The sequence below is a fragment of the Novosphingobium sp. genome, assembly GCF_020852455.1.
GTDB lineage: Bacteria > Pseudomonadota > Alphaproteobacteria > Sphingomonadales > Sphingomonadaceae > Novosphingobium.
This window is the reverse complement of record NZ_JADZAT010000009.1, coordinates 1-56,642: the sequence shown is the minus strand read 5'-3', so window position 1 is coordinate 56,642 and position 56,642 is coordinate 1. Positions and strand designations below refer to the sequence as shown.

Sequence of the window (56,642 nt, the reverse complement as noted above, 5' to 3'; positions counted from 1 at the left end):
CGACGAACTGGCCAGGCTGGCCGATGCCGCGGTGGTCGATGACGGGCTGAAGCAGGGCGCCCAGATCGGCCCGCTGCAGAACAAGATGCAGTACGAAAAGGTCAAGGGCTTCCTCGAAGATGCCCGCGCCAACGGCAACATCATTGCCGGCGGGCAGGTTGAGGATCGGCCCGGCTACTTCATCCGCCCGACCATCGTGCGCGACGTGACCGACGGGACCAAGATCGTCGATGAGGAACAGTTCGGCCCGATCCTGCCGGTGATCAAGTTCAGCGATACCGAAGAGGCCCTGGAACGCGCCAATGCCAGCCCCTGGGGGCTGGGCGGCTCGGTCTGGTCGAACGATCGCGACAAGGCTTACGAACTGGCCTGCGAGATCGATTCGGGCACCGTCTGGATCAACAAGCACCTTGATTTCGGTCCGAACATCCCGTTCGGCGGGGCCAAGCAATCGGGCATCGGGGTCGAATTCGCCGAGGAAGGGCTTTATGAATTCACCCAGATCCAGGTGATCAACGAAGCACGATGAGCCAGCTCAGCTACGCCAAGGGCGTCACACAGCCGCCACTGCTCGAGGAGACCATCGGCGAAGCGCTGGAACGCGCCGCCAGCGCCTGGCCCGATCGCCTGGCGCTGGTTTCGCGCCACCAGTCGATCCGCTGGACCTGGGCCGAACTCAACGCCGAGGTTGACCGGATCGCTACCGGGTTGCTGCATGAAGGCGTGGCCAAGGGCGACCGGGTCGGGATCTGGGCACCCAACTGCGCCGAATGGGCGGTGGTCCAGTTCGCCACCGCCAAGATCGGTGCAGTGCTGGTTACGATCAACCCGGCCTACCGGGTCAGCGAGGTCGAATACGCGCTCAACAAGGTTGGCTGCACGGTGCTGGTCACCGCGCCCAGCTTCAAGACCAGCGACTATATCGGCATGCTGCGCGAACTTGGCCCGAACAAGCTGCCGTTTGTGCGGCTGATGGTTTCGCTGGGGGATGCCCGCCACGAAGGCTTCATGCCGTGGGCCGATCTGCGGCGGCAAAGCGAAGCCGCACGGCTTGAGGCGATCGCCAGGACGCTCGATCGCAACGATGCGATCAACATCCAGTTCACCAGCGGCACCACCGGGTTCCCCAAGGGCGCGACGCTGACCCATCGCAACATCCTCAACAATGGCTACTTCACCGCCCGCACGATCAAGCTGACTCCGGATGACCGGATCTGCATCCCGGTTCCGCTCTACCACTGTTTCGGCATGGTGCTGGGCAATCTGGCGGCGCTGACCAGCGGGGCGGCGATGGTCTATCCGGGCGAAGCCTTCGATCCCCGGGCCGCGCTGGAGGCGGTGCAGGCCGAGGGCTGCACTGCGCTCTATGGCGTGCCGACCATGTTCATCACGGTGCTCAGCCAGCCCGATCTGGACAGCTTCGACGTTTCGACACTGCGCACCGGGATCATGGCCGGATCGCCGTGCCCGATTTCCACGATGCGCAGCGTGATCGACCAGCTCAACATGCACGAAGTGACGATCGGTTACGGGATGACCGAAACCAGCCCGCTGACCACCCAGACCGCCACCGACGATCCGCTGGCCGAACGCGTCGGCACGGTCGGGCGGGTCCACCCCCATGCCGAGGCCAAGATCGTCGGGCTTGACGGTTCGACGCTGCCGATCGGCGAGCAGGGCGAATACTGTTCGCGCGGCTATGCGGTGATGCTGGGCTATTGGGACGATCCCGAAAAGACCGCCGAGGCAATCGATGCCGAAGGCTGGATGCATTCGGGCGACCTCGCGACGATGGACGCCAATGGCTATGTCCGCATCACCGGGCGCATCAAGGACATGATCATCCGCGGCGGTGAGAACATCTATCCGCGTGAGATCGAGGAATTCCTGCTGACCCATCCCTACATCACCGATGCCCAGGTTTTCGGCGTGTCGGACGAGAAATATGGCGAGGAAGTCTGCACCTGGGTGATCCCCAAGGCCGGGTATGACCTGCTTCCCGAGGATATTCTGGCGCACTGCAAGGGGCAGATCGCGCACTACAAGGTCCCGCGCTATATCAAGGTGGTCGATCAGTTCGCGATGACTGTCACCGGCAAGGCGCAGAAGTTCGAAATGCGCAAGATGATGGAGATCGAACTGGGACTGGCCGATGACTGACGCGGCGCCGCCATCGCAGTTCATGAAGGCCGTGCAGGACGGCGACGTGCTGGTGGTTACGCTTGACCGCGCAGACAAGCGAAACGCGCTATCGGCGGCCTTCATCGAGGAGATTGTCGATCTGTTCGAATGGATCCGCCGCAGCGATGCGGTGCATGCAGTGGTGGTCCGGGCCGAAGGTTCGGTGTTCTGCGCCGGGCTCGACCTGATCGAGCATCACCTCGAAGAACGCTCGGCCACCGATTTCATGTACATCTGCCGGCGCTGGCATGCCGCCTTCGATGCGATCCAGCATTGCGGCAAGCCGGTGGTGGGTGCGCTCAATGGGGCAGTGGTGGGCGGCGGGCTGGAATTGGCCAGTGCCTTCCACATCCGGGTTGCCGATCCGACCACCTATTTCGCCTTGCCCGAAGGCCAGCGCGGGATCTTCACCGGCGGCGGCGCGACCGTGCGCGTGGCCCGGCTGGTGGGCGAGGCGCGGATGATCGACATGATGCTGACCGGCCGGGTCTATTCGGGCGAAGAAGCCGTGGCGGTGGGGCTGTGCCAGTACCTGACCCAGGGGCCCAGCCTGGACAAGGCGCTGGAAATTGCCCGCAAGGCGGCGCAGAACCCGCCGCTGTCGAACTTCGCGATCACCTCGGGCATTGCCCATATCGGCAACATGGCCTCTGGCGATGCCTATTACGCCGAAGCCTTCATCGCCGGGATCACCAACACCCAGCCGGCTTCGAAGGAACGCCTGGCCGCCTTCATGAACAAGACCGCCGCCAAGGTGCTCAACGACTGAGCGCTTGTCGCGGCCTTGCGGCGGCCTGGTCGCAACACCCTTGCGCGCTTTGCCTCCAACGCTATGGGATCGAGACAAAGCGAGGGCGGATCGATGCAATATGATGTCTTGATTGTCGGTGCCGGGCAGGGCGGGGCCTATGCCGCGATCCAGCTGCGTCAGCAGGGTTTCGAAGGGACGATTGCCCTGATCGGCCGTGAAAGCGAGCCACCTTATGAACGCCCGCCGCTGTCCAAGGAATACATGCTGGGGGACAAGGAATGGGATCGGCTGCTGATCCGTCCGGCCAGCTTCTGGGGCGACAAGCAGATCGAACTGGTGCTGAACGCCGAGGTTTCAAGCGTGGATGCCGCTGGCCGTGTGGTGACACTGGCCGATGGCCGCACAGTCGGCTTTGGCGAGCTGATCTGGGCGGCGGGCGGTGATCCGCGTCCGCTGAGCTGCCCGGGGGCCGAGCTGCAAGGCGTCCACGCCGTGCGCACCCGTGCCGATGCCGATGCGATCCTGGCCGAGCTGGCCGGGGTCGAGCGTGTGGCGATCGTCGGTGGCGGCTATATCGGGCTTGAGGCGGCGGCGGTGCTGCGCAAGCTGGGCAAGGAGGTGACCCTGCTGGAAGTGCTGCCGCGCGTGCTGGCACGGGTCGCCGGGCCGCAGCTTTCGGAATTCTATGAGAGCGAACACCGCGCGCACGGGGTCGATCTGCGGACCGGCACCGGGGTGGTGGCGATCGAGGGCACTGACCGGGTGCGCGGCGTGCGGCTGAGCGATGACAGTGTGATCGAATGCCAGATGGTGATCGTCGGCATCGGCATCATCCCGGCGGTCGGCCCGCTGATCGCGGCCGGGGCGGCGGGCGGCAACGGGGTCGATGTCGATCAGTATTGCCGCACGGTGCTGCCGCATGTCTGGGCGATCGGCGATTGCGCGGCCCATGCCAGCAAGTTTGCCGATGGCGCGGTGATCCGGCTGGAAAGCGTCCAGAACGCCAATGACATGGCCAGCTCCGTCGCCAAGGCAATCACCGGCGATCCGCAACCCTATGGCGCAACGCCGTGGTTCTGGTCGAACCAGTATGACCTCAAGCTGCAGACCGTCGGGCTCAGCGCCGGGCACGATGCCAGCGTGCTGCGCGGCGATCCGGCCAGCCGCAGCTTTGCGGTGATCTATCTGCGCGGCGGCCGGATCATCGCCTGCGACGCGGTCAACTCGGTCAAGGACTATGTCCAGGCGCGCAAGCTGGTTGAGGAAGGGGCGAAGATCGCGCCCGAGGATCTGGCCGACACCAGCCGCCCGCTGAAGGAGCTGGACCGGATCTAATCCGCCTTGCTGTAGCTCGGCAGGCCCAGTCCCCGGCTGATCGCATACCCGCGCAACACGAACCCGGCCAGCGCCGCGCCGGTCCAGGCAATCTCGCGCGGCCAGCCCAGCCCGGTGCCCAGCGCGCAGAGCACCGAGGCGAGCGCGGCAGCGGTGACATAGATTTCGGGGCGCATGATGATCGAGGGACGCCCGGCCAGCACATCGCGGATCACTCCGCCAACGCAGCCGGTGATCACGCCCATCAGCACCGCGGGAACCGGCGCGATCGCAAAGGCCAACGCCTTGGCGGTGCCCAGCACGGCATAGGCGGCCAACCCCAGCGCATCGGCCCAGTCAAGCAGCTTGCCTTCCCACCAGCGGTGCGGGGTGAACCAGGCAATCAGCGCCACCCCAAGGCAGACCGGCGCCACCCACGGATCGCGCACCCAGAACACCGGGGCGCCGATCAAAAGGTCGCGCACCGAACCGCCACCGACCCCGGTGATCAGTGCAAAGAAGCTCATCGTCACAAAGGTCTGCCGCAGTTTCGCAGCCAGCAGCGCGCCGGTCAGCGCGAAGACTGCCGTGCCGGCCAGGTCCAGCACCGCCGGGATTTGCGGCAGGTCAGCCATGCAGCAGCTGGCCGATCCGGGTGGCCATGGCGACGCAATCGCGATCGGCAAAGCGCGGACCTATCACCTGCATGCCCACCGGCAAATGCCCTGCCGCACCCACCGGCAGCACCGTGGAAGGCAGCGCCGGGAAGGTGGCCAGGCCGGCATAGGCCAGCACCGCCTCGGCCCCGGCGGTGCCGTGTTCCAGCGGGAAGCGGCGTTGCTGCATCGAGGTCAGATCATGGGCAAAGGCGGGGATCGCGGCGGGTGCAGCCAGGACGAAATCGTAATGCTCGAACAGCGCTGCCCAATGCCGCTGCAGCCGGGTCTGCGCGTCGAGCAGCGCGAACCAGTCCGCCGCGCTGGCCAGCTTGCCATCGGGACCGGGCGCGCCCATCGCCATCGCGATTCCCAGCATCCGCATGTAATCGCCGTGCGCGCGGACCAGGTCGGGCAGGGCGGCCGGGTCCTGCTTGATTGTGCCGCCGGCGGCGCCGATCGCCACAATCGCCGCCTCGATCGGATCCCGCACCGCACCCTCGACCGCGCAGAGCGGATGATCGCCAAGGTATAGGAAGCGGCACTGGTCGATCGGCTTGTCGTGCCGGGGCAGCGGCAGGTCGAGCGTCAGGTCGAGCAGCAGGGCCAGATCAGCGCCATTGCGGGCGAGCGGGCCGACCACGCCCAGCGCGATCTCGTGGCCATCGGTTTCGGGGAAGTTCTGTCCATCGCCGCTGACCGCGCCCCAGGTGGTCTTGTGCCCCCACACGCCCGAAAAGTGCGCCGGGATCCGGATCGATCCGCCGATGTCGCTGCCATATTCGGCCGGCACCATGCCGCTGGCCAGCGCCGCCGCCGCGCCGCCCGAGGAACCGCCGGGCGAGCGGGCGGCATCGTGCGGATTGTTGGTCCGGCCATAGTTGGGATTGTCGCACTGCCAGTCGGACAGGAATGGCGGGACATTGGTCTTGCCCAAGAAGATCGCTCCGGCGCGCTTCAGGCGCTTGACCACCACCGCATCCTCGCAGGCGATGTAGCCCTTGTGTTCCGCCAGCCCCCAGCTGGTCGGCAGCCCGGCAATGTTGAAGCTTTCCTTGATCGTCATCGGCAGCCCGAACAGCGGCTGGCCCTGGCCTGGACGCTGGCCGTCAAGCGCCCTGGCGGCATCGCGGGCGCGATCGAAATCGCGGACCACCACCGCGTTGATCGCCCCGTCAAGCGCCTCGATCCGCGCGATCGCGGCATCGACGGCCTCAAGCGGGGAAAGCTCGCCGCGCGCGATCTGGGCCGCGAGCGCGATCGCGCCGGGTTCCTGGGTCAACTTGGGGTACATGGGTCACTCCTGCCTCGCTTGGAGCAGGCTAGCCTTGAACGCGGGCAGCGTCACACCCTTTTCGCGGTGCGCCGCCGTCGGAACAGCAGGGTTGTGCCGAACAGGCTGGTGACCAGGGCGGCGGTGCCGAACAGCCAGAGCAGCCAGTGGCTGGTATCTTCACGCCCCACGGGATCCATGATGTGCAGGCCCCACATGAAATCAAAAGCGCGCCACCAGCCAGTGCGCAGCGCCAGCACCTCGCCGGTATCGGCATCGATGTAGAGATGGGTGCCATCGGCAAAGCTGGCCTGCCAGCTTGGTCGGGGCCTGCGCAGGTCCAGCGGGGCCTGGTCGGCGGTGAACCGGCGGATCCCGCTCAGCGCAGCCGGGCCGGCATAGGCGGCTTCGGCCAGCTGACGGGCTTCCATCACCTCAACCGGCCCCAGCGCTGCCCCGCTGTCGGCCGAATAGCGCGCCTGGCGTTTGTCGGCACCGGTCGTCACCCAGACCGCGCGCGGCCCTTCCTGCACCAGCGCCAGCCGCGTGGTCGGTGTACTTAGCTGGGGCGGGACCAGCACTTGCGGCGCAAATGGTGCAGGTTGGCGGCGCAGGTCCTCACCGCGCACCTGCTCGATCGGGCGCAGCACCATGAACAGTCCGCTGAGCGTCCACAGCACCAGCGGAATGGCAGCGGCCCAGCCCAGCCAGATGTGCCAGCGGGCCAGGCGTTGCATGAATTTCTTGCGCGGGACAGGTGCGGTTTGCATGGGCGCATCCCTTGCACCCGTGCAGCGGCCGTGGCCAGATTGAATTTGCCCGTCAGGCGGCCTTGCGGACGTGGGTGAGGAAATCGGCCACTTCGTTGCGCAGCGCTGCGGCCTGGCTCTTGAGGTCGCTTGACGAATGCAGCACCTGCGCCGCCGCCGCGCCGGTCGCCAGCGAGGCATCGCGGACCTGCAGGACCGAGCTGGAGACCAGTTCGGTGCTGCGCGCGGCCATGTCGATGCTGCGGGCCAGTTCGTGCCCGGCGGCCGATTGCTGATCGACTGCCGCAGCAATCGCGATCGAGGTGCCTTCCAGCTCGTTGATCTGCTTGGCAACCGCGCCCAGTGCATCGATCGTGGTGCTGGTGTTGGCCTGGATCTTGTTGATCTGCACCGCCACGCGCTCGGTCGCCTTGCCGGTCTGCGCGGCCAGTTCCTTGACTTCGGCGGCAACCACCGCGAACCCGCGTCCCGCCTCGCCGCCGCGCGCGGCTTCGATCGAGGCATTGAGCGCCAGCAGATTGGTGCGCTGGGCGATCGAGGAAATCAGTTCGACGATCTGGCCGATCTCTTCAGCCGAAGTGGCCAGCGCGGCCATCGCGCTGTCGGCCTCGTTGGTTGCTTCGGCAGCCTTGCGGGCAACGCTGGCCGAACCGGTGGCCTGACGGCTGATTTCGTTGATCGACAGCGCGAATTCATCGCTGGCGGCAGCCGCGGCGGTGACACCGGCAGCGGCTTCCGACATCGAGCTCGAGACATTCTCGCTCTGGTTCGACGATTGCTCGGCAGTTTCGGCCATCGAGGTCGCGGTCGATTCAAGCTGTGAGGATGCCGCGGCAACGCCGTTGACAACCTGGCCAACCTGCCCTTCGAAGCGGGCAGCCAGTTCCAGCAACTGGCGGGCATGTTCCTGTTGCTGCTCGGCGGCCTGATCGCGCAGGTCCTTGAGCAGGAAGGCACCCTTCTTGGCCTTTTCAAGCGAGCGCGCCATCTCGCCCATTTCGTCGCCGCGCTCGGCATGGCGAATGTCGAGCTCGAAGATCCCGTCGGCAATCTTGCCGATATCCTCGGTCAGGTCTTCGAACGGCTTGATGATGTGATCGACAATGAACCGGCCGACAAACAGCGAATAGGCAATGCATAGCGCCGCGACACCCAACGGGAGGGCAATCACCGCCCAGGGCGCATCGAACAGCACCAGCGTGATCGCGCTGACCAGACTGACCGCCAGCATGGTCAGGGTGGACATCAGGGTCAGCACGCGCAGTTTGCCGGCAACCGGTTGGTCGACAAACCATTTGAGCGAAGCAGGTGTCTTGTTCACTGGTCTAATCCCCCTGGATTTCAACCGTTGGCCTTCTTGCGCCGCGGGCGCTTGGCGGCTTTGTCCGTGCCGCCTGCGACGTCGGCCCGGGCATCGATCTGATTGGCGATTTCATCGGCCGGAATGGCCTTGGAATAGAGCCAGCCCTGCATCTGATCGCACCCGGCGACCCGCGCCAGCGTGGCATGCGATTCGGTTTCGATCCCTTCGGCGGTCACCTGCATGCCCAATGCCTTGGCCATGGTTACGCTGGAGGTCATGACAGTGCGGCTGGAAAAGTCGGTTTCGGCTTCGACGATCAGCGAGCGGTCGAGCTTGAGTTTTTCGAAGCGGAAGCGCCGCAGGAAGCCGATCGAGGCATAGCCGGTGCCATAGTCATCCAGCACGATGCCCACGCCAAAATCGCGCAGCATTTCAAGGTTGCGGCCAGCCACCGTGGTATCGCCGACCAGGAAGGTCTCGGTGACCTCGATTTCCAGGCGCGCGGCCGGGAAGCCGGTTTCTTCAAGGATCTGGCCAACCAGCAACGGAAACTGCGGGTTGCGCAGCTGGACCACCGAGACATTGACCGACAGCTTGATATCGTCCCAACTGCAGGCATCGGTGCAGGCCTGACGCAGAACCCAGGCGCCGATTGCGTCGATCAGTCCGGTTTCCTCGGCCACGGGGATGAACTTGTCGGGACCGATCCGCATCCCGTCGGGCCGTTCCCAGCGGATCAGGGCTTCGACAGCGATGACCTGGCCATTGGTTGAATCGATCAGCGGCTGATAATGCAGCGCCAGATGGCCTTCGCTCAGCGCCGTCCGCAGGTCGGCATCGATGGTCTTTTGCAGTTCGCGGTTCTGCTCGAATTCCGGGCTGAACCAGGTCAGACGCATCTTGCCGCGTGATTTGGAGGCATTCATTGCGATATCGGCCTGGCGCAGCAGGTCCGAGGTTCCCTTGCCTTCGTCAATCTTGCCGCGAGCCATGCCGATGCTGGCCCCCAGCACGATCGAGCGGTCATCGACCATGATCGGTTCGGCCAGGCGGACCAGCAGCCGACGGCAGGTTCCTTCGATGATGTTGCCGGCCAGCGGGCCGCACATCACAATCGCGAATTCATCGCCGCCAAGGCGGTAGGCCTGGCCATCGCTGCCGCACAGCTCGCGCATGATCGCGGCGATTTCCTTGATCACCCGGTCTCCCACCGAATGGCCATAGAAGTCATTGACCGTCTTGAAGCCATCGAGATTGAACATGGCCAAGGCGATTTCTTCATCGGCACAGGCGCAGGCTCTGACATCGCGGTGCAGGCCGCGCCGGTTGGGCAGACCGCACAGGCTGTCGGTCTGGGCGAGCTTTTCGAGTTGGGCCATGTGGCGCTGCCCGGCCTTGACCAGCCAGAAGCAGGCCAAAAGATAGACCATCAGCCCGATCAGGTAGGCAACATTGCCGACCCTCAGGCCGAAGGGGTGGAACTGGTCGATGGTCCAGATCGCGGTCAGGATCGCGGCCGGCAGCCCCAGCACGATGGCTGCTACCGACTTGATCGACATTCCGCGTGTTGAAAGGCCTAGGTCCATCCCGATACTCCCCGCAGATGGGCTAATCCATCGCAGTTAATATCAAGTAACCGTGAATATTGGCAAATAGTCGTTTGAATTCAGGCGGCTGCTGATTTGGTCCAGTGATTTCCCGAATTCAGCCGATATAGCGAACAGTCACTGGCGGTCGAAGCAAAGCCCAGTGAAGGGTCGAGTACTGTTTCGCCGCCACCCAGCAAAAGCAGCGCATGCGGTGCCATTCCGGCGGCAAGGTGCTGAAAAGCGACACGCTTTGTCGCGTCATCAAAGTACAGCAACAGGTTGCGGCACAGTACCAGATCGAATTTTTCACCGGCAGGCGGACCTTCGAGCAGGTTTTGCACGCTGAACCGGATTGAGCGGTGCAGGGCATCGCTTGCCTTCCAGCCGTCGGGCGTTTCGGTGAAATGTTCGAGCATCTGCCCGACGCCAAGCCCGCGCTGGATCTCGAACTTGGTATAGACCCCGCGCCGGGCAGTTGCGATCGCGTTCTGCGACACATCGGTCGCGACGATCCGGATCGTCCAGCCATGCCACTGTGCGGCGTGTTCGTGCAGCAGGATCGCCAGGCTGAGCGCTTCCTGACCAGTCGAGCAGCCGGCCGACCAGATGGTGAGCTGGCGGGTGGCCGACTTGGCCTGGGCCAGCTGCGGCAGAAACTGATTGGCGATCTTTTCCAGCGCCGGTCGGTCACGGAAGAAGTAGGTTTCGTTGTTGAGCAGGGCTTCGACCAGATCCTGTTCGACCGAGGCCGCGTCGGGTTCGGTCAAAAGTGTCATCAGGTCGGCGCTGTGGCCCAGGCCGCGCTGGCGCACCACGGTTTCGATGGCGCGATCGATGCGCCAGATGCGGTCGTCGTTGAGGACCTGGCCGGTCCGCTGTTTGAACAGCCTGGCTATAATGGGAATGAATTGCTGATGAAGGTTTCGCTCCATCAATCGGCCTTTGCGCAGAGCGCGATTCGCGTCGCAATGTCGCGCGGGTGCAGCACGGCGCTGGCCAGTCCCGCCTTGGCGATCGAACCCGGCATGCCCCAGACCACCGAACTGACCTCGTTCTGCACCACGACCGCACTGCCGGCATCGATCAGCGCCTGCGCGCCTTCGGTCCCGTCGCGGCCCATGCCAGTCAGCACCACACCCATCGCGCCATCGCGGTAGACCTTGGCGAGCGATTCAAACATCCGGTCAACCGACGGGACATAGCCCGAGGATGAAACCTTGCGGTCAAGCTTGATGCCCGGTTGCGGCTTGCCGTCCTTGAGGCACAGGTGCGCATCGCCAGGAGCCAGGAAGATCTGATCGGCGACCAAAGGCATGCCATCGCGCGCCACCAGCACCTTGCGCCCGGAAATCTCCTGCAATTGCCCGGCATAGGCATCGGTGAACATCGGCGGCAGATGCTGGGTAATCAGGATCGGCACGCCCAGTTCGGCGGGCAGCTGCGCCAGCACCATGCCGGTGGCCTGCACCCCGCCGGTCGAGGCGCCAATGGCCACGATCCGGGCGCGGAACCCGGCCGGGCTCGGACGGATTGCCACTGCCGGTGCGGCTGGCTTGGGATCGCCTTCAGCGCGGCGCAGCGGACGGCGGCCCAGTGCCCGGATCCGGGCGACCAGTCGTTCGCGATAGGCCTGGTCGAACCCGCCCGGCTCGGGCTTCAGCAGGGTATCGGCTGCTCCGGCGGCCAGGGCCTGGATCGAATGGACCGCGCCCTCCTCGGTCAGCGAGGAGACCACCAGGACCTTGGCCGAACCGGCCAGGCGGGTGATCTGGGGCAGGGCCTGCATCCCGCCCATTCCCGGCATTTCGAGATCGAGCAGGATAACATGGACGTGGAGCGAGCCCAGCTGGCTGATCGCGTCTTCGGCCGTGGTGGCCACACCGGCCAGTTCCAGCCCGGGCTCAGCCTCGATCAGGCGCGAGAAGACCGCACGAACCAGACTGGAATCGTCAACGATGAAGACGCGGATGCCGCCGCCCGAAGCGGGGGCCGCATCACTGCTTATGGGATTGGTTGCCATTGCCGGTCTCACACCATGCCGATCAGTTGCAGCTTGAGCTGCAGCGTTTCATGGTCGAACGGCTTCATGACATATTCGTTGGCTCCGGCGGCAATTGCCTCACGAATGTGATCGGCGTCATATTCGGTGGTGCAGAACACCACCTTGGGCGCGGCGCCATCGGGGCGCGCGCGCAACGCCTTGATGAATTCGATCCCGTTCATCACCGGCATGTTCCAGTCGAGCAGGATCAGATCAGGCATCGCGGCATCGCAGGCCGTCAGGCCCTGCTGGCCATCCTCGGCTTCAGAAACGGACATGCCCAGACCTTCGACGATGTGGCGGGTGATCTTGCGGATCACGCGCGAATCCTCAACGATCAGGCATGACTTGGCCCCGGCGACGGGCTGTGCATCGCCGAATTCCGAAGATTTGACTGCTGCATTCATGCTCAAGCTGCTTTCTGCTGCTCTGGCCCGGCGATCAGCCGTTCCAGATCGATCAACAACATTACCCCGACAGAAGTTTCCAATTTGCCCACCGCGCATCGCTTCCATCCGGGAGCGAGTTTGAGCGACAGTGCTTCCGGTTCGCCCATGGCATCGACGACGTTTTCAACCGCATCGATCGCAATCGCATAGCCGCAGCCGTCGATTGTGGTGACCAGCGCCAGTTCATGACCGTCACCCTGGGGTTCGAGTTCAAGCGCAAGTGCGGAATCGATCACGGTCAGCGATTGACTGCGCAGCGTGGTGAGGCCGGCGATATGGCCCGGTGCACGCGGTACCGACACCACTTCACCCAGCCGGATCACCGACTGGACCAACTGGGCTGGGATGGCGATCCGTTCACCGGCAACCCGGGCGACCAGGACGGACTGGGTCATCGTGCGCTCCTGGCGGTCATGGCGCGCAGCGCTTGCGAAAGACCGGCTAGATCCTCGCGGGCGATCGCGCTGTCGCTGGTGTGTCCATCGCCGATCAGCAGCACCTGTTCGGCCCGGGCCGCACCGGCAGGTGCATCGTGGTCGAAACGGACCTCAAGATCGACGTGGGTGCGATTGTCTTCAATGACGGCATAGCCCGCCGCCTCGACCATCGGCCGCAGAAAATCGCGCGCCCATGGGTCATCCTGCGGCAGCCGGCAGGTCGGACCATCGGTGCCTGGTACGGGCAAATCGTCGATCGCCCCGAACCGCCCGAATTCAAGCAGTTCGACCGGCTGGTCGCCAAGCAGACCCAGCCGGTGGCCGGACTGGAAGGTGATCGTGGCGGGATCAAGATCTTCGGCGCCGACATCGCCTGCCGTGGCATAGGCCAGGCGGCAGGCATCATCGGAGATGACCAGGATGTCGAGCAATGCGTCTTCGGGCAGGGTGTCCTCGAGCCCCAGCAGCGGAATGATTTCGCCATCCAGCACGACATGCGCCGCCGATCCGGCAAAACCGACTGCGGCCTGGCCAACTTCGGCGATCCGCTCGACCGCTTCCATCGCCACCGCCTTGCGGCTGCCGTCGCGGGCCGCGAAAGCCACGACCGGGACCAGCAATTCGGCCTGATCAAACCGGGTTTCGGCCTCGCTATCGAGGCGCAACCGGCCCTGGCCCTCGGATAGCAGGCCCGATTGACGGCCGATCCCGGCGACATCGAGCATCAGCGCCGGGCTGCCGTCGCTGAGCTGAACCACTCCGACATAGAGCCCGGTGGCGGTGATTGCCGGCGCAACCGGGCGCACCACCAGATCGCCGCTGTCAACAATTGCATCAACCGCCAGCGCAAAGACCGAACCGTCGATCATCTTGACCATCACCAGCACCTGCTGGAGCGGCGCCTTGTGCCCGGCGATGCCCAGGACCTGATCAAGGCTGAGGCACGGGTGCAGACCGTCGCGCAGGGTGATGTGGCGAACCCCGCCGATCCGCTCGGCTTCGACACCGTCACCGCCGGTCACGATTTCACTGACATAGGAGCGCGGCAGCGAGAAGGTCTGTTCGCCGACCTGGACGGTCAGCGAGGGGACGATGCTGAGCGTCAGCGGCACATCGAGGATCACCGCGCAGCCCATGCCCGCGGTGGTATCGACCCGCAGCTTGCCGCCGATCCGTTCGATGCTGTCGCGCACGACATCCATGCCCACACCGCGCCCGGATATCTTGGTCACTTCGCTGGCGGTGGTGAGGCCGGGTTCGCAGACCAGCATGGCGCGCTGGGCCGGGGTCAGCTGGCTGGCCTGTTCGCGGGTCAGCAGCCCGCGGGCGATCGCCTTTTCGACCAGCCGGTCCAGATCAATCCCGCGACCATCGTCGCTGATCGCGATACGGATGACGTTCCCGGTCTGGCGGGCGCTCAGCCGCACCTGTCCGGTACCCGGCTTGCCGGCCGCGCGGCGTTCGTCCAAGGTCTCAAGCCCGTGATCGACCGCGTTGCGCACGATGTGCAGCAGCGGATCGCGCAGCAGTTCGATCATTTCGCGGTCAAGTTCAACTTCGCCGCTTTCGATTTCAATCGCCACCTGCTTGCCAAGATCGGCGGCCAGATCGCGAACCATGCGCTGATAGCTGGAAAACAGGTTGGAAATCGGCTGCATCCGCACCCGGGTCATGATCGCCTGGGTATCGGCCAGGATGGTCGAAAGCCGGTTGAAGCTGGCCTCGATCCCGGCATGATGGCCCAGCGAGGCGATCTGGCGCTGCAATTCGTTGCGCACCAGGATCATGTCGGAAATGCCGCTCATGAAGCGATCGACCAGATTGGTCGGCAGGCGCACGGTGCGCAGCGATTCACCCTGGCGGGCCGGGCCGGATGAGGCCGGATCTTCGCTGGGTGCGGCAACCGGCGCGGCGACTGCGACCGGTTCGATTTCCTTACCCGAAAGCGCCGCGATCAGTTGATCGTCATTGCCTTGCGAAACTTCCGTACCGGAATCGATCGCATCGACCATCTCGCCGATCCGGTCCACCACCGCGAGCACCGCGTCAACCAGCCGGGCGTCGATCGTCCGCTTGCCGCTGCGCACGCCGGCCAGTGCGTCTTCGGCCGCATGGGCCAGCGCTTCCAGCCGGGGCAGGTCGAAGAATCCGCAGTTGCCCTTTACCGTGTGAAAGAAGCGGAAGATCACATCCAGACGTGCCTGATCGCCCGGTTCGCGTTCCCACGCGACCAGCTCCCGTTCGAGTGCATCAAGCATCTCGCGGGATTCATTCACGAATTCGGCGATGAACTCATCCATCGGCATCAGCTCCTGCCGCGCTTATGAAGGGAATTCGTTAACCATGAGTTAGGGGCACAGCCCAAAAATTCAGCTCGGGATGGAGCAGGAACCGCGCTTGGCCGCGCCCGGTCATGGTTGACTTTGTCTTAACCATTGTCGGGTATTGCCGCGGGCAGACTAGGAAAAGGGTTGGCCATGTACGTCGAGAAGATCGCTTCAGAGACCCCTTTGCTCGATCAGTCGGTCGCCAGCGATTGCGGCGACCTGGCGGTGGGCTGCACCGAGGCCGCTGGCCAGATCGAGCGCGCCACCAGGCACATGGCCGGCCAGATCAGCGAACTTGCCGAACTTGACGATGTTGTCGGCTCGCTCGAACACGACCAGCGTTCGATCGCCGAATCCGCCGATGAGGCGAAGACCCTGTCAGCGCAGGCCTGCGACCGGCTCGACAAGGGCAGCCAGCGTGTTGCCTCGGCCGTGCAGGAATTCCATTCGACCATCGACCTGATCTCGCGGCTGGGCGCGCACGTCACCAATTTCGCAACCGTGATGGAACAGGTCCAGCACGTGACCAAGGGGATCGAAGCGATCACCCGCACCACCAATATGCTGGCGCTCAACGCCACGATCGAGGCTGCCCGCGCGGGCGAGGCCGGCAAGACCTTTGCCGTGGTCGCCGCCGAAGTGAAAAAGCTGGCCCAGAACACCAGCGCCGCAGTGGACGAAATCCAGCAGGCCGTGGGCAAGCTGGCGATCGAAGCCTCGGGCCTGGTCAGCGAGATCCAGTCCGGGGTCGATCAGTCAAGCCGGGCCGAGCAGCAGCTTGGCACCGTTACGTCAGTGTTGCAGGAAGCGACCCAGCTGGTGATCATGCTCGATGAAACCAGTGACCGGGTGGCGCAAAGCTCGTCTGCGGTCCATGCCAAGGGCATGCAGGTGCGCGATGCGGTGGACCGGGTGGTCTCCTCGGTCCGCGACAATTCGACCATGCTCGAAGTGACCCGCGAAAGCGTGCTGGCGATGGAACGGACCTCCAGCCAGCTGTTCAATGCGGTGATTTCGGCCGGGGTTTCGCCCAACGATACCGAAATCGTCGAGCTTGCCCTGGGCTTCCGAGACGAGCTGGTGACCCTGACCGAGGCCGCGATCGAGGCTGACGAAATCCGCCTCGATGCGCTGTTCGACACCCAGTACCGCCTGGTGCCGGGATCGAACCCCGAACGCTTTCGTACCTCGCTGAGCGACTGGGCCGATGCCAACTGGCGCCCGCTGTTCGACCGGATCCGGACCAGCCATCACCGGATCGTGATGTGTTCGGCTGCCGACATGAACGGCTTCCTGCCGACCCACGTAACCGAACATTCACGCGTGCCCATCGGCGATCTGGCGCACGATACCAAATATTGCCGCAATGGCCGGATCCTGCTGGACGATACCGACAAGCTGGCCAAGGCCAGCCAGGCACCGTTCTTCATGACGGTCTATCGCCAGGAAGGCGATGGCACCAACTATGTGGTGGTGCGCAACGTCTATACCCCGGTGACCATTCAGGGCCGCCGCTGGGGCGATCTGGAAGTGGCCTACCAGATCAAGGGGTGATCGCCGGACGCCTGCAATGGGCGCCAGCGCGGATCAGATATGGATCGGCTTGCCGGTCACCGCCATCGCCGCTTCCTTCACCGCTTCCGAATGGGTCGGGTGGGCGTGGCAGGTGTAGGCGATGTCTTCCGACGTGGCGCCGAACTCCATCGCCTGCGCGGCCTGCGCGATCATCGTTCCGGCGACCGAAGCGATGCACCACACGCCCAACACCTTGTCGGTTTTGGCATCGGCGATCACTTTCACGAAACCTTCGGGCTCATGGTTGGTCTTGGCGCGGCTGTTGGCCATCATCGGGAACTTGCCGACCTTGATCTCGCCGCGCTCCTTGGCGGCTTCCTCGGTCAGCCCCACGCCGGCCATTTCGGGCATGGTATAGACCACGCCGGGGATCACATCGTGGTTCACGATGCCGACGCCGGTGGCGATATATTCGGCCACGGCCACGCCTTCATCCTCGGCCTTGTGGGCCAGCATCGGACCGGGGATCACATCTCCGATCGCGCGCACGCCATCGACCTTGGTCCTGAAATCGTGCCCGGTTTCAATCTGGCCGCGCGCGTTGGTTTCAAGCCCGATGTTCTCAAGCCCCAGTCCTTCGGTGTTGGGGCGGCGGCCGATCGCGACCAGCACGCAATCGGCCTCGACCGTTTCGGCGGCACCGCCCTTGGCGGGTTCAAGCGTCAGCGTGGCCTTCTTGCCCTTGACGCTCGCGCCGGTCACCTTGGTGCCCAGCTTCAGGTCCATGCCCTGCTTCTTGAACACCTTGGCGGCTTCCTTGCGCACGTCCATGTCCATGCCCGGCAGCAGCGCATCGAGGTATTCGACCACGGTGACCTTGGCCCCCAGCCGCCGCCAGACCGAGCCCAGCTCAAGCCCGATCACCCCGCCGCCGATCACCACCAGATGCTGTGGCACCTTGGCAAGGGCGAGGGCGCCGGTGCTGTCGACGATCACGCCCTTGTCGTTATCGACCTCGACGCCGGGCAACGGCGTGACCGACGAACCGGTGGCGATCACCACTTCCTTCGCGGTGTAATCCTTGCCGGCGACCGTGATGGTGTGCGCATCCTTGAACGTGCCATAGCCCTTGAGCCAATCGACCTTGTTCTTCTTGAACAGGAATTCGATCCCGCCCGTCAGGCCCTTGACCGCATCGGCCTTGTCGGCCTGCAGCGCGGCGAGATCGAAATCGACCTTGCTTACCTTCACGCCGTAACGGGCAAGCGCACCGCTGGCGACCTCGTCATACTTCTCCGAGCCGTGCAGCAGCGCCTTCGAAGGAATGCAGCCGACGTTGAGGCAAGTCCCGCCCAATGTCTCGCGCCCTTCGACGCAGGCCGTCTTCAGCCCGAGCTGCGCCGCGCGAATCGCGCCGACATAGCCGCCGGGACCGGCACCAATGACGATAAGGTCGTAGTCGTATTCAGCCATGTTTCGTCCGTTCAGGTATAATAGGTGATGATCGCCTCACCACGGCTTGCTGCCTCTTGCGCGAACTGGCGCAGGTTTTCAAAATTCTCGACGGCGTATTCGCGGATGTCATCAACATCACCGCGCTCGATGACATTACCCATATAGATCTCGCTCAGGGGCATTTCGTCGGGCACGTAACGGTTGAGGAACTGTTCAATCGTCATAGCCGACACCGCAGCCGCAAAAGCACGGACGCTGTCTGGTGAAATCAGGTTGGGTTTGCCAAGACCAAGATCAAGGTCAGCAATAGGGTGTAAATCATCGCCTATCAGCGCCAAGGGTCCTTCGCCACGGCCGGTATCACCGCACAACAGATAGTGGATGACGTGCCACGCCTTATCGAGATCGGTTTCATCGTTGTCTGATCGATCTGGAACAGGGCCCGTGTCGACCTTGGGAGCGCGTCCGAACAATCTTGAAAGGAAGCCCTGAGCGGGCTCCTCATACACACCGTCCTCTTGGAAGATGAATTCCGCCAAGGCCTTCGGGCGATTGCGAAGAACTTCAACGTTTTCGGGACTGGTGCGGATCAAACAATATGCGATGCCCATATTTCGATCCTCACAAATCGATCAGCAGCCGCGTCGGATCCTCGATCGCTTCCTTGATGATCTTCAGCGCGGTCACCGCCTCGCGCCCGTCGATCAGGCGGTGGTCATAGCTGAGCGCCAGGTACATCATCGGGCGGATCACGATCTGGCCGTCGCGCACAACCGGGCGGTCCTCGATCCGGTGGAGGCCGAGTACGGCGCTCTGCGGGGGGTTGATGATCGGCTGGGACATCAGCCCGCCGAACACCCCGCCGTTGGAGATGGTGAAGGTCCCTCCAGCCATGTCAGCCATGGTCAGGGTGCCGTCCTTGGCCTTCTTGCCATAGGCGGCGATCGCCTTTTCGATGTCGGCAAAGCCCATCGCCTGGACATCGCGGACCACTGGAACGACCAGGCCGTTGGGGGCGCTGACCGCAACCGACAGATCGACATAGGGGTGATAGACGATTTCGTCGCCATCGATCCGGGCGTTGACCGCCGGGAATTCCTTGAGCGCGAGGCAAGCCGCCTTGGCGAAGAAGCTCATGAAGCCAAGCCGCACGCCGTGCTTCTTTTCGAAGGCATCGCGGAAGGTTTCTCGGGCCTTCATCACCGCGCTCATGTCGCAGTCGTTGGTGGTGGTCAGCATCGCCGCTGTGTTCTGCGCCTCTTTCAGGCGGCGGGCGATGGTCTGGCGGATCCGGGTCATCTTGACCCGTTCCTCGCCGCGATCACCGGCGGGTGCCGGGGCCGTTGCCGCAGCAGGCGCGGCAGCTTCGGCTGGAGCCGCGCTCTTGGCGGCGGCGGCGGCCAGCACGTCTTCCTTGGTGATCCGTCCGTCCTTGCCGGTGCCCTTGACCACGGCCGGGTCGATCCCGTGTTCCAGCACCGCGCGGCGCACGGCGGGGGAGAGGGTGGAGGCTTCGGCGCTGGAGGCAGCCGCCGAGGCCGGAACCGGAGCAACCGCTGCCGGCGCCGGAGCAGCTGCAGCAGGCGCAGCGGCGGCGGGCGCGCCCGATCCTGCCTCGATCGTCGCGATCACCGCGCCGACCGACACGTTGTCGCCGGTCTTGGCGATGTGCTGACCCATTACGCCAGCAACCGGTGCGGTCACTTCGATCGCGACCTTGTCGGTTTCCAGGCTGGCAATCGGCTCGTCGGCAGCAACCGCTTCGCCAGGCTGCTTGAGCCATTCGCCGATGGTCGCTTCGGCAACGGATTCACCCAGGGTGGGGACTTTGACTTCGGTGCTCATCTCATTTTCTTCCAGAGTCTTGGTCAGACCACCAGTTCAATCCGGTGGCGCCGCCTTTGGTCGTCAATAGTGTTTCAAGCTGTTCGGCGATCCTGGTGACCGCCGGTTGGGTATCGATCTTTTTCAACCACTTGCGCACAAAAGGTTGGCTTGGCTCGATAAAGACCAGCCAGCCGTTCGGGCTGGAATAGGAGGCGCAGCCCAGCCAGGTGGGGAACTGTTCACCGCCCAGATCGACCATCCAGCCCCAGTCTTCCTCGATGATCGCACCCGAATAACCCAGCGCCTTGAACTCGCGAGACAGGAAGTCCGCCAGTTTGGCGCCCTGGATTTCCGGGTTGTAGGTGTTGCCTACTCCCTCCGGTTCCTCGAACAGCGTCGAATTGAACTCCAGATGGGTTCGCATCGGGTTCAGCCCTTCTTCCGCCGGCGGATTTCACTACGGACCGAAGTGCCCAGCGCGTGGCTGATCAGCGCGCCCTGTTCGGCTTCGTGCCGCTTCGCCAGGCCCGTGGCGGGCGAGGCGCTGGCAACGCGGCCGGCATAGCGCGGACGGGTAACCTTGCGCTTGGCGGCGATCAGCGCCTCTTCGATCAGGCTTTCGACGAAGAACCACGAACCGTTGTTGCGGGGTTCTTCCTGGCACCAGACCACGTCTTCCAGATTGGGCATCTTCGAGAAACGCAGCGCCAGCGGCTCACCCGGGAAGGGATAGAGCTGTTCGAGCCGGATGATCTGGGTATCGGTGATCCCGGCAGCATCGCGGGCTTCCATCAGGTCATAGGCGACCTTGCCGGAACAGAGGATCACCCGGCGGGTATCCTTGTCGGCCGAGCCATTGCGGTCCGACAGGATCCGCTTGAAATGCGCTTCGCCCAGGAATTCGCTGGCCTCGCTCTTGGCCATCGGATGGCGCAGCAGCGACTTGGGGGTCATGATGATCAAGGGTTTACGGAAAGGGCGGTGCATCTGCCGGCGCAGCACGTGGAAGTAGTTGGCCGGGCTGGTGATGTTGCAGACCTGGATGTTGTCCTGCGCGCAGAGCTGCAGATACCGTTCGAGCCGGGCCGAGCTGTGTTCCGGGCCCTGGCCTTCGTACCCGTGCGGCAACAGCATGACGAGGCCGTTGGCGCGCAGCCACTTGGCTTCGGAGGCGGCGACATACTGGTCGATCACGATCTGTGCGCCGTTGGCGAAATCGCCGAACTGCGCTTCCCACAGCACCAGGCTTTTGGGGTCAGCGCTGGCATAGCCGTATTCGAAGCCCAGCACGCCGTATTCGCTTAGCGGGCTGTCGTGCACTTCGAACCGGCCATGAGGCACGGTGGAGAGCGGCACGTACTTGTGCTCGTCGCTCTGGTCGGTCCAGACCGAGTGGCGCTGGCTGAAGGTGCCGCGGCCCGAATCCTGACCTGACAGGCGCACGGCATAGCCTTCGGACAGCAGCGAGCCGAACGCGAGTGCCTCGCCGGTTGCCCAGTCAAACCCGCTGCCGCTAGCGAACATCTCGCGCTTGGCATCGAGCACGCGGGCCAGCGTCTTATGGATTTGGATCGAATCCGGAACCGTAGTCAGCGTGCGGCCCAAGCTGTCGAACAGCTTGCGGTCGATCCCGGTATGGATGTTGCGCCGGGCGGTTTCCGGATCGGCCGGGGCATGCAGCCCGGTCCAGCGGCCGGCGAACCAGTCGGCATGGTTCGATTTGTAGCTCTTGGCCGCCTCGAACTCGCTTTCCAGCACCTGGGTGAAACGCATTTCGACTTCGGCGCCGTAATCCTTGTCGATCACGCCCTGGCCAACCAGCCGGTCGGCATAGAGCTTGCTGACCGGCGGATGCTGGCGGATCACCTTGTACATCAGCGGCTGGGTAAAGCCCGGCTCATCGCCTTCGTTGTGGCCGAAGCGGCGATAGCACCACATGTCGACCACGATATCGCGGCCAAAGGTCTGGCGGTAATCGACCGCCAGCTTGCAGGCAAAGGTCACCGCTTCGGGATCATCGCCGTTGACGTGCAGGATCGGCGCCTGGACACCCTTGGCAACGTCCGAGGGGTAGGGCGAGCCGCGCGAGAACTGCGGGCTGGTGGTAAAGCCGATCTGGTTGTTGATGATGAAATGGATGCAGCCGCCGGTGTTGTAACCCTTGACGCCCGAAAAGCCGAAGCATTCCCAGACGATGCCCTGGCCGGCAAAGGCCGCATCGCCATGGATCAGGATCGGCATCACGGTCTTGTGCTTGCCCTGGCCGATATCGTCGCGGAACACCTGGTTGGCGCGGACCTTGCCCAGCACGATCGGGTCCACGGTTTCGAGGTGGCTGGGGTTGGGGACCAGGCTCATATGCACCTTGATGCCGTCGAATTCACGGTCGGTGCTGGTGCCCAGGTGATACTTCACGTCGCCCGATCCGCCGACATCCTCGGGATTGGCGGTGCCGCCCGAAAATTCGTGGAAGATCACGCGGTAAGGCTTGGCCAGCACATTGGCCAGCACGTTGAGGCGGCCGCGGTGGGCCATGCCATAGACGATTTCGCGCACGCCGCGCTGGCCGCCGTACTTGATCACCGCTTCGAGCGCGGGGATCATCGATTCCCCGCCGTCGAGCCCGAAGCGCTTGGTGCCGACGTACTTGCGGCCCAGGAACTTTTCGTACTGCTCGCCGCGTACCACCGCGCCCAGGATCGCCTTCTTGCCTTCGGGAGTGAAGTCGATCGACTTGTCGCCGCCTTCGATCCGTTCCTGGATGAAGCGGCGTTCCTCGACATCGGCGATGTGCATGTATTCGTAGCCGACCTTGCCGCAGTAATTGCGCTTCAGCACATCGACCAGTTCACGCACCGTGGCCCATTCCAGACCCAGCGTGCCGCCAAGGTAAACCTTGCGGTCCAGCGCCGCGCCGGTGAAGCCGTGGTAGGCGGGGTCAAGGTCAGCCGGAAGGTTCTGGTGCGACAGGCCCAGCGGATCGAGATCGGCGCCCAGGTGCCCGCGCACGCGGTAGGTGCGCACCAGCATCATCGCCCGGATCGAATCCGCCGCGGCTTCCTCCACCGCGCGCGGATCGAGCGCCGCGCCAGCCTTGGCGGCAGCCGCCTTGACCGCCAGCTGCATCTGCGTCGGGTCGAGCGCGGCGGTCAGGTCGTCGCTGACCGAGCGCCAGTCCGGCTTGGCCCAGCTCGGACCCGGCTGCGGGTCGTCCGGTAGGAAATCGTGGCTTTCGTTGCCCATCGCAGGCAGCCCTTTCCGCTTCTACATCTCTGGGGCGGAGCGCTCCCGGGGAGGAAAACGCTTTGCCCGAACATGGTTAGGCGGGGTGCAACAGGCACCCCGCATTTTTCCTTAGGCGAAGGCCTTCAGCGCTTCGGCCAGCGTTTCACCCAGCAGGCTGGGCGAAGAGGAAACGCGGATGCCCGCTGCTTCCATCGCTGCGATCTTGCTTTCGGCATCGCCCTTGCCGCCCGAAACGATTGCGCCGGCATGGCCCATGCGGCGGCCCGGAGGGGCCGTGCGCCCGGCGATGAACCCGGCCATCGGCTTGCGGCGGCCGCGCTTGGCTTCGTCGATCAGGAACTGCGCGGCCTGCTCTTCAGCATCGCCGCCGATCTCGCCGATCATGATGATCGACTTGGTTTCATCATCGGCCATGAACAGTTCAAGCACGTCGATGAAGTTGGTGCCGTTGACCGGATCGCCGCCGATGCCGACTGCGGTGGTCTGGCCCAGGCCGATGTTGCTGGTCTGGAACACCGCTTCATAGGTGAGGGTGCCCGAGCGCGACACGACGCCGACCGAACCCTTCTTGAAGATCGAACCGGGCATGATCCCGATCTTGCATTCGCCGGGGGTCAGCACGCCGGGGCAGTTGGGGCCGATCAGGCGGCTCTTGCTACCCGACAGCGCGCGCTTGACGCGAACCATGTCTAGCACCGGAATGCCCTCGGTGATGCAGACGATCAGCTCGATCTCGGCATCGATCGCCTCAAGGATCGCATCGGCCGCGCCCGGGGGCGGGACGTAGATGCACGAAGCGGTCGCGCCGGTGACGGCCTTGGCCTCGGCCACTGAGTCAAATTGCGGCAGGCCGATATGGGTCGTGCCGCCCTTGCCGGGGGTAACGCCCGCAACCATCTGCGTGCCGTAATCGAGCGCCGCCTGGGTGTGGAAAGTGCCGGTGGCGCCGGTCATCCCCTGGGTGATGACCTTGGTGTTCTTGTTGACGAGGATGGACATCACATTTTCCTTGTTGAATTGATAAGTCGAATGACGCTTGGCCTGACAAGTATGCCAACGAAAACTGCCATGATCGCTGGGATCAGTAGCGGCGCAGCCAGCCAAATAATTCCATCGGTCAGGAATCCCCCAACCAATATTGCCAAGGTCAGCAAACCAAAAGATACCCACCCAAGCCTCGTGTGGATCAGTGTGGCGGCAAGGCATCCGCCAACACAGATGACAAAACCGGGCGACAGAGGATTCATCCCAGCGACGGCTCGATGCCCTTGCAGGCCACCAGCAGTTCCTTGACCGCATCGACCGAGACCTGGAAGTTGCTCTTGGCCTCGTCATCCAGCGCGATTTCGATCACTTCTTCGGCGCCGTTCGCGCCGATCACCACCGGCACGCCGACATAGAGCCCGTCAAGACCGTACTGGCCGTCAACATAGACCGCGCAGGGCAGAATGCGCTTCTGGTCGCCCAGATAGGCTTCGGCCATGGCGATCGCGCTGGTGGCGGGGGCGTAATAGGCCGAGCCGGTCTTGAGCAGGCCGACGATTTCGCCGCCGCCTGAACGGGTGCGGGCGACGATCGCGTCGAGCGCTTCCTTGCTCGACTTGCCCATCTTGACCAGATCGGTGACGGGAATGCCATTGACGGTCGAATATTCGAGCACCGGCACCATGGTATCGCCGTGGCCGCCCAGCACGAAGGCGTTGACGTCCTTGACCGAGACGCCGAATTCCCAGGCGAGGAAGGTCGCGAAGCGCGCCGAATCCAGCACGCCGGCCATGCCGACCACCTTGTTCGCGGGCAGGCCGCTGAATTCGCGCAGCGCCCAGACCATCGCGTCGAGCGGGTTGGTGATGCAGATCACGAAAGCGTTGGGGGCGTGGTTCTTGATCCCTTCGCCCACGGCCTTCATCACGCCAAGGTTGATGCCCAGCAGGTCGTCGCGGCTCATCCCCGGCTTGCGCGGCACGCCGGCGGTGACGATCACCACGTCGGCGCCGGCAATATCGGCATAGTCGTTGGTGCCGGTGATCTTCGCATCAAAGCCTTCAACCGGGCCGCACTGCGAAAGGTCCAGCGCCTTGCCCTGGGGAATGCCTTCGGCGATGTCGAACAGGACGATGTCGCCCAGTTCCTTCTTCGCGGCGAGGTGGGCGAGCGTGCCGCCGATCATGCCGGCGCCGATAAGGGCAATCTTCTTGCGAGCCATGGTACGAATACGTCCTTCCCTGAATGCGGGATCGCGGCTGGCGTACGGACAACCCATTCCATCCCGCTGGGTGCAGGCGTCCGGCTAATCCAACCGCCCTAGGCCGGTGATTTCGCGATTGCAAGACGGTAAAAGGCCGTAGCGGCAACTATTTGTTGATAATGGTTCGCAATTGCAATACGAAATTTTGCGAGCATGGCGAAGCAGTTCCGGAGCCGGTCTGGCGCCTCTGGCTACCAGGCCGGAACAGCACTGTCGAAATGCGGTGTGTTGCGCGGACCTAGCGCTTGAGACGCGCCAAGCGCGCGTTCACCCGGCTGGCCCGGCGCGGATCGAGTGTGCGGCACACTTCAAGCCAGTGGATCAGCCCCGCACGATCGCCGCTGCGATGCGCCAATTCGGCGCGTTCGGCGGCATCCTCGGCGGCGCGCAGGCCGTGCTCGGCAAAGTGCTTGAGCGCAAAACGCAACGTCTGCTGATGCTGCGCGGCATCGCCGTTGTCATTGGCAGCGCGGGCCCTGAGCCGGCCTTGTGCGGCCCGGGTCAGGTGACCGGGCTGGACCAGCGGAGCGGCGGCGGCATAGCGGATCGACATGGGTGGGGGCGTGGCCTTTGCGACTTCGGTGTTGGACCGGTCTGATAGCAGCCGCCCGCTAATGCTTGGTGTGATGCTATGGTTGCCGCGCGTTTACCAAGTCAGCGACCCGCCCGGTAATCAGCCGCCCGGGCGACCGATCCACTGGCCCGAATTCTGGTATTCGGGCTTGACGGTCGATCCGGGCAGCCGCTCGCCGCTGTATTGCTTGTCGCCGCCGCGGGCCTGAACTTCGGCCGAATAGGAGGGTGCGGGGGCAGGGCGAGCCTGGCCAAGATCGCCCGGCTGGCCCGGACCCGTGCCCTGCGCGGTCTTGAGCCCGCTGTCATAGGCCTTTTGCAGCGCCAGGGGATCAAGCGCCGGATCGGGCAGCTTGTCGGCGGCCGGATTGCGGGCATGCGGCACCGCCATCGGCTCACCGCCGACATAGGCGAAGCGGAAGGTTCCGGCCTGCCCGGCCTTGCCGTTGAAGCGATAGAACCGGTGCGCGGCGATCGTGGTGATGTGGAACAGGCTGGGCGCCCAATAGGGATAGATCTGGATGGTGTGGTAATGCGTGGCCAGCCCAACCGCCGGCTCGACATAACCTGACAGTGCCTGGGCGGCGACGCCGCGCGCGCGCTCCCAGAAGTAGGGATTGGGCCGCCGCGCCAGCGAGCCATCGCAGGTAAAGCTGAACTGGCATCCGGTGGTGCGTTCGCTGCCTTGATAGACCACGCCGCAGACGGTGTTGGGATAGCTGGGATGGGCCACGCGGTTGAGCACGACCTGCGCCACCGCGCGCTGGCCCTGGTCGGGCTCGCTGCGGGCCTCGTAATAGACCGCCGCGGTCAGGCAATCGAGCGCGCGGCCGCGATCGACCCCGGACAGGTCCATCCGCATCGCCCGGGCAATTGGTCCGCCGGCAAAATCAGCGAGGCCTGCCGTGGCCTGCTTGCCGGTGGCGGGATCGAAGCCGGACAGCACTTCGCTGGTCGCGACATAGTAGGAGGCCGATCCGGGAAAACTGTCACCGGGCCGCTCGAACGGCATCGGATCAAGCGCGAACTGGCTGCGCCCGGCGCTGGCCACGTCGAAGACCTGCCAAGGCGAGGGCGCGGCCAGTGCCGGCACCGCCACCACCGCCAGCAGCATTAGCGCCCGCCGCCCGCGATGCTTGCGCGCCTGCCGCTTGCCCAGCGTGGGCACACCCCGCCGCTTCAGCCGCGCGCCAAAATCGCGCGGCCTCGGCTCATAGGGAAAGGTCAGCAGGTGGTTCATTCGCTCTCGTGTTCGGTTACGCGCCTTCGCGCGTAAGACCAGGTGGGGCCACAGCGCCAGTGCGCTTTTGTGCCCGTACCAGGCCGGGACGGTCTCCGCTCATAGCGGTCAAGCCCTCAAAAAAAGTGAACGGACCATGCAAAAGCTGGAACTTGTGCATAAGCCGCAGCGGGGCTAACGCGCTGGCCACGTCATAGGTTGTCCGGCCAAATTTCCGTGCGAGCGGAAAGGAACGCCGGGCCTAAGAGGGAAGCGGTCTGAAATGCCGCGCTGCCCCCGCAACTGTGACCGGGGAGCGAACCCCTGATGCCACTGGGTAAAACCGGGAAGGCGGGGCCAGCGACGATCCGGGAGCCAGGAAACCTGCCCATGACGGTCGTTCCGCAGCCGGGCGGGGTGTACCGGGATGCAGCGCAAGGTCCGCAATGGTGCGGGCGCTTTCGCCATGAACGGCATGTTCATGACGGGAGTATTGCGCGTGAAATTTGTCTATTTTCTGGGTGCTTCGCTGCTGGTTGCCTCGCCTGCTCTGGCGCAGGGCAAGAAACCGCCGCTGCAGGATGCGCCGGTCTTGTGCTATGAAGGCGGAACGGATTGTGACGGCGATCAGGCCGAGCGCCTTGACCCCGACAATGCCAACTCGATCACGGTCACCGGCCTGTGGACGAGGATTGCCGATGGCGGCCAGTCGGTTTCGGTGATCAGCGCAGCGGACCTGGCCCAAGTCCAGGGCGCCGACCTGTCCCGCGCGCTTGAGCGGCTGCCGGGCGTCAATTTTGCGCGCAATGGCGGGCTGGGCAGCGCTTCGAGCCTGTTCGTGCGCGGGGCGAGTTCGGAACAGCTGCTGGTGATGATCGATGGCGTGCGGATGCAGGACACCGCATCGCCTTCGGGCGGGTTCGACCTTGGCACGCTGATGGCCGGCGGGCTGGGCCGGGTTGAGCTGCTGCGCGGATCGAACTCGATGACCTGGGGCAGCGATGCGATCGGCGGGGTGCTGGCGGCCAGCACCGATACCCGCAGCGGTCTGCGCGCCGGTCTGGAATACGGTGCGCACGATACGGTCGATGCCAATCTTGGCTGGGGATTGTCGCGCAGCGGCCACGAACTGGGGCTGACCGCCGGTTACACCCGCACCGATGGCATTTCCGCCTATGCCGGGGGGACCGAGGCCGATCCGTTCCGCCAATGGCATCTGGGCGGGCGCGGCTCGCTTGAGCTGGGCGGCAGCCTCAAGCTGGTCGCAGCCGGTCGCTATGCTGACAGCAAGGTCGATTTTGACGGCTATCCGGCGCCCGCCTACAGCTTTGCCGATACCCCTGAGTACCAGATCACCCGGCAAGGCTCGGGCCGGGTCGGACTGGAATACCAGGGCAGCGGGCTGGAGCTGAGCGGCGGGGTCGCGCTGTCCGATACGCGCCGCGCGTATTACGATCCGACCTATGGCTCGGCGCCCAATTTCGAAACCGCCGGTCGCTCGGTCCATGCCGACCTGAAGGGCCGCGCCGATCTGACCGATGGCGTGACGCTCGATTTCGGCAGCGATGCCGACTGGTCGCGGTTTTCGACCACCTTCGATCCGCGTCAGACCACGCGGACAGTGGGCGGGCATGCGCTGCTGGGCTATCACGGCGAGCGGCTGAACCTGACCGCCGGTGCGCGGATCGACGATCATGACCGGTTTGGCAGCCACTGGACCTTCGGTGCCAATGGCAGCTTCGACCTGACCGGCAACCTGCGCCTGCGCGCCTCGTTCGGGCAGGGCTTCAAGGCACCGACCCTGTACCAGCTCTATGGCTATGGCGGGAACGCCACGCTCAAGCCCGAGCAGAGCGATGCCTATGACCTGGGGCTTGAATATGCTCCGGGTGACGGCTCGGCGCGGCTGGGGCTGACGCTGTTCCGGCGCGATTCGAGCAACCTGATCGATTACGTCTGGCCCAGCGGCTATACCAACATCAGCCGCACCCGCGCGCAGGGGGTGGAACTGGAAGGCCGCTTCAAGGTCACCAATCGCCTGTCGGTGCGCGGGGCCTATACCTGGCTTGAGGCGACCAACCGGCTGACCGGCAAGGACCTGGCCCGGCGTCCGCGCAATGCGCTGAGCCTGTCGTACGATTGGCGCACGCCGCTCAGCGACCTGGCGCTGGGCGCCGATTTCCGTCTGGCCGGGGACCGGTTCGACGATGCCGGCAATTTCACGCCGCTCGATGGCTATGCGCTGGTCACGCTGCGTGCCAGCATGCCGCTGGGTGAGCATCTTGAGCTCTACGGCCGGGTGGAGAATGTGACCGACGAGAGCTATGAAACCTCGGCAGGCTATGGGTCCTATGGCCGTACTGCCTACGCCGGGATCAGGGTGAAGTGGTGATCAGTCTCAAGACCCTCGCCATGTCGTTTCGCCGAATGGTGAGGGTCTTGCCGGCTGTGTTCCCCCTCACGCTGGCTGCCTGCGCGCCGGTTCCGGCACCGCAGGAGTCCGGCCCGACGATCGTCAGCCTGAACCCCTGCACCGATGCGATCCTGGCCGAAGTGGCCGATCCGGGGCAGCTGCTGGCGATTTCGGCCTATAGCCAGGATCCGGCCTCCAGCTCGATGGACCTGGCCCGCGCGCGGGCGATGCGCGGGGTCAGCGGCACGGTGGAGGAAGTGGCCGCGCTGCGCCCGCAGGTGGTGGTGGCCAGCACCTTCGAAGCGCCCGCGACCACCGGGGCGCTCAGGCGGCTGGGCTTCCGGCTGGAGCAGTTCGGACTGGCCGCGACGGTCGAAGACAGCATTGCCCAGGTCCGCGCGCTGGCCCGGATCTCCGGACATCCCGAACGCGGCGAGGCGCTGGTGGTGCGGATCCAGGCTGCGCTGGCGGCAGCCCGGCCCACAGGCGCCCCGATCCCGGCCGTGGTCTGGCAATCGGGCGGGATCGTGCCGGGGCAGGGGACGCTGATTACCGATCTTCTGACCCGCACCGGCTTTGCCAATGCGGCGGCCCAGCGCGGACTGCACCAGGCCGATCTGCTGCCGCTGGAGGACATGCTGGCCCACCCGCCGCGGCTGATCCTGACCGCCGGCAACATGCATTCCGAAGAAGACCGCCTGCTGGCCCACCCGGCATTGGCGGCGCTCAAACAGACCCGGCGCGCGCGGCTGGATCCCGCGCTGCTGTGGTGCGGCGGGCCCACGATCCCGCGCACCGTGGCGCGATTGGTTGAGGTGCGCGGGGCCTTCGAGACGGGCCTTCGACTTCGCTCAGTCCCTCCTCAGGAAGAGCGTAAAAAGGGAAAACCCGCTCATCCTGAGGAGCGACCGGGACTGAGCTTGTCGAAGGTCCGGTCGCGTCTCGAAGGACCCGGCGCATGACCCGCCCCACCACGTTCCTCCTTCTGGGCCTGCTGATCGCCGTGCCGCTGTCGCTGCTGGCGGGGCGGGTGTGGCTCGATCCCTTCGCAGAACCCGTTCCCAATGCGCTGATAATCCTCACAGAATTGCGTCTGCCGCGCGCCGTGCTGGCCATTGTGCTGGGCGCCGGGCTGGGCGCGGCGGGGGCGGCGATGCAGGGCTATCTGCGCAACCCGCTGGCCGATCCGGGCCTGTTCGGGATTGCGCCCGGCGCGGCGCTGGGGGCGGTGCTGAGCTTCTGGACCGGCCTGGCCGGGACCCCCTGGGTGCTGCCGCTGTTTGCACTGCTGGGTGCCGGCGGGGCGATGGCGCTGCTAGGGCTGGTGGCGGGGCGGACCGGATCGGCGCTGCTGTTTACTCTGGCGGGGATGATTATCGCCAGCCTGGCCGGGGCCTTGATGAGCCTGGCGATCAGCCTGTCGCCCACGCCCTTTGCGATGAGCGAGATCGTCACCTGGCTGATGGGGGCAATGACCGACCGGTCATGGCGCGAAGTGTGGTTCGCCGCGCCGCTGACCCTGCTGGGGATCGCACTGCTGCTGCGCGCCGGGCGCGCGCTTGACGCGCTGACCCTGGGCGAAATGGCCGCGCGTTCGCTGGGGGTCGATCCGCGGCGGCTGCAATGGCTGATGATCGGCGGGGTCGGGCTGACGGTCGGCGCCGGAGTGGCGGCGGCCGGGATCATCGGCTTCGTCGGGCTGATCGTGCCGCACCTGCTGCGCGGGTTCACCGATGGCCGCCCGTCGCAGCTGATCCTGCCCAGCGCGCTGGCCGGGGCCTTGCTGCTGCTGGTGGCCGATTGCCTGTGCCGGGTGCTGCCGCTGCAGAGCGAGTTGCGGCTGGGGATCGCGCTGTCGCTGTTGGGGGCGCCGTTCTTCCTGGCGCTGCTGCTCAGGATGCGGAGGGATCTGGCATGAGCCTGGCTGGCTGCAACCTCCACCTTGCGCAGCGCCTGCACGGCGTCTCGCTGCAACTGAGCCAGGGCGAGGTAACCGCGATCTGCGGGCCCAACGGTGCGGGCAAATCCAGCCTGCTTTCGGCGCTGGCCGGGATCGTTCCGCTTGATCAGGGCGAGGTCAGGCTTGACCAGGACCTGATGGGCCGGTTGCCGCTGGATGACCGCGCGCGGCGCGTGGGCTTTCTGCCGCAGCAGGCCGAACTGGCCTGGGACCTATCGGTCGAGACGCTGGCCGGGCTGGGCCGTCTGCCGTGGAGCCTGGGACCCGAAGCCCATCGCCAGGCGATTGACCGGGCGATTGCCGACATGCAGCTTGAACCGCTGCGCCGGCGGCCGCTTTCGCGGCTGTCGGGCGGGGAGCGGGCGCGGGCCATGCTGGCGCGGGTGCTGGCGGGTGAGCCGTGCTGGCTGCTGGCCGATGAGCCGCTGGCCAATCTCGATCTCGCGCACCAGTTGGCGCTGCTGGCGCATTTCCGCAAGCTGGCCGGGCAGGGGCTCGGCGTGGTGCTGGTGCTGCATGACCTGGCCCAGGCGATGAACCATGCCGACCGGGTGGTGGTGCTGAAGGACGGGCAGGTGCTGGCTGATGGTCCGCCCGATCAGGCGCTGGACGAGGCGGTGATCGAACAGGTCTGGGGGGTCAAGGCCCGCTGGCTGGGCGATGCCGGGGGCAAGGCTTTGGTAATCTAGGCATTTCGGCGACGGACTCGGGAAAAGTTGCCGCGAATTTCGGCCAAGGCGTTGCCTCGCCAGTTTGCCCCGGCCATACCTCGGACAGCAAAAGGGTTGCGAATCGAGGCTTTTCGATGACTGAACTTGCGTCCCCCGGGCAATTGCGCGCCGTTTTCCTGCGCTGGGCGCTGTTCATTGTGCCGGGCGTGCTGTTCCTGGGCTTCTTCTCCGGCAAGATCGGCGGCAGCGGCGCAGGCAATCCGTGGTTCATGGAACTGGTCAAGCCATCGCTCTACCCGCCGCCGCAGCTTTTCGGGATCGTCTGGACGGTGCTCTATCTGTTGATGGGCGTGGCGCTGACGCTGGTGATCATTGCCCGGGGCGCACCCGGGCGCGGGCTGGCGATCGGCCTGTTCGTGGTGCAATTGCTGCTCAACCTGGCCTGGTCGCCGCTGTTCTTCGGCATGCATCAGATTGCCGCCGCGCTGGGGCTGCTGGTGGTGCTGGACCTGGCGATCGTCGCCACGATCGTCCTGTTCCGCAAGGTCCGTCCGCTCGCCGCCTGGCTGCTGCTGCCCTACCTGGCCTGGGCGCTGTTCGCGACGCTGCTCAACTGGCAATTCCTTGAGGCCAATCCGGGTGGTGAGCCGCCGGTCGATGTGGCCTTGAATCTGGCGGCGGTGAGGTCCATCTAGCGGCCATGCAAAGCGAAAACCCCCTGATCGCCGACATTGCCAAGCTGTTCAACAGTGCGGCTGGAACCATGGCCGGAATGGGCCGCGAAGCGCGCGACGCCGCGCGTGAGCGGGTCAAGGAAGCGGTCGGCGGGCTCGATTTCGTCGCCCGCGAGGAATTCGACGCGGTCAAGGACATGGCCGCCAAGGCGCGCGAGGAAAACGCAGCGCTGAAGGCCCGGGTCGAGGCGCTGGAAAAGGCGCTCAAGGCCAAGAAGTAGGGCCCTTCCGGCGTGCATTTCGCCGGTCCCGCAATTGTCTGTGCCAGCCGTCCGCATGGCGAGACGGCCGTGGTTGTGCGGCTGCTGACCGAGGCGCAGGGGCTGGTGGCAGGCTATGTCGCGGGTGGACGCGGGCGGCAGCTGCGCCCGGTGCTGGTGCCCGGCAATCTGGTTGAGGCTGATCTGCGCGCCCGGATCGAGGGGCAGCTGCCCTTTGCCAGGCTTGAGCTGCTGACGAGCCGCGGCCCGTGGCTGAGCGAGCCCTTGCCCGCCGCTGCGATCGGCTGGGCGACCGCGCTCACCGCCGCCGCCTTGCCCGAACGCCATGCCTACCCGGCGCTGTTCCCGGCGCTTTCGGCGCTGCTCGATGCGGTGTGCCATGCGCCATCTGCGCGCGGGTGGTTGCCGGGGCTGCTGGCCTATGAAGCGCTGCTGCTGCGCGAACTGGGATACGGTGAAACTTCGCCGCCAGCAGGCGCCGAATTGCCCGCGCTGCTGGCCGCGTTCGATGCACTGGGGCAGCGGCTGGATCGCTATCCGCTTGCCGAACGCCGCAATGATGTTATGGGCGCGCGCGCCATGCTGCGCGAACGGCTGGCAAGGCTAGGCTAGGGCGGGAACCCCCATGAAGATTGCAGTATTGGCTGGCGACGGGATCGGCCCCGAAGTGACGCGTGAAGCGGTGCGGGTGCTTGAGGCACTCGGTCTGGCCGGACTTGAGCTGGTCGAAGGCGATGTCGGCGGCATGGCGTACAAGAAGCACGGCCATCCGCTGCCGGCGGCAACGCTCGATCTGGCGCGCGCCAGCGACGGGATCCTGTTCGGCGCGGTAGGCGATCCGGACTGCGACAATCTGGAACGGCACCTGCGCCCCGAACAGGCGATCCTGGGCCTGCGCAAGGAACTGGGCCTGTTTGCCAACCTGCGCCCGGCGCGGGTCTTTGCCGGGCTTGAAGATTTTTCGGCGCTGCGCCCCGAAGTGGCCGGCGCGATAGATCTGCTGATCGTGCGCGAGCTCAACGGCGACGTCTATTTCGGCGAAAAGGGCATCCGCACCCTGCCCGATGGCCGCCGCCAGGGCTGGGACATGATGTCCTATGCCGAAGACGAAGTGCGCCGCATCGCCCATGTCGCTTTCCGCGCCGCACAGGGCCGCAATGGCAAGCTGTGCTCGGTCGACAAGGCCAATGTGCTCGAAACCTTCCAGCTGTGGCGCGATGTGGTGACCGAGGTCGCCGCCGAGTACCCCGACGTTGAGCTCAGCCACATGTACGTCGATAATGCGGCGATGCAGCTGGTGCGCAATCCGGGGCAGTTTGACGTGGTGGTCACCGGCAACATGTTCGGTGATATCCTCTCGGACCAGGCAAGCATGTGCGTGGGCTCGATCGGGCTGCTCGCCTCGGCCTCGCTCAGCGAAGGCAAGCTGGGGCTTTACGAGCCGATCCACGGTTCTGCCCCCGATATCGCCGGCAAGGGGCTGGCCAATCCGATGGCCACCGTGCTTTCGGCGGCCATGCTGCTGCGGCATTCGCTGGGGATGGAAGACCAGGCCGCGCGGATCGAGGCAGCGGTTGCCCGCGCCTTGGCCGATGGCGTGCGCGGCGCAGACCTTGGCGGCAGCCACGGAACTGCGCTAATTGGCGACGCGATTGTCGAAAGGCTCTGAACGATGACCATCCGCCTTGGCGTAGTCCTGCCCACCTACAACGAGCGCAAGAACCTGCGCGGGATGATCGAGCGGCTGGACAAGGCGCTGGCCGGGATCAGCTTTGAAGTGATCGTGGTGGACGACAACAGCCCCGATGGCACTTCGGACGAGGCTCGCGCGATCGCGCAGGACGATCCGCGCGTGCACGTGATCCAGCGGATCGGGCGGCGCGGGCTGTCCTCGGCCGCGATCGAGGGGATGTGCGCCACCGCCGCGCCGGTGGTGGCGGTGATGGACGCCGACCACCAGCACGATCCCGAACTGCTGCCCGGTATGCTCGCGGCGATCGAGGGCGGGGACTATGACCTGTCCTATGCCAGCCGCTTTGCCGAAGGCGCCAGCACCGAGGAATGGGGCCGTCCCGACCGGGTCAAGGCATCAAACCTTGCCAACCGCATCGCCAACAAGGTGACCGGGGTCGAACTGAGCGACCCGATGAGCGGCTATTTCATGCTCAAGACCGAAACGCTGCGGGCCGATGCGCACCGGCTTTCGGGGGTGGGCTTCAAGATCCTGCTCGATATCCTGGCGACGGTTGAACAGCCGCTGCGGATCAAGGAAGTGCCGATGAATTTCGCGGCGCGGCTGGAAGGCGAAAGCAAGCTTGACCGCACCGTGGTGTTCGAATTCCTGGTTGGCCTGTACGACAAGTGGCTGGGCCGCTGGATCCCGACCCGCTTTGCGCTGTTCGGCACCATCGGCGCGCTGGGCGTGGTGGTCCACATGGCGGTGCTGGCGCTGGTGCTGAACCTGTTCGGGGCGCGCTTCATGGTCAGCCACTATCCGCAGGAAGTGGCTTTCATCACCGGTCAGACCACCGCCGCCATGGTGGCGATGACCTTCAATTTCGTGCTGAACAACGAACTGACCTATGCCGACAAGCGCCTGCGCGGGTTCGGGCCGCTGCTCAACGGCTGGCTGCGTTTCCTGCTGACCTGCGCCTTTGGCCTGCTGGCCAATATCGGCGCGGCGACCGCGCTGGTGCGGATCGGGTTCAATCCCTATCCGGCAGCACTGGTCGGCATCGTGCTGGGTTCGGTCTGGAACTTCGCGCTGTCGAGCAAGTTCGTCTGGGGCAAGTACTGAGCGGTCAGGCGGGAACCGGCGCTTCTACAAAGCCCGGCCAGGTTGCCATGTAGCCGACAAAGGCCTCGCCCAGACCTTCGGCGCGCAGGTGCTCGCGGGTGACCGGGGTGGGGGTGCAGGCAAAGTCGGGATCGGCGATCGTGCGCGCGGCAAAATCGTGGTGCAGGATCGCTGCGCGACCGGGCAGCACGAAATCGGCCCCGGCATCCAGGCAGGCGCGCACCTTGGCAGCATCCATGATCTTGCCGGCCACGCCCAGCGGGGTGCCGCCGCGGTCAAGCGTGGTGAAATGCGCGATCAGCGGCTGGCCCTTGTGCGCTTCTTCCTCGGGCTCCTTGAAACAGTCCCACAGCGACATGTCGAGGTAGTCGATCTGGCCGCCGGTCATCACTTCCTCGGCCAGCAGCTTGGCTTCATCGAGCCGGACGTTGAAGCGTTCGGGCGAGAGCCGCAGGCCGATCTGGAACTGCGGCCCGGCAGCGGCGCGGATCCCGTCGATGATTTCCAGGATCAGCCGTTTGCGGTTTTCAAAGCTGCCGCCATAGCGATCGTCGCGCCGGTTGTTTTCGGCATCGAGGAACTGGGCGAGCACATAGCCATGGGCACCGTGAACCTCGACCCCGTCGAACCCGGCCTTTTCGCAGCGCAGCGCGGCAGCGATGAAATCGTCGCGCAGCTGCTCGACCTCGGCGGTGGAGAGCGCGCGGGTGCCGGTCGCCTCATCAGCAAAGGCGCTTTGCGGGGCTTCGCAGATCTGGTCGCGCGGTGAGCGCATCCCGGCATGGTGGAGCTGCACCGATGAGACCGCGCCGTGTTCGCGCAGCAGGCCCGCCAGTCGGGTCAGTCCGGGCAGGTGATCGTCCGAATAGACGCCCAGCTGGCCCGAGAAGCCCAGCCCCTGGCGCTGGACGCTGGCTGCGGCGGTCATCACCGCGCCGAAGCCGCCCTTGGCGCGCATCACCAGCCAGTTGATCTCGTCATCGCTCAGCGTGCCGTCAGGATGGCTTTGCAGGTTGGTCAGCGGCGCGAGCATGAAGCGGTTGGCCATGGCCGGGCCATGCCGGAAGGAAAGCGGCTGCGAATAGCTGGTCATAAGAGAATCCCCGTTGGCTTTGCGCCAATGTGGGGAGCCTAGCGCCAGCTGTCCAGCCACATCCAGAACTGATAGCTGGGCCGCCCGCAGCACAGCGGCCAGCCCGAGATGATCGGATAGAACCAGGCGAACAGCGCAAAGCTGAGCACCAGCGTGGCCGGGGCCAGCCAGCGCCAGCGATCCCTGCGCCGCCAGGCCGCATCGAGCGCCAGGGCCAGCGCGCCCATCATGAAGGTGCTGGGCAGCAGGTAATGGTAGATGAACTGGATCGGCTTGCCCGACAGCGGCCACATCACCATGCTGGCCAGGTACAGCGCGGTGAAGGCCAGCGCGGCATGGCTGCGATGGCGCAGCGCGGCCCACAGCGACCAGGCCATCGCGGCCAGACCGGCGTACATGGTGAAGGGGTTGCCGATCAGCACCACCCCGCGCTGGGCCCCGTCAACGTCCTTGTAAAGATACCAGATCGCGCGCCAGTTGCCGATCCATTCATACCATTGCGAACGGTAGGGGTGGAGCTTCTTCACGCTGTCCTGCAGCCGCAGCATGTATTCGTGCCAGGCGATCGGGTGCCAGGGATCGATCGGCCGGTCGGCCCACAGAAAGCCCGGCAGGAAGGTCAGCCAATAGACCGCCAGCGGGACCAGCCCCAGCCACAGCGCGGCCTCGGCCAAGGTGAAGCCGGGGACGGGGCCGCCGTCCCGCGCCAGTGCAAAGCGCAGGCCATTGGCCTTGAGCTTCAACACCAGGAACAGCAGTCCGGGCATGGCGAGGGCCGGGGCGATGCTCCATTTCGCGCCCAGCGCCAGCCCGGCCGGCACGCCCGCCAGCGCCAGCCGCCAGCGCGCCTGGCCGGGCAGCCGGCAGGCCGCCGCGAAGTGCCACAGCGATGCCACGCCCAGGCTGGCCATCACCATGTCGAGCATCGCGATCCGGCTCTGGATGAACCAGAAGAAATCGGTGGCCAGCAGCAGCGCGGCCAGGATCGCGGCCAGCCGGCGCCCGCTGACGAACCACACCAGCCGGCTGAAGGCGAACAATCCGAAGCCGCCCAGCAGCGCGCTTGGCACGCGCCAGTAGAGCGGCTTGTCGCCCAGCCAGTGGATCGCTGCGGCCAGCACTGTCTTGCCGAACAGCGGATGTTCCGGGTTGGCGCGCAGCCCGTCGATCAGCTTGCGCGCTGCGGGCACATAGTGGACCTCGTCGAAATAGATCTCGCTGGGCGTACCCAGCCGCCACCAGACCAGCCCAAAAAAGAACACCGCGATCACCGCGCACCAGTCGGCCGGGTCCTGTTCCTGGGTGAAGCGGGGGTGCATTGGCGATGGGTTAATCGGGGTGGAAGGGAAGCGCAACAAGGGTCCTCTCCATTTTTGGCGAATGCCACAAATGGGGAGGTGGATCGTCCGCAGGACGAGACGGAGGGGCAATTGGGCCAGCGCCGATACCCCTCCGTCAGCGCTTCGCGCTGCCACCTCCCCATTTGCACTGCGTGAAAATGGAGAGGGCCTTGGGCTTGCGCCCGATTGTCCGCGCACTTACAGCCACCCGCATCATGAAGCGCACCACCGGAACCGACCGTTCGATCACCAAGACCTGGCGCCGCGCCACCCAAGCCGTGCGCGGCGGGACCTGGCGCAGCGAAAAGGGTGAAACCAGCGAGGCGATCTTCCTCACCTCGGGCTATGCCTACGACGATGCCGAAACCGCCGCCGCGCGGTTCCGCGGCGAAGATCCGGGGATGACCTATTCGCGGCTGCAGAACCCGACCGTCGCCATGCTGGAAGAACGCATCGCGCTGATGGACGGGGCCGAGGCCTGCCGCGTCCAGGCATCGGGCATGGCGGCGATGACCGCGGCGATGCTGTGCCAGCTGCAGGCGGGCGATCACGTGGTGGCCGGGCGCGCTGCCTTTGGTTCGTGCCGCTGGCTGGTCGATCAGCTGCTGCCGCGCTTCGGGATCACCTGCACCACGATCGACGCGCGCGACAACGATCAGTGGGTGGCGGCGATCCGGCCCGAAACCAAGGTGTTCTTCTTCGAAACCCCGGCCAATCCGACGATGGATATCGTCGATCTGAAATTCGTCTGTGATCTGGCCAAGAGCCGGGGGATCACCACGGTGGTCGATAACGCCTTTGCCACGCCCGCGCTGCAGCGGCCGATCGAATGGGGTGCCGATGTGGTGGCCTATTCGGCGACCAAGCTGATGGACGGGCAGGGCCGGGTGCTGGCCGGTGCGGTTTCGGGCAGCGCCGAATTCATCAATGAGAAGCTGCTGTGGTTCCAGCGCAACACCGGGCCCAACCTGTCACCGTTCAACGCCTGGGTGGTGCTGAAGGGGCTGGAAACGCTGGACCTGCGCGTCCATCGGCAGAGCGAGAACGCGCTCAAGGTCGGCCAGTTTCTTGAAGGCCGGGTTCCGAAGATCAATCATCCGGGGCTGGCCAGCCACCCGCAGCATAACCTCGCGATGCAGCAGATGGACGCGGCCGGTTCGATCTTCAGCTTCGAACTGGATGGCGGACGCAAGCAGGCGCACGCCCTGCTGAATGCACTGCAGCTGATCGATATCTCGAACAACATCGGGGATTCGCGCAGCCTGATGTGCCACAACGCCTCGACCACGCACTATTCGGTGAGCGAGGACGCCCGCCAGGAAATGGGCGTGACCGAAGGCATGCTGCGCCTGAACGTCGGGCTGGAAGATCCCGATGACGTGATCGACGATCTCGACCGGGCGCTGAAGTCGGTAGGTCTTTAGTAGAAGTCGGGCGCGCCCAGCGGGCAGCCCATGTCGATCAGTGCGCGCGCCAGCAACTGGGCGGCGGCCTGCGGGATCGAGACGTCGGGTGCGGCGCACAGTTCGCGCAGCAGCGCGGTGCAGGCCTGCGGATCGCGCGGCGCCAGCACCAGCGCATCGAGCATGCGGCCTTCATCGGCGGTCATCCTAGGATGGTTGTGGCGCACGATCTTGAGCGGCCGGGTCGAGGCGCTGGCGGTTTCGATCAGGTAGGCGCGGATGAGGGTGAGCGGGCGTTCGTATTCGCGCCCGAAGGCCTGGTAGCCAAGGTTGGCAAGCTCGCTGTCATGCAGTTCACCTGATGCCATCTTGCGAATCATTAGCAAGACGAGCGCCAGGTCTGGGTCCTCAGGAACCACCAGCGACAAGATTTTCTCCAATGATTCCGCAGTTTTCACACCAGCTTCCTCGAGACCTGATGTGCAGTTATTGATAATCATTATCATTTTAGTCAAGCGGAATCGGAGTCCCGATCCGGCACGGAGCCGGGCCGTGAGCGGACAGCAGGAGAGTGGTCAGCCGCGTTTGGTGGTCAGGTCGTGGCGCTGGCGCAGCACCGGGGCGACCACCGGGATGGTCAGCATGGTCGATCCGACCGCCGCCAGCAGCAGCGCGGTAAAGGCGCTGCTGGTCAGCACCTGTTTGTCGAACAGGATGTTGACGAAGATGATCATGATCAGCGCCTTGGTCTGCAGTAGCCAGCCGATCACCCAGGCCTCACCCTTGCCCCATTTGAGCAGCTTGCCGGCGATCCCGATCCCCAGCAACTTGCCCGCCACCATCGCGGCAAGCAGCAGTGCGGCAGCGGCAAAGGCGGTCAGCCCGCCCATGTCCCAGCTGGTGCGCAGCCCGGTGGACAGGAAAAACACCGGCATGATCGACAGCAGCACGGTATCGCGGAAGGCGTCGATCTTCTCGATCCCGAACCAGCGCGCATCAAGCGCGGCGCCGGCCAGAAATGCGCCGACCATGTAATGCAGCCCCGACCAGTCGGCCAGATAGCCGCAGGCCGCCAGCCAGATCAGCCCGCCATACCAGCGATCGCGCTCGGGGATCGCAGCCATGATCTTGCGCACCACAACCACCGCCACGGCAAAGCCCAGCAGAAAGCCCAGCTGGCGGGTGACCCGGTCCCAATCGAGCAGGATCACAGCCAGCACGCCCCAGATCATCACGTCATCCAGGCTGGCATAGCGCAGGATCCGCTGGCCCAGCGCGGTGCGCAGGATCTCCAGCTTTTCCATCAGCAGCACCAGGATCGGCAGGGCGGTGACCGCGCAGGCCATGCCAACCCCCAGCACGAATTGCCAGGTCTGCCCCTTGGCACCGATCCAGCCGGCCGGATCGCTGACCTTCAGCAGTACCATGGCCGCACCGGCACCCAGCAGCAGCGGCGCGCCCAGTGCGAGTCCAGCGGTAAGCCCGGTTTCGCCGCGCCATTTCCAGGCCTCTTGCAGGTCCAGTTCCAGCCCGGCAACGAACACGAACAGCATCACCGCCCACCAGGCCACGCCGTTCAGCGCGCCGATCACCGGCGGGGCGAACACCGTGGCATAGTAATCGGGGAACATTGCCCCCAGCACCCCGGGGCCCAGCAGGATTCCGCTGATGATCTGCACCACCACCAGCGGCGCATAATAGTCGGTCCGCAGCAGCCGCCAGAACAGATAGGGCGCCGCGAAGATGATGATCAGCGCCAGCAGAAACAGCTCGGACACGGGCAGGGCGGTTTGCATTGGTGCAGGGATTAGCACCATGCTCTGGCAGCGCCAACGTGGACACAATCGTATTCCACCGCATGCCCGGCCATTGTTTCGGGCGCCTGAAATCGCTACCTTGGGCGCCATGAAGGAACTGTTCCAGCATGCCGCCACCACCGAAGGGATCATCGTGCGCGTCGCGGTGAATTTCCTGCCCGAACAGTCGCGGGCCGATGTGGGCAAGTGGTTCTGGGTCTATCACATCCGGATCGAGAACCATTCAGACCGCACGGTCCAGCTGCTGACCCGCCACTGGCGGATCACCGACGCGCGCGGGATGGTGAATTTCATCGACGGCGATGGTGTGGTCGGTGAACAGCCGGTGCTGCAGCCGGGCAAGAGCCACGACTATGTCTCGGGCTGCCCACTCACCACCGCGCATGGCTCGATGGAAGGGCACTATACCTTTCAGGATGAAAGCGGCACGCTGTTCGACGTGGCGATCCCGTTCTTCCCGCTGGAAGCCCCGGCCACGGCGGGGTGAAGTATTTGTTGCTTGGCACGCCCGTCTCTGGCTCTAGGTAGCCCCCATGAAGCGCACGCACCTGCCCCTCAATGCCCTGCGCGTGTTCGATGCCGCGGCGCGGCACCTGTCGTTCACGCGCGCGGCTGATGAGCTGGCGGTGACCCCGGCTGCGGTCGGCCAGCAGATCCGCGCGCTGGAAGACGTGCTGGGCGTGGTGCTGTTCCGCCGCACCCCAAAGGGGCTGGAACTGACCGACGAGGCCAGCGCCGGGCTTGAGCCGCTGCGCAGCGGGTTCCTCCATTTCGAGGATGCGGTGCGGGCGATGCAGGCCGGGCAATCGAGCCACGTCTATACCATCGCCGCTCCGCGCGAATTCTTTGCCGCCTGGCTTGCGCCGCGGCTGGCCGCGTTCCGCCAAAGCAATCCCGACGTGCAGTTCAGCATGGTCGCGGATGAAGAGGCCGACTTTACCGAAGCCAACCTCGATCTGGCGGTGCGCTGGGCCGAAGGGCCGGGCGAGCTGGAAGGCGTTGCACTGGGCGATCCGGGCCGCATCACCGTGGGCCAGGGCTGCTGGATCAGCTGGCCGGGCGATACCAGCCCCGAAGGCGAGGAATGCGCCGCCCCGCCGCTCAGCGTCGGCGATGCCGGCCAGGCAATCGCCGCCGCCGCCGCGGGCATGGGCAAGGCCCGGGTGCCGGTGCTGCTGGCCCAGTCATGGCTCGACAACGGCCGGATCGCCGAACTGGGCGAACGGGCGCCTTGTCGCACGGGCTACTGGCTGGTGGCACCCAGTCCGCAGTGGCGCCAGAAAAAGGTCAAGGCGCTGGTGGCGTTCCTGACCGCCTAGTTCAGCGCGATCACGTCCCCGCGCACCATCACAAAGGCCATCCGCTTCAGCACCCGCACATCGGCCAGCGGATCGCCATCGACCGCGATGATGTCGGCGCTCTTGCCCACTTCGAGCGTGCCCACTTCCTTCTCGAGCCCCAGCAGGCCTGCTGCGTTGATCGTGGCGGCCTTGATGGCGTCCATCGGCGACATGCCGAACTTGACCAGCAGTTCGAATTCATCGGCGTTGCGGCCGTGCTTGGATACCCCGGCGTCGGTGCCATAGGCAATCCTGACGCCCAGCGGGAAGGCGATCTGCAGGGACTTGCCGGTAATCCCGATCCGCCAGTCGATCTGCTTCTTGATCGCCGGGGGATAGGCGTTGGGATTGGCCGCGAGCCGCTCAAGATAGCCGTTCACGGTGCTAAGCGTCGGCACGTAATAGGTACCGTTTTTCGCCATCATCCGGGCGGTTTCGTCATCGATCGTGGTGCCGTGCTCGATTGAGTCTGCGCCCAGCCGCACCGCCAGCTTGATCCCGTCGAGCCCGTGGGCATGAACCGCAACCTTCTTGCCATAGGCATGCGCGGTGTCGATGATCGCGCGGGCTTCGTCCTCATAGATCCGGGTCGCAAGACCGGTGCCGGAATTGACCCCGCCGGTGGTGGCGAACTTGATCACGTCCGCCCCCCGGCCGACCTGGCGGCGCACCGCGCGGCGGCAATCGTCAACCCCGTCGCAGAGGTTTTCGGTATGGACCATACCTTCGCCGGCCTCGTCCGACAGGCCAACCCGCCCATCCATGTGCCCGCCGGTGGTGGAGAGCGATTCGGCCGCATCGACAATTCGCGGACCCTGCACCCAGCCGCGCTTGATCGCCTCGCGGTAGGCCATGACCTTGCCGCCTTCATCGCCCAGGTTGCGAACCGTGGTGAAACCGGCGCGCAGGGTCTTCATCCCGTTCCACTGGGTTTCATAGGAATTGAGCGCCAGCCCGTCGGTCATCGCGGCGGCCAGCCCTTCATTACCGGCCCGGTCAGAGCCCAGATGGGTGTGGCTGTCGATCAGGCCGGGCAACACGGTCTTGCCTTTCAGGTCGATGATTTTTGCCCCGGCCGGAGCGGGCATGAAGCCATCGTGCAGCGCGGCGATCCTGCCGTCCTGGACCACGATGGTGGTGGGCCCGCGCACGGCCTGGCCCGGTACCGCGATAACCCGCCCGGCATGGATCCAGGTCTGGGTGCTGGCGGCCTCGGTCGGTGTCTGGGCGCTGACGGTAGCGGCGATTCCGGCGGTCGAAGCAAGCAGGGCAAGGGCGATCAGCGGACGGTTCATCGGGGTCTCTCTCTTGGGGTTTGCGCCAACCTATCGGGCCGGCGCGAAACGGGCAACGCTCAACGCACCAGCACGCCGCCCTTGATCACATGGTCAACCTGTTCGAGCGCGCTGACATCGTCGAGCGGGTTGGCACTGACCGCGATCATATCGCCATAGTGCCCCGGGGTCAGCGAGCCCACGTCCTTGCTCCAGCCCAGAAATTCCGCGCCGACCGTGGTGGCCGATTGCACTGTCTGAAGCGGGGTCATTCCGTATTTGACCATGTATTTGAACTGGCGCGCCTGCAGCCCGTGCGGGAAGACCCCGGCATCGGTCCCGAACGGCAGCTTGACCCCGGCCTTGACCGCCTTGGCAAAGCCCTGACGCTGGGCCTCGGTGGTCTCGTCGTTCTTGCGCAGGATTTCGGCGCTCCAGCCCTCCTTGCGGCCGACATCGGCGATATAATCACCGTTGTAGACGTCCATCACCAGGTAGGTGCCCTGCTGCCTGGCCAGGGCGATCCCGGAATCGTCGATCAGGCTGGCATGTTCGATCCCGCGCGATCCGCCCAGGATCGCGAGCTTGATCCCTTCAGCACCATGCGCATGGCTGGTGATCCACGATCCGCGCGCCCTGGCAGTCTTGGCGGCAGCAAAGATCGCCGGGCCGGACAGCTCGACCTGGCCCGGCTCGGTTCCTTCGGCCAGCACCGCGCCGGTGGCGATCAGCTTGATCGAATCCGCGCCCATATCGAGCATCAGATCGACCTTGCGATGGACCTCGGCGGGGGTTGTCGCGACGCCCAGCCGCATCTCGGGCGGCACCACCATTCCCTTGGGCAGGCCGGTCACCTCGCCGCCGCCGCCGGGCACGGTGATATAGCCGCCGACCGCGTTGATCCGCGGGCCGATCACGTCGCCGCGATTGATCGCATTGCGCAGCTCGATATTCCCGGCGGCGCGGAACGATCCGACATCGTGGACGGTGGTGAACCCGGCCTCCAGCGTCAGGCGGGCATGGCGCGCGCCCAGATAGGCGGTTTCCTCGGCCGAATGCTTGAGCGGTTCGGCCGGATCATTGGTCTGCAGGTAGTCGGCCAGGTGGACATGCGCGTCGATCAGACCGGGCAGCACCCAATAGGCGCTCCAGTCGATCACAGTGCTGCCCGCCGGGGGCGCGCTCCACCGCGCAACGGTGGTAACCCGCCCATCGGTGACGGTGATCGCCTGATCGTGCAGCACCTGTCCGCTCGACGGCTCGATCAGGTGCCCGGCATGGACCACCACCGTATCGGCCAGGGCCGGGGCGGCGGTCAGCGACAGGGCGAGGGCAAGGGCACTGGCAGGCTTCATCGCATCAAGGTGACTCGAATGCGCCAGATTCGCAATCCATGGGGACTCTGTCTCAACCTGCCAGCGTCCGGCGCAGCAGGGCGACCAGGTCATGGCGCAGCGCCGATGGGTCGGCTTCCTCGGCCGAATCTGCTGCGATCTCGATCGAGATGCCGGCCAGCTGGCTGCCCAGCATGAAGGCGATGTGCGCGGCGGGCAGGGCGGGGGTGATGCTGCCTGCGGCCTGGCCGGCCAGCACCAGCGCCTCGATCCGCTGGCCGAACTGTTCCTGGACCTGGTCGAACACCTCGCGGGTTTCCAGCCGGTTGGCGATCATCGCGCTGAACAGCACGAAATAGGCGCGCACCGACACATCGTGCTGGGCCAGATCAACGAACCGGTCGAACAGCGCCAGCACCTGATCGAGCGGATCGGAAAGGCCGGCGATCGCCTGATCGACCTCGGCATTGACCTGGGCCGAAACGCGCCAGATCACTGCCTCGATCAGCCCGTCCTTGGACCCGTATTTGCGGCTGGCCAGCCCGCGCGAAAAGCCGGCGCGTTCGCCGACCCGTTCCAGCGTGGCGGCGGGATAGCCTTCCTCGGCAATGATCGCGGCGGCGGCGGCCAGCAGCCGGGCATCGGACGCCTCGCGGCGCTGCGCCTGGGTCCGGCGTTCCGGCAATAATGCGGCGCTGCTCGCCATGGGTCCCCCGCTGCCCGCGGGTGCAGGCAAGTTAGTTGTTGACTGACAACCAACAATCAATCAGGTTTCAAGTCAAGCCCGAATCTTGGACCGGGCAAAAGGAGTGGACGACATGACGATTTCCGAAGAGCTGGCCCGCACGATCATCGATCCCAAGGCCTATTCCGAGCGTGAGATCGTTGACGCTGCCTTTGCCAAGATCCGCGCCGAACAGCCGCTCGACAAGGCCGAACTTGCCGAGTTTGAGCCGTTCTGGGTGGTCAGCCGCCACGCCGACATCAAGGAGATCGAGCGCCAGGCGAACATCTTCCACAACGGCGACAAGAGCACTTTCATCACCAACATCGAGGGCAACGAACGGGTCAAGATGCTGACCGGGGGTGAGCCCAACCTGATCCGCAGTCTGGTTTCGGTCGATGGTGATGAGCACAAGGCGCTGCGCGGGATCGTGTTCCCGCATGTCACCCCGCGTGCGATCAAGCCGCTGGAAGACGCGATCCGCGGCATCGCCAACGAATTCGTCGATCACATGCTGAGCTTCGATGGCGAATGCGATTTCGCCGCCGACGTGGCCTTCCTCTATCCGCTGCGGGTAATCATGACCGTGCTGGGCGTGCCGCAGGAAGACGAAGCCTTCATGCTCAAGCTGACGCAGGAACTGTTCAACAACGCCGACCCCGAACTCAACCGCGCCCGGGCCGAACTGACCCCCGAAGAAATGCTCAAGAGCCTGTGGGAAACCACGATGGAGCTGGAGAACTATTTCAAGGCGGTGACCGAGCGCTTCCGGGCCGAGCCCAGCACCGCGATCAACAGCCTGATCGCCAATGCCCAGATCAACGGCGAATACCTCAACCACCGGCAGATGATGGGGTACTACATCATCGCCGCCACCGCCGGGCACGATACCACCAGCAACACCACCGCGGGCGCGATGTGGGCGCTGGCCGAACGGCCGCACCTGCTCAAGCAGATGCAGGACAACCCCGAACGCATCAACGCCTTCGTCGAGGAATCGATCCGCTGGGAAGTGCCGGTCAAGCACTTCATGCGCAGCGCGGTGGCCGATTGCGAGATCGGCGGCCAGCAGATCAAGGCCGGTGACTGGCTGATGCTCAGCTATCAGTCGGGCAACCGCGATGAAAGCGTCTGGGCCGATCCGTTCGATTTCCGCATGGACCGCGAACAGAATCCGCAGATCGCGTTCGGCTATGGCGTCCACGTCTGCCTGGGCCAGCACCTGGCGCGGATGGAAATGCGGATCCTGTGGGAAGAGCTGTTCAAGCGGCTCAAGTCGGTCGAAATGAACGGCAAGGGCGAACGCACGATCTCCAACTTCGTCTGCGGGCCCAAGCATGTTCCGATCCGCTTCGCGGTGAACTGACATGCGCAAGTGGAAATGCCGCAACTGCGGAATGATCTATGACGAGGCCCTGGGCCTGCCCGAAGACGGCATCGCCCCAGGCACCCGGTTCGAGGACATTCCCGACGACTGGTATTGCCCCGATTGCGGCACCGAAAAGGACGACTTCGAACTGGTCGATTATTAATCGTCCGATTAAATTGCGCTTGACCTGCGCCGCGCGCGCAGGTCAAGTCGTGCGATGCATCCCGATACGATCCGCATCCCCGTAGCCCCCGGCATCGAAATCGCCGCCGACATTGCCGGTCCGCGCGGCGCGCCCACGGTGGTGCTGGGGCACGGCGGCGGGCAGACCAGGCATTCGTGGGACAAGGCCGAGCTGCAGCTGGCCGAGGCCGGCTATTTCGCGATCAACTACGACCTGCGCGGGCATGGCGACAGCGACTGGTCGAAAGACGGCGACTACAGCCTGGAAGTGCGCGCCGATGATCTGGCCGCGGTGGTCGATCACGGATCGCGCCCGTTCGCGCTGGTCGGCGCTTCGCTGGGCGGGATCACCGCGATGGTCGCGGCCTCGCGCGGGCTTGATCCGGCGGCGCTGGTGCTGGTCGATATCGTCCCCAAGATGAGCCAGAAGGGCGTGGCCAAAATCGTTGCCTTCATGACTGCGAACCCAAACGGCTTCGCCAGTCTGGAAGATGCCGCCGATGCAATCAGCGCCTATTACCCCGATCGTCCCCGGCCCAAGGACCTCTCGGGCCTCAACAAGAACCTGCGCAAGGGCGATGACGGCCGGTTCCGCTGGCACTGGGATCCCAACTGGATGCAGTCCGATCGCGGCGATCCGCGTTATCTGCTCAAGCTGATGGACGAGGCCGACTGGACCGACCGGGTGCCGACCCTGCTGGTCCGCGGGATGAAAAGCGATATCGTCGATGATGACGGGGTCGAAGACCTGCGCCGCCGGATACCCCAGCTGGAGATCGCCGACATCCGCGGCGCCGGGCACATGGTGGCGGGCGACAAGAATGACGAATTCAACGCGGCGGTGATCGACTTCCTGACCCGCGTCATGCCCTCTCGACAGCCGGCCTGATTTCCGCGAACCTGCGGCTTCGTCACGAAGGATTTTCGATGAAGCTGTCGCATGTTGCCCTGGGCCTGCTGGTCTGGCCGGGCCTGCTCGCCGCCGGGGTGCCGGGTGGGGGTGTGCCGGTGCCGCCGCCGCAGGAAACCAGTTCCGGTGCTGTACTTGATCGCCCCGGCAATCCCGCACTGCCGCGCCCCGCGGTTGCCCCGCCGGCGGCCTGGGTCGATGTGCTGCCGATCCCCAAGCCGCCCCGCGATGCCGATGGCGCGGCGACTGTCCAGCTGTTGGGCGATGTCCAGACCCGGTTCACCGCCAAGGGCGATCTGACCTATTACGCCAGCACCTGGCAGATCGGCACGGCGCAGGGGCTGGACGGCAGCGAGCTGCAGATCGACTGGGATCCCGCGCTGGAAACACTGACGCTGCACAAGTACCGGATCCTGCGCGATGGCCAGCCGATCGACCTGCTTGGCGATGGGGCCAAGATCAAGGTGATCCAGCGCGAAAGCGGGATGGAAAACCTGATGCTCGACGGGCGGCTGACCGCCACCCAGCAGCCGGAAGACCTGCGGGTCGGCGATGTGATCGAACTGGCCTATACGATCGACCGCCACGATCCGGCCATGAAGGGCTTCAGCACCTATGTGGTCGGGCCCAGCGACGGCGCTGCGTTCGGGCGGTTCCGGGCCCGGCTGCTGTGGGGTGCGGACAAGAAGATGCAGTGGCGGGTCTATCCCGGGATCCTCCAGCCCAAGCTGAAGAAAAGCGCCGATGGCAGCGAACTGGTGGCCGATGTGCTCGATGGCGTGGCGCCGATGGCGCCCGAAGGCGCACCCGCCCGCTATGGCCTGGTCAACGCGGTCGAGATTACCCAGTTTGCCGATTGGCAATCGGTCAGCCGGCTGTTCAATCCGCTTTACGCCAAGGCAGTCAAACTGGCGCCTGACAGCCCGCTGCGCGCCGAAGCGGCCAAGATCGCCGCGCAAAGTCAGGATCCCAGGCGCCGGGCCGAACTGGCGCTCAGGCTGGTGCAGGAACAGGTGCGTTACCTGTTCTTGGGGATGGACGATGGCGGCTATGTCCCGGCCGACGCCGACCAGACCTGGGTCCGCCGGTTCGGTGATTGCAAGGGCAAGACCGTGCTGCTGCTGGCGCTGCTGGGCGAGCTGGGGATCGAGGCACGGCCAGTGCTGGTCCATTCCGAACGCGGCGATCTGATCGGCAACCGTCTGCCGACTGCGGACGCTTTTGATCATGTGCTGGTCGAAGCGCGGATTGACGGCAAAAGCTATTGGCTGGACGGCACCCGGCTGGGCGATGAACGGCTCGATCTGCTGCAGATCCCCGATTACCGCTATGGCCTGCCGGTGACCGAGGCCGGGGCCGGGCTGGTGCAGATCCTGCCCGATCCGCTGGTCCGCCCCAGCCAGGTGGTCAGCCTGACGCTTGATGCCAGCAAGGGGCTTGACGTGCCGGCTGCGGCCAGCGGTGAAATGCGATTTCACGGCACTGCCGCTTCGGACATGCGGCTGACCTATGCCGGCTATTCGCAGGCCGATCGCCAGCGCGAACTGCGCAAGCTGTGGCGCAAGAGTTATGACTTTGTCGCGCCGGGCAAGATCACTACCCGCAGTGATCCCGATACCGGCGAATTCATCATCGCCATGACCGGCAGCGCCAGCATGGAATGGACCCGCGACCTGGGCACGCGCTGGTATGAAATGGACAAGTCACGGCTGGGCTGGCGGTTCGACATTGCCCGCGAGGGCGAACTCAATCCCGATGCGCCCTATGCCTTCGAATATCCCGACTGGTGGATCTATCGCCAGACCATCGTGCTGCCGCACGGCGGCGTGGGTTTCCGCGTCCAGGGTGAGGGCTTTGATCAGACCATCGGCGATCTCTACCAGTTCAAGCGGAGCGTGAAGAAGGATGGCGCCACGGTGACGATGGAGGCTGAAACCCGCGCGCTGGCTGGCGAACTGCCCGCCGCGCGTGCCAGCCGCACCCGCAATGCGATGTCCGAACTGGCCACCAACGGTCTCTATGTCCGGATGCCTTCGGACTATGAACCGACCGAAGCCGAAAAGGCCCAGGCCCGCCGCGAGGATGAGGCCGAAGCCGAGGCGGCCCGGGCCAAGGGGAAGGGCGCTAAGCCCGCCAAGGCCAACTAGGCAGCGATCCCCAGCTTGCGCACCGCGCGCCAGGCCAGCGCCTTGGCGCGATTCTGCGCGGGATAGGGGCCGGGGCTGGCCGGGGCCAGCCCGATCCGCCGCAGCACATGGTTGAAGGCGCGGGCATCGGCTTCGGCATAGGACCATTCCGAGCGCCAGGTGACCGACAGCGAGATCGACGGCTGATCGCCGTTCTGGACCCAGTGCGGGGCCTTGACCGGCACGTGGATCGCCTCGCCCGGGCCGATGTGGATCGCCTGACCCTTGGCGGCGTAGCTGTCGTTCCAGTCAAGGTTCCGGTGGTGCTTGCCCAGATGATACAGCTCATGCGCCTCGGCGCCGAACATCGCCTCGTCCTCGATCGGGAACAGGGTCATGGTCTTTTCGCCCATCACCTGCAGCAGGATGTTGTGTTCGGGATCGAAGTGGAACGGGGTGACCGATCCGGGCGAAGTGATGAAGACGAAGCCTTCCAGCTGCATCATTTCGCCGGTGCGCGGCACCACCAGATCCTTCAGTTCGGCCAGGACGCCGTGCAGTAGGTCGCGGTAGGCCGGGACCTGTTCGATCCGCTTGAGCGCCACCCACGATCCGGCCCGGTCGATCTGGCGGATCGTCTCGACCACGCTGAGCTTTGCCTGCGGTACGTCCTCGGGACGGATCCCGATCGGCAGCTTGCCGGAGTTGTACTCGATCTCGTGCGCGGGCAGCGCTTCGGCCAGGCCCACCAGCGCCTCAAGCGTCAGCAGCGGATGGCCCAGCAGTGTGTGACTGAGCTTGGCCGGCGCATTGGGATAGGCGGCGGCCAGCGCCTCGCGGGTTTCGGCAGGAAAAACAGCGGATTCCATCGGGGCAGGTCCTCACTACGATTCCTCCGCGCGATAGCAGCGGCGGGTTAAGATCGGGTGAGGGCCTCCGCAACAGGTTGCCCCGCCCGGTCGGGCCGGGCGGGGCGGGGGTGACGGGACCTGTCCGAGGTGGCGCACGGCCCAGAGGGACCGGGCCGTGCTCCGTTCCTCATTCCTCGGACGGGATCCGCCAGGTGACTGCGCCGCTGAACGTGCCGGCAACGCGGTCGCCATCGCTGTTGGTGGCGGGATCGAACCGGGCGCGGCTGCTGATCCGGTCGCAGGTCGCCCGGTCGAGGCCCGACCAGCCGCTGGACGTGGTGATCGTGCAATCGGTAACCTTGCCGCTGGCGTCGATTGCCAGGCGATAGCTGGTGCGGCCTTCATGCCCTGCGCGCAGGTCGCCGGTGGGATAGTCGTTGTCGCTCACCCAATTGCCGGTCCCGCCCCGGGGCCGGGCGCTCTTGGGGGTAAAGCGCGGCGGCGGCGGGGTGGGCACCGGGCGGGTGATCTCCAGCTCGCCGATCCCGCCATCGCCCAGGCCGCCATCGGCAACGGTGGTCGGCATCGGCGCTGGCCCGGTATCGAAGATCAGATCGGTTCGCGGTTCCTGCGGGCTACGCTGGGCCTGGCTGGGCGTCTGGTCCTGCGGCTTGGGCGGCTCGATCGGCTTGATCTCCGGCTCCTTGGTGGGGGTGATCGACACGAACCGCTCTTCTTCCTTGCGGGTAAAGCTGGTGGCCAGCCCGGTCACCACCGCCCAGGCCAGACCGGCCTCAAGCAGCAGCACGGCGGTTCCCGCACCCAGTTTGCGATTGGTGGTATTGGCATCGGCATAGGCCATGGCAGCTCTCCTCTGTTGGCGCTGCCCTGGCTTGCCTGATGCGAGTCGCGGGGCAGCACGTCCTTATTGAATGAGATAGTATAACATACAATGAACGAGTCAAGCCCCTGTGCCGTAGCGTCAAGGTAAGGGCTCTCGCGCCGCGTAGCCAAACTGCTAGGCTGCGGGCAAATCCACGGGGAGAGTTCCGATGCCAGTATTCTACGATTGCACCACCGCCCCCAGCCCGCGCCGCGCGCGGATCGTGCTGGCGGAAAAGGGCATCGCGCATGAGGTGCGCCAGATCGATCTGGCCAGCGGTGAGCAACTGTCTGACGCCTATCGCGCGATCAACCCGGCCTGCACGGTGCCCGCGCTGGTGCTGGATGACGGCGCGGTACTGACTGACAATGCCGGCATCGCCGCCTGGGCCGAAGCAGTGCAGGGCGAACCGCCCTTGCTGGGCACCACCCCGCTGGAAAAGGCGCAGGTCGCCAGCTGGAATTCGAAGATCGAGGGCGAATGCTTCATGGCGATCGCCGAAGTGCTGCGCAACAAGGCCCGGGGCATGGTCGACCGGGCGCTGCCGGGACCCAACAATTACGCCCAGATCCCCGAACTGGCCGAACGCGGGCGGGCCCGGCTGACCCATTTCCTTGACCGCTTCGAGCAGCACATGACCGGGCGCGACTGGGTTGCCATCGACAGCTTCAGCCTGGCCGACATCACCGCCGGGGTGGCGCTCGATTTCGCCGGTTGGGTCAAGGTCGATGTCAACGAAGGCCGCCCGGGAATCGCGGCCTGGCGGGCAAAACTGGCGCAGCGGCCGTCCTTCGCGATTTGATCGGCTAAGCCGCACCGGGCACTTGTTTTTTTGACGATGTAAGGTAGACCTTACATCGAATCTGAAGTGAGGCGACCGATGCCATTCATCTTCCCGACTCTGCCCACCCGACCGGCCACGCCGACCCACAGTGCGACCACCGAATTCACCGGTGCCGGGCCGATCACCATCGCCGCCACGGATATCTACTACACCCGGAACCTCGATACCGTTGACGGTTCGACGCCGCCCGGGCCCCATTTCATTCCGCCGTTCGGCAGCCCGACAGCATGGTTTGCCGGTGATCCCAACCCGCCCTACACGGTGGTGGTCAACAATGCCGGGATCATCTGGAACTGGTCGGACCGCTATTCGGCGCAGGCGACCGCTGGCGGCGGGATCAACAACACCGGCTGGATCATTGCCGAGGCCTTTCCCCGCGCGGACAACCTGTTCGGGGCAGGCCAGCAATCAAGCGCTTACGGTGCCTATGCCTATACCTCGCTGAACAATGCCGGGACGATCGTGGCCGATGCCCAGGGCAATGCCTACGCTGCCGACACCCAGCAGGCCTATGTCACCGTGGTCAATTCGGGCACGATCGCAGCCCGCTCCAGCTATCTCGCCGATCATTCGGTCAGCGGCGGGGCCTATGCGCTGCGGCTGCTCAATGGGGGTAATGCCACCAACACCGCCACCGGGGTAATCTATGCCGAAGGACCGCAGGCCACGGCAGTGGTCTTCGGACGCGGTGCACCTCCGGCCTTCCCTGAACAGGGCGTGCTGACCAATCACGGACTGATCGAAGCCGTTTCGACCGACCCCGCCAGGGATGCGATCGGGGTCAGGGTTCAGAACATTCGCGGCGAATCCTTCCTGCTGGTCAACGATGGCACGATCCGCGCGGACATTGCGATTTATGCGCCGTCCGATGCGGAAGAGATCTTTACCACCGCGAACCAGCAGAACGCGCAGACGATCCAGAACCTTGCCGGCGGGCTGATCGAAGGCGAAATCCGCCTGAACCGCGGCAACGACGTGCTGACCAATGCCGGCTCAATCGTGGGCCGGATCGACATGGGCGAAGGCAATGACACGATCGACAGCAGTGCCGGCAGCATTGTTGGCCTGGTCGATCTGGCCATGGGGCAGGACAGCTTTACCGGCGGCACCGGCAATGAAACGGTGCGCGGCGGGCTGGGCAACGACCTGCTGTACGGCGGGGGCGGAGCTGACCTGCTGATCGGCGATGGCAACGACGATACGCTGCGCGGCGATGGCGGCAATGACGGGCTTTATGGCGGGGCCGGGAACGACCTGCTGATCACCGAAGGCGGCGATCTTGCCGATGGCGGCAGCGGCAACGATTCGATTTCGACCGCCGACTATGCCTTCGCCCGGATTGCGGGCGGAACCGGGCATGATCTGTGGTCGCTGCAAGGCGGCACGCGGGCGATCGATCTTGGCGCTGCGCTGGCAGGCGGACGACTGTCAGGGATCGACGAGATTGCGCTCAGCACCGGCAAGCAGCTGACCATCCATGCCGGGAATGTCACCGCGCTCAGCGATGCGGCCGAACTGGTGATATCGCAAGCTTCGGGCAGCACGGTCTATCTGGATGGCGGCTGGACGGCGGGCGCCACCAGCCAGATCGGTACGCAGACCTACCGCGCCTATACCCTGGGTGCCGAACGGGTGCTGGTCGATACCGCTGCGACCGTGGTGCTGGGCCTGCCCGCCAGCGCGGGCGGCGGGCTTGATGCCGTGGCCGCCGGTCCTGCCGCCGCCTTGCCCGATGCCGCGGCCGGAACGGGGCTGAGTGACACCGTCGCCAACGGGCTGCGTTCGGTGATGGACAGCCTGACAATCGATGCGCAAACCACGGTGAGCCGCACCGATGGCGGCTTTGTGCTGTTCTTCCTGGATACGACCGTCAATCCGGTGCTGACCAATTACGGCACGATCGTCGGCGACAATTCGCAGCATGTGGCCACAAGTGTGAGCGGGGTGGGCAGTCTGGTCCCCATGAACCTGCAAAATTACGGCACGATCCGGGCCAGCGGTGTGGCCGACGAAGATGCCACCGCAGTGCTGCAAGGCTCGGCCGGGCTGCTCCACAACAGCGGGCTGATCGAAGCGAGCACCGAACGCGGCGATGCCCTGGGGGCATATCTGTTCGGAAGCTACTTTGCGTCAGACTATTCCAACACCGGCTCGATTCACGCCGTTTCGCAGCACGGCTTTGCCACCGGGGCATTCTTCTACAACTACACCACCTTCACCAATGACGGAAACATCATTGCCGAAGGCGGTGATGGGGCGGCGGCGGTCGATCTTTCGTTCTTCGGGGGATCGCTGACCAACAACGGCACGATCACTGCTACGGTGGGGCCCAAGGCGACCTATTATGGCCTGGGCGCCGGTGTCCGCGACGGGCAGCTGACCAACACCGGGCTGATCGCGGCCGATATCGCGGTCTACCTGGTGTCGGACCGGTTTGCGTCCACGATCGTCAACTCCGGGCAGATCAATGGCACAGTGATCCTCGACTATGATCACAACAGCGTGGATTTCTTCGGTGCGACCATCGTCAACCAGGCCGGGGGCACGATCAACGGTTCGCTGCTGCTGGGTTCGGGCCGAAGCCTCGGCAGCTCCATTACCAATCGCGGCACGATCAATGGCGATGTTGAGTTCTATGTCGGCAACGACACGCTCGACGCGGTCGGCGGAACGATCAACGGTGCGATCTTTGGCGGTGCAGGCAATGACCTGTACAAGGTCGATACCCAGTCGCTGCTGATCGTCGAGAACGCCGATGAAGGAGTCGATACGGTTGAGGCGACCACCGGCTATTATCTGTTCGCCAACATCGAGAACCTTGTGCTGACCGGCACGGCGGGCAATTTCGGCGTGGGCAATGATCTTGCCAACACGATCACCGGCAACAGCGGATCGAACCTCTTGCTCGGCGGGCTGGGCGATGATGTGCTCAATGGCGGTGACGGGGTAGACAGCCTGTTTGGCCAGGACGGCGTCGATACGCTGAACGGCGATGCCGGGGTCGATTACCTGGTTGGCGGGATCGGCAATGATGTGCTGCACGGCGGGGCCGATGCCGATGCGCTGTATGGTGAGGATGGCGACGATACGCTTGATGGCGGGGACAGCTTCGATACCGACATTCTGGTCGGCGGGGCAGGCAACGATACGCTTGATGGCGTGTCGGGCCAGGCCAATCCTG

The 56,642-nt window shown here is 65.1% G+C and carries 51 protein-coding genes and 1 riboswitch (1 of these 52 running past the window's edge); of the genes, 23 read left to right on the top strand and 28 right to left on the bottom strand.

The features are described from left to right. The 4 genes from IT549_RS03535 to IT549_RS03520 form a co-directional block, all read left to right on the top strand. On the top strand, positions 1-529 hold the 3' end of the coding sequence (locus IT549_RS03535; RefSeq protein WP_292970012.1) for an aldehyde dehydrogenase family protein. The gene continues 875 nt to the left of window position 1, outside the view; the window shows 529 of its 1,404 coding nt (coding positions 876-1,404); its start codon lies off the left edge, out of view; it ends in the stop codon at positions 527-529. Continuing rightward, positions 526-2,160: an AMP-binding protein gene (locus IT549_RS03530; RefSeq protein ID WP_292970010.1), complete on the top strand. Its 1,635-nt coding sequence runs from the start codon at positions 526-528 to the stop codon at positions 2,158-2,160. The genes IT549_RS03535 and IT549_RS03530 overlap by 4 nt, the downstream gene beginning before the upstream one ends. Beyond that, complete coding sequence (locus tag IT549_RS03525; protein ID WP_292970008.1) at positions 2,153-2,950, top strand: crotonase/enoyl-CoA hydratase family protein; 798 nt, start codon at positions 2,153-2,155, stop codon at positions 2,948-2,950. Before IT549_RS03530 ends, IT549_RS03525 begins: the two co-directional genes overlap by 8 nt. A 93-nt stretch (positions 2,951-3,043) precedes the next feature. Then, the gene (locus IT549_RS03520) at positions 3,044-4,267 is read left to right on the top strand and encodes an FAD-dependent oxidoreductase (RefSeq protein WP_292970006.1); all 1,224 of its coding nucleotides are present in this window, start codon (positions 3,044-3,046) and stop codon (positions 4,265-4,267) included. Here IT549_RS03520 and IT549_RS03515 read toward each other — a convergent pair. From IT549_RS03515 to IT549_RS03470, 10 genes are all read right to left on the bottom strand, one after another. Beyond that, positions 4,264-4,881, bottom strand: coding sequence for a trimeric intracellular cation channel family protein (locus IT549_RS03515; protein WP_292970004.1), 618 nt, complete (start codon positions 4,879-4,881; stop codon positions 4,264-4,266). The two genes, IT549_RS03520 and IT549_RS03515, sit on opposite strands and share 4 nt — an antisense overlap. Then, entirely contained in the window at positions 4,874-6,196 is a 1,323-nt protein-coding gene (locus IT549_RS03510; protein ID WP_292970002.1) for an amidase family protein, read from the bottom strand. The genes IT549_RS03515 and IT549_RS03510 overlap by 8 nt, the downstream gene beginning before the upstream one ends. Positions 6,197-6,246: 50 nt before the next feature. Next, complete coding sequence (locus IT549_RS03505) at positions 6,247-6,945, bottom strand: PepSY domain-containing protein (protein WP_292970000.1); 699 nt, start codon at positions 6,943-6,945, stop codon at positions 6,247-6,249. Between the two features lie 52 nt (positions 6,946-6,997). Further along, complete coding sequence (locus IT549_RS03500) at positions 6,998-8,266, bottom strand: methyl-accepting chemotaxis protein (RefSeq protein ID WP_292969998.1); 1,269 nt, start codon at positions 8,264-8,266, stop codon at positions 6,998-7,000. A 20-nt stretch (positions 8,267-8,286) separates the two neighbouring features. Beyond that, positions 8,287-9,807, bottom strand: coding sequence for a bifunctional diguanylate cyclase/phosphodiesterase (locus tag IT549_RS03495; protein WP_292969996.1), 1,521 nt, complete (start codon positions 9,805-9,807; stop codon positions 8,287-8,289). 107 nt (positions 9,808-9,914) lie between these two features. Beyond that, the gene (locus tag IT549_RS03490) at positions 9,915-10,769 is read right to left on the bottom strand and encodes a protein-glutamate O-methyltransferase CheR (RefSeq protein ID WP_292969994.1); all 855 of its coding nucleotides are present in this window, start codon (positions 10,767-10,769) and stop codon (positions 9,915-9,917) included. Beyond that, complete coding sequence (gene cheB, locus IT549_RS03485; protein WP_292969992.1) at positions 10,769-11,857, bottom strand: chemotaxis-specific protein-glutamate methyltransferase CheB; 1,089 nt, start codon at positions 11,855-11,857, stop codon at positions 10,769-10,771. The genes IT549_RS03490 and cheB overlap by 1 nt, the downstream gene beginning before the upstream one ends. A gap of 8 nt (positions 11,858-11,865) precedes the next feature. Then, on the bottom strand, positions 11,866-12,285 hold the full coding sequence (locus IT549_RS03480) for a response regulator (RefSeq protein ID WP_292969990.1): 420 nt from the start codon (positions 12,283-12,285) through the stop codon (positions 11,866-11,868). A 2-nt stretch (positions 12,286-12,287) separates the two neighbouring features. Beyond that, complete coding sequence (locus tag IT549_RS03475; RefSeq protein ID WP_292969988.1) at positions 12,288-12,722, bottom strand: chemotaxis protein CheW; 435 nt, start codon at positions 12,720-12,722, stop codon at positions 12,288-12,290. Then, on the bottom strand, positions 12,719-15,064 hold the full coding sequence (locus IT549_RS03470) for an Hpt domain-containing protein (protein ID WP_292969986.1): 2,346 nt from the start codon (positions 15,062-15,064) through the stop codon (positions 12,719-12,721). The genes IT549_RS03475 and IT549_RS03470 overlap by 4 nt, the downstream gene beginning before the upstream one ends. A gap of 177 nt (positions 15,065-15,241) precedes the next feature. On the opposite strand from IT549_RS03470, the gene IT549_RS03465 reads away from it, so the two are divergent. Further along, a complete protein-coding gene (locus IT549_RS03465) occupies positions 15,242-16,645 on the top strand; it encodes a methyl-accepting chemotaxis protein (RefSeq protein WP_292969984.1) in 1,404 nt (467 codons plus the stop codon). A 33-nt stretch (positions 16,646-16,678) separates the two neighbouring features. Here IT549_RS03465 and lpdA read toward each other — a convergent pair whose 3' ends face one another. The 9 genes from lpdA to IT549_RS03420 form a co-directional block, all read right to left on the bottom strand. Continuing rightward, positions 16,679-18,079, bottom strand: a complete 1,401-nt coding sequence (gene lpdA, locus IT549_RS03460; protein ID WP_292969982.1) for a dihydrolipoyl dehydrogenase — start codon at positions 18,077-18,079, stop codon at positions 16,679-16,681. A gap of 11 nt (positions 18,080-18,090) precedes the next feature. Then, a complete protein-coding gene (locus IT549_RS03455; protein WP_292969980.1) occupies positions 18,091-18,672 on the bottom strand; it encodes a YfbM family protein in 582 nt (193 codons plus the stop codon). Positions 18,673-18,682: 10 nt separating this feature from the next. Beyond that, positions 18,683-19,906 (bottom strand): 2-oxoglutarate dehydrogenase complex dihydrolipoyllysine-residue succinyltransferase, encoded by a 1,224-nt coding sequence (gene odhB / locus IT549_RS03450; RefSeq protein ID WP_292969978.1) that lies wholly within the window; start codon positions 19,904-19,906, stop codon positions 18,683-18,685. 1 nt (position 19,907) lies between these two features. Then, positions 19,908-20,312, bottom strand: coding sequence for a hypothetical protein (locus IT549_RS03445; RefSeq protein ID WP_292969976.1), 405 nt, complete (start codon positions 20,310-20,312; stop codon positions 19,908-19,910). 5 nt (positions 20,313-20,317) lie between these two features. After that, complete coding sequence (locus tag IT549_RS03440) at positions 20,318-23,131, bottom strand: 2-oxoglutarate dehydrogenase E1 component (protein WP_292969975.1); 2,814 nt, start codon at positions 23,129-23,131, stop codon at positions 20,318-20,320. A gap of 111 nt (positions 23,132-23,242) precedes the next feature. Beyond that, on the bottom strand, positions 23,243-24,133 hold the full coding sequence (gene sucD / locus IT549_RS03435) for a succinate--CoA ligase subunit alpha (protein WP_292969974.1): 891 nt from the start codon (positions 24,131-24,133) through the stop codon (positions 23,243-23,245). 244 nt (positions 24,134-24,377) lie between these two features. Continuing rightward, positions 24,378-25,340 carry a malate dehydrogenase gene (gene mdh, locus IT549_RS03430; protein ID WP_292969972.1) on the bottom strand — a complete coding sequence of 321 codons (963 nt, stop codon included), beginning with the start codon at positions 25,338-25,340 and terminating at the stop codon, positions 24,378-24,380. Positions 25,341-25,620: 280 nt separating this feature from the next. Beyond that, complete coding sequence (locus IT549_RS03425) at positions 25,621-25,935, bottom strand: hypothetical protein (RefSeq protein ID WP_292969970.1); 315 nt, start codon at positions 25,933-25,935, stop codon at positions 25,621-25,623. Positions 25,936-26,055: 120 nt separating this feature from the next. Further along, entirely contained in the window at positions 26,056-27,195 is a 1,140-nt protein-coding gene (locus IT549_RS03420) for a cell wall hydrolase (protein WP_292969969.1), read from the bottom strand. A 197-nt stretch (positions 27,196-27,392) separates the two neighbouring features. Further along, positions 27,393-27,581: riboswitch (cobalamin riboswitch) on the top strand. Between the two features lie 92 nt (positions 27,582-27,673). Here IT549_RS03420 and IT549_RS03415 point away from each other — a divergent pair. The 9 genes from IT549_RS03415 to IT549_RS03375 all read left to right on the top strand — a co-directional run bounded on the left by IT549_RS03415 (position 27,674) and on the right by IT549_RS03375 (position 35,970). Then, complete coding sequence (locus tag IT549_RS03415) at positions 27,674-29,566, top strand: TonB-dependent receptor (RefSeq protein ID WP_292969968.1); 1,893 nt, start codon at positions 27,674-27,676, stop codon at positions 29,564-29,566. 56 nt (positions 29,567-29,622) lie between these two features. Continuing rightward, positions 29,623-30,549 carry a helical backbone metal receptor gene (locus IT549_RS03410; RefSeq protein ID WP_292969967.1) on the top strand — a complete coding sequence of 309 codons (927 nt, stop codon included), beginning with the start codon at positions 29,623-29,625 and terminating at the stop codon, positions 30,547-30,549. After that, positions 30,546-31,505: an iron ABC transporter permease gene (locus tag IT549_RS03405; RefSeq protein WP_292969965.1), complete on the top strand. Its 960-nt coding sequence runs from the start codon at positions 30,546-30,548 to the stop codon at positions 31,503-31,505. The genes IT549_RS03410 and IT549_RS03405 overlap by 4 nt, the downstream gene beginning before the upstream one ends. Then, on the top strand, positions 31,502-32,236 hold the full coding sequence (locus IT549_RS03400) for an ABC transporter ATP-binding protein (RefSeq protein WP_292969964.1): 735 nt from the start codon (positions 31,502-31,504) through the stop codon (positions 32,234-32,236). Before IT549_RS03405 ends, IT549_RS03400 begins: the two co-directional genes overlap by 4 nt. Positions 32,237-32,352: 116 nt before the next feature. Continuing rightward, a complete protein-coding gene (locus tag IT549_RS03395; protein WP_292969963.1) occupies positions 32,353-32,913 on the top strand; it encodes a TspO/MBR family protein in 561 nt (186 codons plus the stop codon). A 5-nt stretch (positions 32,914-32,918) separates the two neighbouring features. Beyond that, positions 32,919-33,173, top strand: coding sequence for an accessory factor UbiK family protein (locus IT549_RS03390; protein WP_292969962.1), 255 nt, complete (start codon positions 32,919-32,921; stop codon positions 33,171-33,173). Between the two features lie 12 nt (positions 33,174-33,185). After that, positions 33,186-33,785 (top strand): recombination protein O N-terminal domain-containing protein, encoded by a 600-nt coding sequence (locus tag IT549_RS03385; protein ID WP_292969961.1) that lies wholly within the window; start codon positions 33,186-33,188, stop codon positions 33,783-33,785. Positions 33,786-33,798: 13 nt separating this feature from the next. Further along, positions 33,799-34,842, top strand: a complete 1,044-nt coding sequence (gene leuB, locus IT549_RS03380; RefSeq protein WP_292969960.1) for a 3-isopropylmalate dehydrogenase — start codon at positions 33,799-33,801, stop codon at positions 34,840-34,842. A gap of 3 nt (positions 34,843-34,845) precedes the next feature. Further along, positions 34,846-35,970 carry a glycosyltransferase family 2 protein gene (locus tag IT549_RS03375; protein ID WP_292969959.1) on the top strand — a complete coding sequence of 375 codons (1,125 nt, stop codon included), beginning with the start codon at positions 34,846-34,848 and terminating at the stop codon, positions 35,968-35,970. A gap of 4 nt (positions 35,971-35,974) precedes the next feature. On the opposite strand, the gene IT549_RS03370 is transcribed toward IT549_RS03375, so the two are convergent. Beyond that, entirely contained in the window at positions 35,975-37,063 is a 1,089-nt protein-coding gene (locus IT549_RS03370) for an NADH:flavin oxidoreductase (protein WP_292969958.1), read from the bottom strand. Between the two features lie 38 nt (positions 37,064-37,101). Beyond that, positions 37,102-38,382: a phospholipid carrier-dependent glycosyltransferase gene (locus tag IT549_RS03365; RefSeq protein ID WP_292969957.1), complete on the bottom strand. Its 1,281-nt coding sequence runs from the start codon at positions 38,380-38,382 to the stop codon at positions 37,102-37,104. 236 nt (positions 38,383-38,618) lie between these two features. Here IT549_RS03365 and IT549_RS03360 point away from each other — a divergent pair, with 236 nt between their 5' ends. Continuing rightward, positions 38,619-39,827: an aminotransferase class I/II-fold pyridoxal phosphate-dependent enzyme gene (locus tag IT549_RS03360; protein WP_292969956.1), complete on the top strand. Its 1,209-nt coding sequence runs from the start codon at positions 38,619-38,621 to the stop codon at positions 39,825-39,827. Here IT549_RS03360 and IT549_RS03355 read toward each other — a convergent pair. Both IT549_RS03355 and IT549_RS03350 read right to left on the bottom strand, forming a co-directional pair. Then, positions 39,824-40,306 (bottom strand): DUF6628 family protein, encoded by a 483-nt coding sequence (locus tag IT549_RS03355; protein ID WP_365776098.1) that lies wholly within the window; start codon positions 40,304-40,306, stop codon positions 39,824-39,826. The genes IT549_RS03360 and IT549_RS03355 overlap by 4 nt on opposite strands. A gap of 75 nt (positions 40,307-40,381) precedes the next feature. Further along, positions 40,382-41,602, bottom strand: a complete 1,221-nt coding sequence (locus tag IT549_RS03350; protein ID WP_292969953.1) for a cation:proton antiporter — start codon at positions 41,600-41,602, stop codon at positions 40,382-40,384. Positions 41,603-41,711: 109 nt separating this feature from the next. Between IT549_RS03350 and apaG the strand changes: the two genes are divergently transcribed. Both apaG and IT549_RS03340 read left to right on the top strand, forming a co-directional pair. Then, a complete protein-coding gene (gene apaG / locus IT549_RS03345; protein WP_292969952.1) occupies positions 41,712-42,110 on the top strand; it encodes a Co2+/Mg2+ efflux protein ApaG in 399 nt (132 codons plus the stop codon). A 46-nt stretch (positions 42,111-42,156) separates the two neighbouring features. Then, on the top strand, positions 42,157-42,942 hold the full coding sequence (locus IT549_RS03340; protein ID WP_292969951.1) for a LysR family transcriptional regulator: 786 nt from the start codon (positions 42,157-42,159) through the stop codon (positions 42,940-42,942). Here the strand turns inward: IT549_RS03340 and IT549_RS03335 are convergent. From IT549_RS03335 to IT549_RS03325, 3 genes are read right to left on the bottom strand one after another with little or no spacing between them, the layout of a single operon-like run. After that, positions 42,939-44,258, bottom strand: a complete 1,320-nt coding sequence (locus IT549_RS03335; protein ID WP_292969950.1) for an amidohydrolase family protein — start codon at positions 44,256-44,258, stop codon at positions 42,939-42,941. The genes IT549_RS03340 and IT549_RS03335 overlap by 4 nt on opposite strands. Positions 44,259-44,317: 59 nt before the next feature. Beyond that, entirely contained in the window at positions 44,318-45,592 is a 1,275-nt protein-coding gene (locus IT549_RS03330; protein WP_292969949.1) for an amidohydrolase family protein, read from the bottom strand. Between the two features lie 52 nt (positions 45,593-45,644). Continuing rightward, on the bottom strand, positions 45,645-46,277 hold the full coding sequence (locus tag IT549_RS03325; protein ID WP_292969948.1) for a TetR/AcrR family transcriptional regulator: 633 nt from the start codon (positions 46,275-46,277) through the stop codon (positions 45,645-45,647). Between the two features lie 112 nt (positions 46,278-46,389). Between IT549_RS03325 and IT549_RS03320 the strand changes: the two genes are divergently transcribed. The 4 genes from IT549_RS03320 to IT549_RS03305 are packed head-to-tail and all read left to right on the top strand — an operon-like array spanning position 46,390 to position 50,904. Next, positions 46,390-47,661, top strand: coding sequence for a cytochrome P450 (locus tag IT549_RS03320; protein WP_292969947.1), 1,272 nt, complete (start codon positions 46,390-46,392; stop codon positions 47,659-47,661). A gap of 1 nt (position 47,662) precedes the next feature. Continuing rightward, entirely contained in the window at positions 47,663-47,827 is a 165-nt protein-coding gene (locus IT549_RS03315; protein WP_292969946.1) for a rubredoxin, read from the top strand. A 54-nt stretch (positions 47,828-47,881) separates the two neighbouring features. After that, positions 47,882-48,736, top strand: coding sequence for an alpha/beta hydrolase (locus IT549_RS03310; protein ID WP_292969945.1), 855 nt, complete (start codon positions 47,882-47,884; stop codon positions 48,734-48,736). Between the two features lie 38 nt (positions 48,737-48,774). After that, positions 48,775-50,904: a DUF3857 domain-containing protein gene (locus tag IT549_RS03305; protein WP_292969944.1), complete on the top strand. Its 2,130-nt coding sequence runs from the start codon at positions 48,775-48,777 to the stop codon at positions 50,902-50,904. Here IT549_RS03305 and IT549_RS03300 read toward each other — a convergent pair. Continuing rightward, the gene (locus IT549_RS03300) at positions 50,901-51,752 is read right to left on the bottom strand and encodes a cupin-like domain-containing protein (protein WP_292969943.1); all 852 of its coding nucleotides are present in this window, start codon (positions 51,750-51,752) and stop codon (positions 50,901-50,903) included. The two genes, IT549_RS03305 and IT549_RS03300, sit on opposite strands and share 4 nt — an antisense overlap. A 169-nt stretch (positions 51,753-51,921) precedes the next feature. After that, on the bottom strand, positions 51,922-52,596 hold the full coding sequence (locus tag IT549_RS03295) for an energy transducer TonB (RefSeq protein WP_292969942.1): 675 nt from the start codon (positions 52,594-52,596) through the stop codon (positions 51,922-51,924). Positions 52,597-52,786: 190 nt separating this feature from the next. Between IT549_RS03295 and IT549_RS03290 the strand changes: the two genes are divergently transcribed. Together IT549_RS03290 and IT549_RS03285 are read left to right on the top strand one after the other, a co-directional pair. Next, the gene (locus IT549_RS03290; RefSeq protein WP_292969941.1) at positions 52,787-53,419 is read left to right on the top strand and encodes a glutathione S-transferase family protein; all 633 of its coding nucleotides are present in this window, start codon (positions 52,787-52,789) and stop codon (positions 53,417-53,419) included. 78 nt (positions 53,420-53,497) lie between these two features. Beyond that, on the top strand, positions 53,498-56,642 hold a 3,145-nt coding region (locus tag IT549_RS03285), incomplete at its 3' end, for a calcium-binding protein (protein WP_292969940.1).

What these genes read in the sequence shown, in the direction of transcription:
- IT549_RS03530 (WP_292970010.1), top strand. Translation starts at nt 526, where the DNA reads ATGAGCCAGCTCAGCTACGCCAAGGGCGTCACACAGCCGCCACTGCTC.
- IT549_RS03525 (WP_292970008.1), top strand. Translation starts at nt 2,153, where the DNA reads ATGACTGACGCGGCGCCGCCATCGCAGTTCATGAAGGCCGTGCAGGAC.
- IT549_RS03520 (WP_292970006.1), top strand. Translation starts at nt 3,044, where the DNA reads ATGCAATATGATGTCTTGATTGTCGGTGCCGGGCAGGGCGGGGCCTAT.
- IT549_RS03515 (WP_292970004.1), bottom strand. Translation starts at nt 4,881, where the DNA reads ATGGCTGACCTGCCGCAAATCCCGGCGGTGCTGGACCTGGCCGGCACG.
- IT549_RS03510 (WP_292970002.1), bottom strand. Translation starts at nt 6,196, where the DNA reads ATGTACCCCAAGTTGACCCAGGAACCCGGCGCGATCGCGCTCGCGGCC.
- IT549_RS03505 (WP_292970000.1), bottom strand. Translation starts at nt 6,945, where the DNA reads ATGCAAACCGCACCTGTCCCGCGCAAGAAATTCATGCAACGCCTGGCC.
- IT549_RS03495 (WP_292969996.1), bottom strand. Translation starts at nt 9,807, where the DNA reads ATGTCGATCAAGTCGGTAGCAGCCATCGTGCTGGGGCTGCCGGCCGCG.
- IT549_RS03490 (WP_292969994.1), bottom strand. Translation starts at nt 10,769, where the DNA reads ATGGAGCGAAACCTTCATCAGCAATTCATTCCCATTATAGCCAGGCTG.
- cheB (WP_292969992.1), bottom strand. Translation starts at nt 11,857, where the DNA reads ATGGCAACCAATCCCATAAGCAGTGATGCGGCCCCCGCTTCGGGCGGC.
- IT549_RS03480 (WP_292969990.1), bottom strand. Translation starts at nt 12,285, where the DNA reads ATGAATGCAGCAGTCAAATCTTCGGAATTCGGCGATGCACAGCCCGTC.
- IT549_RS03475 (WP_292969988.1), bottom strand. Translation starts at nt 12,722, where the DNA reads ATGACCCAGTCCGTCCTGGTCGCCCGGGTTGCCGGTGAACGGATCGCC.
- IT549_RS03470 (WP_292969986.1), bottom strand. Translation starts at nt 15,064, where the DNA reads ATGGATGAGTTCATCGCCGAATTCGTGAATGAATCCCGCGAGATGCTT.
- IT549_RS03465 (WP_292969984.1), top strand. Translation starts at nt 15,242, where the DNA reads ATGTACGTCGAGAAGATCGCTTCAGAGACCCCTTTGCTCGATCAGTCG.
- lpdA (WP_292969982.1), bottom strand. Translation starts at nt 18,079, where the DNA reads ATGGCTGAATACGACTACGACCTTATCGTCATTGGTGCCGGTCCCGGC.
- IT549_RS03455 (WP_292969980.1), bottom strand. Translation starts at nt 18,672, where the DNA reads ATGGGCATCGCATATTGTTTGATCCGCACCAGTCCCGAAAACGTTGAA.
- odhB (WP_292969978.1), bottom strand. Translation starts at nt 19,906, where the DNA reads ATGAGCACCGAAGTCAAAGTCCCCACCCTGGGTGAATCCGTTGCCGAA.
- IT549_RS03445 (WP_292969976.1), bottom strand. Translation starts at nt 20,312, where the DNA reads ATGCGAACCCATCTGGAGTTCAATTCGACGCTGTTCGAGGAACCGGAG.
- IT549_RS03440 (WP_292969975.1), bottom strand. Translation starts at nt 23,131, where the DNA reads ATGGGCAACGAAAGCCACGATTTCCTACCGGACGACCCGCAGCCGGGT.
- sucD (WP_292969974.1), bottom strand. Translation starts at nt 24,133, where the DNA reads ATGTCCATCCTCGTCAACAAGAACACCAAGGTCATCACCCAGGGGATG.
- mdh (WP_292969972.1), bottom strand. Translation starts at nt 25,340, where the DNA reads ATGGCTCGCAAGAAGATTGCCCTTATCGGCGCCGGCATGATCGGCGGC.
- IT549_RS03425 (WP_292969970.1), bottom strand. Translation starts at nt 25,935, where the DNA reads ATGTCGATCCGCTATGCCGCCGCCGCTCCGCTGGTCCAGCCCGGTCAC.
- IT549_RS03420 (WP_292969969.1), bottom strand. Translation starts at nt 27,195, where the DNA reads ATGAACCACCTGCTGACCTTTCCCTATGAGCCGAGGCCGCGCGATTTT.
- IT549_RS03405 (WP_292969965.1), top strand. Translation starts at nt 30,546, where the DNA reads ATGACCCGCCCCACCACGTTCCTCCTTCTGGGCCTGCTGATCGCCGTG.
- IT549_RS03400 (WP_292969964.1), top strand. Translation starts at nt 31,502, where the DNA reads ATGAGCCTGGCTGGCTGCAACCTCCACCTTGCGCAGCGCCTGCACGGC.
- IT549_RS03395 (WP_292969963.1), top strand. Translation starts at nt 32,353, where the DNA reads ATGACTGAACTTGCGTCCCCCGGGCAATTGCGCGCCGTTTTCCTGCGC.
- IT549_RS03390 (WP_292969962.1), top strand. Translation starts at nt 32,919, where the DNA reads ATGCAAAGCGAAAACCCCCTGATCGCCGACATTGCCAAGCTGTTCAAC.
- leuB (WP_292969960.1), top strand. Translation starts at nt 33,799, where the DNA reads ATGAAGATTGCAGTATTGGCTGGCGACGGGATCGGCCCCGAAGTGACG.
- IT549_RS03375 (WP_292969959.1), top strand. Translation starts at nt 34,846, where the DNA reads ATGACCATCCGCCTTGGCGTAGTCCTGCCCACCTACAACGAGCGCAAG.
- IT549_RS03370 (WP_292969958.1), bottom strand. Translation starts at nt 37,063, where the DNA reads ATGACCAGCTATTCGCAGCCGCTTTCCTTCCGGCATGGCCCGGCCATG.
- IT549_RS03365 (WP_292969957.1), bottom strand. Translation starts at nt 38,382, where the DNA reads ATGCACCCCCGCTTCACCCAGGAACAGGACCCGGCCGACTGGTGCGCG.
- IT549_RS03360 (WP_292969956.1), top strand. Translation starts at nt 38,619, where the DNA reads ATGAAGCGCACCACCGGAACCGACCGTTCGATCACCAAGACCTGGCGC.
- IT549_RS03355 (WP_365776098.1), bottom strand. Translation starts at nt 40,306, where the DNA reads ATGATTATCAATAACTGCACATCAGGTCTCGAGGAAGCTGGTGTGAAA.
- IT549_RS03350 (WP_292969953.1), bottom strand. Translation starts at nt 41,602, where the DNA reads ATGCAAACCGCCCTGCCCGTGTCCGAGCTGTTTCTGCTGGCGCTGATC.
- apaG (WP_292969952.1), top strand. Translation starts at nt 41,712, where the DNA reads ATGAAGGAACTGTTCCAGCATGCCGCCACCACCGAAGGGATCATCGTG.
- IT549_RS03340 (WP_292969951.1), top strand. Translation starts at nt 42,157, where the DNA reads ATGAAGCGCACGCACCTGCCCCTCAATGCCCTGCGCGTGTTCGATGCC.
- IT549_RS03335 (WP_292969950.1), bottom strand. Translation starts at nt 44,258, where the DNA reads ATGAACCGTCCGCTGATCGCCCTTGCCCTGCTTGCTTCGACCGCCGGA.
- IT549_RS03330 (WP_292969949.1), bottom strand. Translation starts at nt 45,592, where the DNA reads ATGAAGCCTGCCAGTGCCCTTGCCCTCGCCCTGTCGCTGACCGCCGCC.
- IT549_RS03325 (WP_292969948.1), bottom strand. Translation starts at nt 46,277, where the DNA reads ATGGCGAGCAGCGCCGCATTATTGCCGGAACGCCGGACCCAGGCGCAG.
- IT549_RS03320 (WP_292969947.1), top strand. Translation starts at nt 46,390, where the DNA reads ATGACGATTTCCGAAGAGCTGGCCCGCACGATCATCGATCCCAAGGCC.
- IT549_RS03315 (WP_292969946.1), top strand. Translation starts at nt 47,663, where the DNA reads ATGCGCAAGTGGAAATGCCGCAACTGCGGAATGATCTATGACGAGGCC.
- IT549_RS03310 (WP_292969945.1), top strand. Translation starts at nt 47,882, where the DNA reads ATGCATCCCGATACGATCCGCATCCCCGTAGCCCCCGGCATCGAAATC.
- IT549_RS03305 (WP_292969944.1), top strand. Translation starts at nt 48,775, where the DNA reads ATGAAGCTGTCGCATGTTGCCCTGGGCCTGCTGGTCTGGCCGGGCCTG.
- IT549_RS03300 (WP_292969943.1), bottom strand. Translation starts at nt 51,752, where the DNA reads ATGGAATCCGCTGTTTTTCCTGCCGAAACCCGCGAGGCGCTGGCCGCC.
- IT549_RS03295 (WP_292969942.1), bottom strand. Translation starts at nt 52,596, where the DNA reads ATGGCCTATGCCGATGCCAATACCACCAATCGCAAACTGGGTGCGGGA.
- IT549_RS03290 (WP_292969941.1), top strand. Translation starts at nt 52,787, where the DNA reads ATGCCAGTATTCTACGATTGCACCACCGCCCCCAGCCCGCGCCGCGCG.